We start from the raw sequence: 56489 nt of genomic DNA on the forward strand, positions 1-56489 counted from the left end.
CGTACCACCGCACGGACTTGCTGGATCAGCGTCGACCCATGATGGATGATTGGGCTGAGTTTGTGGTTGGCAATTTACCAACAAAATAAGAAGGGAGTGGTCCACCAAGGCCGCTTCCTTCTATGTTTTTTTGAGTTTTTCTTAACCTTTGATGACATCTTGCCAAACAAGTGCTCAGAGAGTTTCGGTGCTTTTTTGACTTCTGGCTTTGTCATCGTTGCCTCGAGTTCATAACAGCCTCCAGCATCCCTTCAGTGGCAACCAGTGAGAGCTAGGCATAGGCATGCACCCGGTTACGAAGAGCCCCCAGGCCTTCATCTCGCAGTGTGCCCATTCGATATTGGGTCTGGCGGTCACAGTAGCAGAGAGAATTTGGTAGCTCATGGTTTTGTCCTCGTAGGTTTGACAACCTAGTAATGATTACGACTGTACCACCTAAAACTGTGCCCGGAATGGTTAGACCACCACGAATGAATTTTTTCATAATTTTAATGCATCAATAACCACTCTTAATGCGGGTGAAACATTGCGGTGGGGATAGTAGAGGTACTGTCCGGCCAGTCGGTGAGCATAGGGTTTCAATACCTGGATTAAGGTACCGCGCTCAAGTTCATCGCTCACCAATTCTTCTGGCACATAGGCCAGTCCCAGCCCCATTTTGGCGGCGGCCGCCTCCATGTAACTGTCAGAGAAGACCCACTGCCCCTGTGGTCGATGCTTAATCGCCTTGCCCTCTTGCCACAGTTCCCATTGATAGAGGCTGCCATCAGCAAACTGGTAAGCGATACAGGGATGTCCAGCCAGATCGGCCGGCGTCTGGGGAAATCCGTATTGAAGAAAATGATCTGGTGTGGCCACCATCACCATCTCCAGATCGGGCGCAATGCGCACGGCCACCATCCCCTCATCCACCTCGTCACCCAGCCGCACGCCGGCATCAAAGCGCTCATCGATGATGTTCACGAAGCGGCTTTCACTGATGAGTTCCAGCCGAATATCCGGATAACGCTGCCTGAAGATGGCCAGCTTGGGAAGCAGCACCTTGTCGATGGCGTGCTGGCTGGCGTTGATCCGTACCGTGCCTGAAGGGGTATCACGATAGTGGGCGAGCGTGGCCAGACCTGCATCGAGGGACTGAAAACAGCCCTGCGCCGTACGGTACAACTGCTCACCTGCCTGAGTCAGGGAGAGGCTGCGGGTGGTGCGCATCAGAAGCTGCACCCCGAGCCGGGCCTCGAGATCCCGAATCGTTCGGCTGACCCCGGACTGGGCAAGCCCCAACCTAGCTGCGGCCTTGGTAAAGCTCCCTTCCCGAGCGACCAGCATAAAGACGTGGAGATCGTTGTAATTCTCACGGCCTGTCATTTTGTTCATCCCCTATGTTCCTGTCCGCCACGACCTGAGTCAGGTGCGCATCAGACGCCTTCATTCAGAACTTTTACGCATTAATGTTATCAAAAAACCGCCTCTAATCATCACTAAATGTTCTAACTAGACTGTGTGTCGTGGGTCACAAAACCAGCCCCCCACCACCAGGACCACGCATCAGAAATCCGATTTCGAGGAACTTTGCCATGAATGTTCTCCCCAAAAAACTGACAGCTATCGCGTCTGCCCTGCTGCTGGGCGCCGCATTAACCGGAGTCTCGACATTGAGTCATGCCCAAACCACCAACCCCACTGAACCTGTCTCCATGGTCACCGAATGGGATAAGACCTTTGCCCAAAGCGATAAGGTCGATCATCGCAAGGTCACCTTCAAGAACCGTTACGGTATCACTCTGGTGGCTGACCTCTATCTGCCGAAAAACCAGGGAGACGCCAAGCTGGCGGCCATTGCCCTGAGCGGTCCATTTGGTGCCGTAAAAGAGCAATCGAGCGGCCTCTATGCCCAGACCCTGGCTGAGCGTGGTTTTGTCACGCTGGCGTTTGACCCCTCTTACACCGGTGAGAGTGGCGGCCAGCCGCGTGATGTGGCCTCGCCAGATATCAACACCGAAGATTTCAGCGCCGCCGTTGATTTTCTCGGCCTGCAAAAAGAGGTCGACCGCAACCGTATCGGTCTGCTGGGGGTTTGCGGCTGGGGTGGCATGGCCCTCAATGCCGCCGCCGGCGACACCCGCATCAAGGCGGTGGCAACCAGCGTGATGTATGACATGAGCCGGGCCATGGGGCACGGGGTAGGCGATGGCAAGGATCGATATTCCACCGCCGATCGCCGCGCCGTTCTGGCATACCTGAATGAACAACGCTGGAAAGACGCGGAAAGTGGCACCTATGCCCATAGCAATCACGACCTCTATGTCGATGACAAGGGAAATGTCACAGCGGCTGCCCGCACCCTGCCAGAGGTGCTGCCGGAAAACCCGCTCCCGGTACTCAAGGAGTTCTTCGATTACTACCGTGCACCGCGTGGTTTCCATGCACGTTCGGTGAACTCCAACGGGGCCTGGACCACTACCATGCCGCTGTCATTCATGAATATGCCGCTGCTGAGTTATGCAAGCGAAATATCCATTCCCACTCTGATCGTGACCGGTGAGCAGGCTCACTCCCGTTACTTTGCCGAAGATGCCTTCAAGGCCATTGGCAGCAAGCAGAAAGAGCTGGTCGTTGTGCCTGGCGCCAATCATGTCGACCTGTATGACAACCAGGCTGGCAAGATCCCGTTCGCCAAGTTCGAGCAGTTCTTCAAAACCAACCTGAAGTAAGCGTCGAAAATGCGGCGGCCTCTTCGCCGCGTTTTCTCACTCGCTTCGACGCCACCATTCACGTCACATAGGGAGAAGAACAATGACCAGAGGAGTGTTTGTCAGCGTGATGGCCCTGTTGCTGGGGGTGGCCAGCACAGCAACCGCTACAAGTACTGAGGCTCAGAACAAGGCAGATAGTATGAACATCAAGATGACGATAGCCGGCCAGATCATCACGGCCACCTTGGACGATGGTCACAGCGCCCGGGACTTTTTTGCCATGCTCCCCCTGACGCTGGCCCTCAAGGATTACGCCGACACCGAGAAGATTGCTTATCTGCCCCGCAAATTGACCACGCAGGGCGCCCCAAAGGGCATTGACCCGAACATGGGGGATCTAACCTATTACGCCCCATGGGGCAATCTGGCGATCTTCTATCGGGACTTTGGCTATTCAACCGGACTGATTAAGTTGGGGCGCATTGAATCGGGTCTCTCCCACCTGACCACCACCTCGGCCGCCAGCATCACGATCGAAGCAATCGAATAAGCCCATATTTCACTTTCAGGTCATGCCATGAACGCAACATCGTTATCATCACATACACCCGCTGTCGTCAACGAACACTGGTCTGCGGTTGCCGCCATGTCCCTGTGTGTGGCACTGCTAATTGCCGCCGAGTTTATGCCGGTCAGCCTGCTGACGCCGATCGCCACCGATCTTGGTGCCAGCAATGGCATGGCCGGTCTTGCTATTGCCATCTCCGGCCTGTTTGCCGTCCCGACCAGTTTGCTGATCGCCCCCCTGTCTCACAGGCTGGACCGACGTCATGTGCTCTTGGGGCTAGCCGTTGTGATGCTGACCTCTTTAATCGTGATTGCCCTTAGCCCCAACTTTACCGTGCTGATGGTGGCACGCGCTCTGCTCGGGATCGTCATCGGCGGGTTCTGGGCATTGGCAACGGCCACCACCATGCGTTTGGTCGGCAGCCAATCCGTCCCCAAAGCATTGGGCATCTTGTATACCGGCAATGCGGTCGCGACCGCCTTCGCAGCCCCCATTGGGAGTTACCTTGGAGGGTTGATCGGCTGGCGGGGGGTGTTCTGGCTGCTGGTGCCACTAGTAGTGATCAATCTGCTGTGGATGGCACTTTGCCTGCCTTCTATGCGTTCCCAAGCGCGCCCGCAAAGCGCATTTCGCCTGATGCAAAGGCCCAATGTCGTCATTGCCATCATAGGAGTGACCCTGACCTTTGCCGGCGCCTTTAGTGCCTTTACCTATTTTCGCCCCTTCCTTGAGACGCGTACCCTGGTCGACCTGCCACAACTCTCGGCGCTGCTGCTGGCGCTGGGGCTGGCCGGTTTTGCAGGTACCACGGCGGTGAGCTTGCTGCTGCACCGTCATCTCTACCGGATGTTGCGTTGGTTGCCGCTGGCGCTCGGCGTCATCACCTTGGCTCTGCTGACGGTGGCGCATCACTTCTGGGGGGTGGCCCTGATGCTGATCCTCTGGGGGACGCTCAACTCGGCCATTCCGGTCGCCTGGTCCGCCTGGATCACCCAGGGCATCGCCGACACGCCAGAGAGCGGCGGTGGTCTGATGGTCGCCGCCATTCAGCTATCCATCACGTTGGGGGCCGCCGTGGGAGGCTGGTTGCTGGACTCTCTCTCTATCAGCGCCACCTTTATGGGCAGCGCCCTGTTGCTGACCGCAGCCTCCCTAGTGGTCGGCAATGGCAGCCGGCTCAAACCCGTCACGCTTGGCCAGTAAGTTGACCCATCCGTTAGCAAATCCATTCGCCATCGCACAGTGCAATCGAGCCTGCACCTGGCCCCCAGAGGCACAAGCAGGCCAAAACAAGAAAAGCTGGCATCCGATGCCGATTCACAGGAGACAACGATGAGCAAGTCCGTCAAAGCCTATGCCGCCACCTCGGCCACGGCGCCTCTGGCGCTGTACCCCATCACTCGCCGACCAGCGTGCCCCGATGATATCGAGATCGACATTCTTCATTGCGGCGTCTGCCACTCCGATCTGCACACCGCTCGCAATGACTGGGGCTAGGCCCACTATCCCATCGTGCCGGGTCATGAAATCATCTGTCGAGTGGTGGCCATCGGTAGCCAGGTGAGCAAATTCAAGGTGGGGGATCAAGTCGGGGTCGGCTGCATGGTCGAATTGAAAAATAGGCCGGAGCTAGCGGGAGCTATCTCGGATAGTGCCAAGACTACGTTGCCTTGGGTGATATAATCGCTACGAGAGGGCAACATCATCAATACGTGGACACTTGGCTGGATCGATGTCCAATGTAATCCAGCCGGGTAGTATGTCAGCCAACACCAAATGGCATACCAGAAAATAAAAAATGAAAAAGCCCAACCTAATCAATAGGTTGGGCTTGGTATTTGGCGGAGAGACAGGGATTCGAACCCTGGGTGGCATTGCTGCCACAATTGATTTCGAGTCAATCCCGTTCGGCCACTCCGGCATCTCTCCACGGGGCATCATTGTTACCGGAGCCGCCTCTGGAAATCAACTTGAATCTCTTTAAAGATCAAACGACTGCACATAAAACCAGCAGGTGAGCACGCCCGGTGGCGAGATGCTCTCCGCGGTCGTGCCTGCTGTCGATGCAGCACTGACGCCGATACACTCCCCCTGCACCGGTGCTGCCAGCGTTACTCACCACTCATCCCCTCTCCCACCGCCCGCTAAGCACGCTGTTCATTGCAGGTTATGCTGCCTTGCATTAAAAACGGGCAAGAAACGGTCAAAATGATGGATTGCCACGTCGGGACCCGGCTGTACCCCTGGTCGGCCAAGCTGGCAATCGTCACCCGTTTGACTGACAATTTCCCCCTTTTACCCAAGGCGGTCGCCTCGCGGCCCCCTCATCTCAATCAGACAGGAAGTACATGTTCATAGCACGAACCCTCTCATTGCTGGCGCTGGCCGCCAGCCTGCTGACGGCTCCCGTCCTCGCCACCACCTATCCGCTGCCCCCGGCTGGCAGCCGCCTGATCGGCGAACTGGAGGACTACATAGTCCAGCCAGATGAACATCTTGAGCTCATCGGCAAGCACACCCAGATTGGTTTTTTGGCGCTGCTCGAAGCCAATCCTGGGGTCGATCCCTATTTGCCCAAGCCGGGCACCCGGCTGACCCTGCCGACCCAGATGCTGCTGCCGGACGTGCCTCGCGAAGGCATCGTCATCAATCTGCCGGAACTGCGCCTCTACTATTTCCCGAAAGGCAAAAACGAGGTGATGGTGCTGCCCATCGGGATCGGTGACATAGGGCGGGAGACGCCGGAGATGACCACCACGGTCATCGCCAAGAACCCCAATCCGACCTGGGTGCCCGGCCCCATGGTGCGCAAGTCCTGGCTGGAGCAAAAAGGGATCACCCTGCCGGCGGTAGTGCCACCCGGTCCCGACAATCCCCTCGGCAAGTTCGCCATGCGCCTCGGTTATGGCAAGCAGGACTACCTCATCCACGGCACCAACAAGGATTTTGGCGTCGGTCTGCGAGTCAGCGCCGGCTGCATTCGGCTGCGCCCCGACGATATCGAGGCCCTGTTCAAGATTGTTCCCATTGGCACTCAGGTGCGGATCATCAACCAGCCGGTCAAAACCGCCATCGAGCCTGATGGCCACCACTGGCTGGAAGTGCACTCCCCGCTATCTCGCACCGAACTGGAGCTGGAGCAGGGCGCCCCGCTGATCCTCTCCCCTGAGGTGGAGGCCTTCATCGCCAAACCGGAAGTCGATGGTGACAAGGCCGCCAGCGTGCTAAACAGCAAGAACGGTATCCCCCGTCCCGTCAGCGGCTGATGGCCAACCATGTTCACGAGGATCTTCATGAGCTACCGCATTTTTTGTCTGCTGGCCCTGCTGCTGAGCCAGGCGGCATCAGCCGACATCCTCTGGATGGACAACGGTGACCGGCTGACCGGCACCATAGAGGAGATAGGTGACCAGCAGGTGCGCATCGCGCTCCCTTACAGCGGGCCCGTCACCGTCAAGCGCGAGGCGGTAAAGCGCTGGCGCATCGAGAAGCAGGACAAACCCAAACCGACCGTCAAGACCGGCATTACCCTGCTGGCCCTGACGCCGGATGACCAGAAAGCCTGGCTGTGGAGCGGCAGCAGCGATCTGAACGTCAAGCTCAAGCACAGCGACAAGCAGACCAACAACGTCAACCTGAAGGCCTCCACCGAGGTGGCCAACCTCGACTGGCGCTATACGCTGGATGGGGAGTATATCTACGAGACTGCCAACAACGTCACCAACAGCCATGAGTACCGGCTCAAGCCCATGCTGGACTTCTTTTTCGATCAGCGCTGGTTTCTGCGCTCCGCCGTCGACTTTGAATACCAGATGCTGAGCCCCGAATACATGGATGTGGGCTATGTGACCGGGCCTGGTTACCGGTTCTGGAACGACAAGCGGCGACGGCTGGAGCTGATCAGCCAGGCGGGATTGGAGCGTTCCTATTTCCGGCCGGATGATATCAACACCATCGTTATCATCGATCTGTTCAACGACAGGATCATCAACTATCCCCTGATGGGACTTGGTTGGGACTACCGCCAACCCATCGCGCTCTGGTCGGAGCAACTGGAGCTGTTCAGCAAGGGCACCTACAAGCGCTATCTGGACCAGCCCTCGCCCTACATCACCCGGGAGCAGGCCGTAAAAGGCAGCCTGGGGATGCGCTACTACTTCAACGATCACCTGCGCCTCTCCTGGTCGAGCGAGCTCGATTGGGAAGACTCCAGATTGGATTATCAAGGTGTTCAGGCACCCTTATCAGGAAAAGAGTGGCGTCATCTGATAAGCTTGGGAGCCAGCTTCTAGTACTCAGGGCAAGTCATGGATGCCGCGAGTGGCGGCAACATAGAGGCGACATAGGCAAGTACAGCAAGCGCCATAAACAAAACAGGCTCACCGAGGTGAGCCTGTTTTTTTCAATACGATTCATGCCCGCGAGTGACACCGTCACCCCGTCAGAAGTAGATCCGGGTGACCGATTCAATGACACAGCCTGGGCGACGGATACCCTCGATCTCGACCTTGATCTCCTTGAGCAGCTCCAGCCCACCCTTGATCGGGGTAACCCGAGCCAGCTTGGTGCGGGCACGGATGTTGCTGTCCACCTTGATGGGATACGGGAAACGCACCTGATCCAAGCCGAAGTTCACCACCATGCGGGCGGTCGGAAACTCGGGAGCGGCCTCGTTGATGCTGCCCGTCAACCGCGGCAACAACGCCAGGGTCAGGAAGCCATGGGCAATGGTGGTCTTGAACGGTGACTCGGCCGCTGCACGCTCCGGATCGGTGTGGATCCACTGATTGTCGCCGGTCACTGCGGCAAACTCGTTGATCATCTGCTGGCTGACCAGCAACCACTCACCGACATGGGTTTCTTCGCCGATGCGCTCTTGCAGGGTGGCAAACAGGGCGGCTGCCTCGCCGCTGAGTTCGACAGCAGGGGTATCCAGCGACGCGGGCTGGCCGTTGACGGCTTGCGCCGCACCTTGCTGTTGCTGCGTCGACTGGCTGTCGCTCTGCAAATCCAGCACCCGGCCCAGCAGAGGGTGGAGGTGTGCCTTTTGCTGAAACTCACGCCAGTAGTCGCGGATCGCCGGAGAGAGCCAATCCTTGAGCTCAAAGGGGTGCTGCGCCAGTATTTCGCGCTTGCGCTTCAGAAAATCGACAACTTTCATGTACCGATCCCTATTCGATTCAAAGCCTGTAAAGAGGTCTAACCAGTCCTATTTTATGAAAGTTTCAACTGCAAGTGCAAAAAAATCTCAGCGTACAACTGTACCGAGGATGAAAGTGTTCACTAACATGCAGCCGCCAGCCCAGATGCCACAAGGGGAAAAACGATTGTCATGGGGACCGGGTATCGACCCAGACTGGCCACTGACCCCCCCTAAAAACAAGGGGCATACCATCGGCATGCCCCTTGTCGTCGTCCCGCTTCAGCCGGCTCAAGCGTTATCGTGCACCATTGGCGACCACCACTGTTTGCTGGCCGCTTCGTCCAGGAAAGACCAGGCCAGGACCCGGCTGATCTTGTTGCCCTGGGCCATCTCGAGCACCCGCACCTGACGGGCCCCGATCCGGCTCAACCCCTGCTTGGCCGCCGGCAGGTTCTCTTTTTTTGACACCAGCGAGCTGAACCAGAGGCACTGGCTGGCGAATGCCTTGCTCTGAGTGATCATGCTCGCCAGAAAGGCGGCCTCCCCCCCTTCGCACCAGAGCTCGGCCTTCTGACCGCCGAAATTGAGCACCGGCTTGGCCGTCACCACCTTGCCCAGGTTGCGCAGCTTGCGCTCCGTTCCCTTGCTCGCCTCTGCCAGTGAAGCATGAAATGGAGGATTGCAGAGGGTCAGCGCAAAACGCTCGCGCGGCGCCACAATCCCCTGAAAGATGTCGCCGGCCTTGCCCTGCAGACGGCATTCGATCTGGCTGCCCAGCCCGTTGCTCTTGGCCAGCAGAGTAGCGGCCTTGACCGACACCGGATCGATGTCGGAGCCGACGAAGCGCCAGCCATATTCACGGGCCCCCAGCAGCGGATAGATGCAGTTCGCACCGACCCCGATATCCAGCACCCGCACACTCTTGCCGGTCGGCACCTTGCCGGCACTCTCGGCCAGCAGATCGGCCACCCGATGCAGATAGTCCACCCGCCCCGGGATGGGCGGGCAGAGATAGCCGGCCGGCAGATCCCAGTGCGCAATGCCATAGTGCAGCGCCAGCAACGCCTTGTTCAGCGCCTTGACGGCGGCCGGATCGGCAAAGTCCAGGGTCTGGGTGCCGTGCTCGTTGACGAACACGAAGGATTGCAGCTCGGGGGTACGCTGGCAGAGCGCATCGAAATCATAGGGAGCCTGATGGCGATTGCGTGGATGCAATCCGGATTTGCGGTCGGAATGGGTCTTCATGCTGGGCCTGCCGAGGAAAACGGGCCCACACTATAGTGACTTGGCCCCGGAAAGTCTAAATGACGGCCATAAAAAACCGGGCTGTCGAGCCCGGTTCAAGTGAGGTTGGAAAAACAGTCCGTACTGCGAGCCGTTTGTCCAGCCTGACTCAGATGTCGATCCGGCGTGCCTGCCAGAATTTGCTGCGCCAATAGGAGCTGTCGAGCTTGGAGCGCGTCACCCCGGCGCGGGTGGAGGCGTGAATGAATTCACCATTGCCCACATAGATGCCGACATGATTGAGACGGCGATTGATCTTGAAGAAGACCAAGTCACCTTCGACCAGATCCTGCTTGGAAACGCGGGTGCCTTCATGGACTTGGGAGCGGGTATCACGGGGAAGTTCGATGCCGACGGCGTTGCGGAACACTTCACGGGCGAAGGCGGAACAATCGATGCCGCGCTGGCTGCTGCCGCCCATGCGGTAAGGAACACCGCGCCACTCTTTGTATACTGTCAGGATTTCGTTTACATCTGGGGTTTGCGAAGCTTCCGGTTCAATAACGGGTTCCATCATGGAAACTTCGATCTTACTCGCGACCTCGGGCTGGGGTGCCGAGGCACAACCCACCATTCCGAGCGCGACCAGCAGTAGCATCAGGTGGCGCAATCCTTTATCCCCGCAAAATAGTAAAACTTGTTAAAATACGGCCCGAACGGGCAATTTATAAGGCAACAGCACCCGACTATATCCAAGAATTCTATCGAGGCAAGCGAAAATCCCTATCGACCTCACATTTTTGCAAGGAAATGCATTATTTTTCCTGATTAATGTGATCGTGGCCAAACAATATACAATCTCGAAAGGGGCCACCCAGGCCGGATCAAACTGACTTTTATCGCTGTTTCAGCATGCTTTTTAAGTGAAAAATTATGATCTCTGTGGATCTCTATTTGTTAAAACCGGCAAACACGGACGCCGACCAGCTGAGCCTGCTGCAAACCCTGCTCTCCCCCGAAGAACGGCTGATATGGCAGTCCATCGGTCAGCCGGCACGCCGCCAGGAGTACCTGCTCAGCCGTGGCTTGCTGCGACGGCTGCTGGCCGAGCGCCTGCAGTGCCGCCCCGAGGCGCTGCAGTTTTGCAGCAACTCGCACGGCAAGCCGGCACTGAGCGATGGGGGCTTGCAGTTCAACCTCAGTCACAGCAGTGACTGGCTGGCGATCGCCCTCTGCGCCGCCGGCCCGCTCGGAGTGGATATAGAGATGGGTCAGCGGCGCCGCCAAACTCTGTCCCTGGCCCGCCGCTTTTATGCGCAGAGTGAATATGAGTGGCTGCTCGCCCTGCCAGAGGCGGAGCAAGAGTCGGCCTTCTATCGGTTCTGGTCGCGCAAGGAGGCGGTATTGAAGGCCCACGGCGCCGGTATCGCCGCCGGCCTCGACAAGGTGCGCTTCGTGCCAGAGGAAGCCTGGCGGCTCGACAACCAACTCGATGAACAGGATTACCGGGTACAGGATTGGCCCATCGGCCGGGGCTGGCTCAGCCTGGCGGCACCGACCCTCGCCGTCAACGGCTGGCTACTCGACGGCAGCTTGAATTCTGTGCCCATCAACCCCATGTTAACTCACACCATTTTCCAAGAGTCAGCCTCATGATCGTCGACATCCATCCCCAGAATTTCCAAAGCGCCCTGATCGATGCTTCCATGAAAAAGCCGATCGTCATCTATTTCCACGCCCCCCAGATGCCGGAGTGTCAGGCCATGACCCCGTTGGTGGAAGCGCTGGTCGGCCCGGCCAATCCCCAGGTGACCCTGGCCAGGGTGGACATGAACGATCCGCAGCTGCAGCCGCTGGCTGGCCAGCTCGGCCTGCGCGCCCTGCCGGCGCTGGTACTGTTCCATCAGGGCCGCCCTGACGAGCAGGCCATTCTGGAAGGCCCGCAGGACGAAGCCACCCTGCGCCACTACTTTACCGCCTTCGCCCCCAAGGAGGAGGAGTTGCTGTTCGAACAGGGACAGCAGGCACTGGCGGATGGCCAGGCGGACCTTGCCTATGCCCATCTCGGCAAGGCTCATCTGCTGGCACCGGAGCGCCACGACATCAGCCTGTGGCTCATTCAGGCGGCGCTCGATCTCAATCTGCTGGACGAAGCGCAGGAGCGCCTCGGCAAGATCCCGATGATCGCCCAGGACGATCACTACCAGACCCTGACATCCCGGCTGGCACTGGCCCAGCAGGCCGCCGACAGCCCGGAACTGCGGGCGCTCGAAGCCCGTCACCAGCAGGAGCCGGACAACTTTGCCCTGGCCCAGGAGCTGGCGGTGCAATACAGCCAGGCCGGCCGGCAGGAAGAGGCGCTGACGCTGCTGTTTACCATCCTCAAGCGGGATCTCGCTTTCGGTGATGCCAAGAAGACCTATCTCGACATCCTGACCACCATGGGCAGCAACCCGGCGGCGCAGAACTACCGTCGCAAGCTCTACAGCCTGCTCTACTGATCGATGCGGAAATGAAAAACGGGGTGATGCCGAGTGATCGGCATTGCCTTGTCAGGCGGGTATCAGCGGGGAAAACGCGGGAATTTGACGAATTTCAGGCAAAAAAAAATGGCGCATAACTGCGCCATTTTTTTCGCATGGATTACTTCTTGTAGGAAGTAGCCATGTTGTCGATGCGCTGGTTAGCACGCATAGCTTCTTGCTTGGCTTCTGCAACATCAGCAGCGATCTTGGATTGATCAGCACGAACAGCGCTAACATCTTGAGCCAGTTGGTCAACTTTGTTAGACAGATTCTGAACGGAAGTTTCCAGTTCGCTGGTGTTTGCACAACCGCCCAGCAGAGCGGACAGACCAACAACACCTACCAACAACATTTTTTTCATTTTAAAAGCTCCCTTTAACTCGCCAGACGTTTAGCAAGCGGCGTGATTATGGCACAAAAAAATCATAGTTTGGATAGGCCCCATCACAGATAAATGCATTAAAACCCTCATTTTTTTTTAAACGTACACTTTTTGTGCAAAGTTAAGCCAAAAATGAGGGTCTCTGGATGAGGTTCGCACAAAGCGTAACCAAATTTTGGGCTTATTACAATTTCGTATGAGGCTCAGGCTGAACGTTCTGACAGCAATTGACGATATTGCACCAGATCCTCGATGGTCAGCACCGGCATCTGATGCTGGCGACCGAATGCCACCAGATCCGGCAGTCGTGCCATGGAGCCATCTTCCTTGGTCAGTTCGCACAACACACCGAACGGTTTGAGTCCTGCCAGCTGCATCAGATCCACCGTGGCTTCGGTGTGGCCGCGACGGGTCAACACCCCGCCGGTACGGGCCCGCAGCGGGAAAACGTGACCCGGGCGGTGCAGGTCGGACGGTCTGGCACCGTCGGCGATGGCGGCCCGGATGGTGGTGATGCGATCGGCTGCCGACACGCCGGTGGTCACCCCCTGCGCCGCTTCGATGGTCACGGTGAAGGCGGTCTGATAGTGGCTGGAGTTGGCCTCCACCATCATCGGCAGTTCGAGCTGGCGTACCCGCTCATCGGTCAGGCAGAGGCAGACGATGCCGGAACACTCGCGGATCATCATCGCCATCTGTTCGTTGGTCATGGATTCGGCGGCGAAGATGAGATCCCCTTCGTTCTCCCGATCTTCATCGTCGGCCACCAGCACGCCGCGACCGGCACGCAGAGCTGCCAGCGCCGCTTCGACACGGGCAATGGGATCACCAAATTCACTGAGAAGAGACTGATTCATGGTAAGACTCCTAAACAAGACAAGGACCAGAATCAGGGCATGGAAAGGCAGACAGAGATAGGTATGCAGCGGCCGGCCCATGGGGCTTGCCTGCAATATCTGTCTTATCCTCTTTCATCCGGACTATGACCGTCGGCTCCGGCATCTCACCGGATCTGCTGACCCCGTCCCGGTGCAATACCGGGTCGGGCGCTCGCGGGCTCCCCGAGTCACATCGGGATACCGCCGGTGGGGAATTTCACCCCGCCCTGAGAATAAGCGCAGACAGCGTAAAGAAAAAAAACGCCGGATACCAGCCCAAAACCCATCAAAGATGAATAGCGGACCGCTTGTGGCCGCATTGCATCAGGGAGCACAGCGCACTGTCTTTTCTGATTTTGTTTATGGCATAGTGCCTGAAAAAACGCGCTGCCTGCGCAGACTCGGGCGCCAACAACACAAACGGAATCATGACAGAGATGGAAAAGAAAATACTGCTGACGGACTGTCCGGACGCCAAGGGCCTCATCGCCAAGATCACCAACATCTGCTACAAGCACCAGCTCAACATCAACAAGAACGACGAGTTCGTGGATCACGAAAACGGCCGCTTCTTCATGCGCACCGAGCTGGAGGGACGCTTCAACGACGAGACCCTGCTGGCCGACCTCGATGATGCCCTGCCCGCCGGTGCCCAGCGCCGCCTGGTCAAGGCCGGCAAGAAGCGCATTGTCATCCTGGTGACCAAGGAGACCCACTGCCTCGGCGACATCCTGATGAAGAACTACGCCGGTGCGCTGGACATGGACATTGTCGCGGTGATCGGCAACTACGACACCCTCGCAGAGCTGACCGGCAAGTTCGACATTCCGTTCCACACCGTCAGCCACGAGGATCTGAGCCGTACCGAGCACGAAGAGCAGGTGCGCGCCATCATCGACGGCTACCAGCCCGACTACGTGGTGCTGGCCAAGTACATGCGGGTGCTGACCCCGAGTTTCGTCGAGGCCTATCCGCGCAAGATCATCAACATCCACCACTCCTTCCTGCCCGCCTTCATCGGTGCCCGCCCCTATCGTCAGGCCTTCGATCGCGGGGTCAAGCTGATCGGCGCCACCGCCCACTTCGTCACCGACGATCTGGATGAGGGCCCCATCGTCGAGCAGGACGTGATCCACGTCGATCACACCTTCAGCGCCGACGACATGGCCAAGGCCGGCCGCGACGTGGAGAAATCGGTACTGAGCCGGGCACTGGAGCTGGTGCTGAACGAGCGGGTGTTCGTCTACGGCAACAAGACGGTGGTATTCAAGTAATCCCGGCCACTGAAAACAACAAAGGCTCCCGCGGGAGCCTTTGTTTTATGTGCACGAAAGCAACGTCAATCAGAGCGGCAGACCATTGACGGTCATGGCACCCTTGTCGAGCTTGAGCTCGGCCGTCAGCTGCTCCTTGTCCGCCTTGAGGTAACCCATGGCGGCGAATTGATCCAGCATGGGCGCCAGCTGCGGCACCGCCTTGCCCAGCTTGCCGCTCAGGTTGGCGTGCAGCAGGCCGGAGAGGGCGTGCATCCCCTCTTCGCTGTTGAACAGCTGCTCGAGCGAGGTGGCCGCCAGCTTGATGTCGCCCTTCATGGCCACCGGCTCGCCATTGAGGTGGGAGCTCAAGTCCACCAGCTCCAGCGTGGCGCCACGCTTGAGCATCTTGTCCAGCGCCTGCTGGATCGCCTCCTCTTCCACGCCCTGGCCGCTGGAGGCCTGCAGCGCCTGATACCCTTCCAGATCCAGCCCCTTCAGATTGAGGGCCAGCTTGCTCTGGGTCAGCGCCAGGTTGTCGGTCTCGTTCTCCAGATTGAGGGTGTCCACCTTCATCTGGTAGCTGCTGGAGAGGGTCTGGGCATCATCCCCCGCCAGCTGGGTTTCGGTGGTCAGCCCCTTCAGGGAGACCTTTACGCTGTCAGGCAGCTGTACCGACAGCGCGGAGAGAGTCATGTCGCTGCGGGGAGAGAGCCAGATCCCACTGATCTCGGCCATGTCGGCACTGCCCTTGAGCTCGGCTAGCACCATGTCCATCTTGTTCTGCTCTTCATGCACCGTCATGCCCTGCCAGTGGAAGGTGACGTGACCATTGCCTTCCAGATCGCCGTGATAGTCGCCCTTCATCGGCAGGAAGTTGAACTCGTCGAGCCCCTGCTTGATCTTGAACTCGTTGGCCCAGAAGCGGCTGCTGTTGCTGGCGGTCCACAGGCTGCTGACCGACTCGATGCCGAACTGCCACTGCTCCATCTTGAAGGCGTTGAACACCGGCGCCAGCGAACCCTGCTTGGTGTCGAGCAGCATGTGGCTCTTGATGTAGAGCGGCAGGATGCGGCTGTTGACGATGAACTGCGCCTCGACCGGCTCGCTCCCCTCCAGCTGACCATCCAGGCTGGCCAGGGTCTGCGGGGTGACCACCACCTTCAGCACGCCATCGCGGGCGAACAGGTTGCTCGAGCTCGGCTGCCAGCTCAGTTCGACGCCGCTCTCCTGCTTCACCTTGGCGATCTGCTCGGCCATGATGCGATCGAACGTGTTGCCCGTGTACCAGCAGGCACCCAGCCCACCCACCACCAAGGCCGCCGTGACGGCCAGCGCTACTCGCTTCTTCATCTTCTTCTGTTTCTCCAGGGAGTGATTGCCGCACTCTACGGGGCCAGCTTGGGGCTAGGCAAGCGCAATTCGGCGCCTGCCGCAATTAAGTGATGTCACAACAAGGGGCTGAACAGGTAGAACATGTTCTCCATCACCTTCTTGTACCAGGGGCGTGCCCGCCACTTGGCCAGCGACATGGGGGTCGCCTCTATCATGTAGCCCTGCACTAGCTGGGTCATTTCGGCGACGAACACCGGGTTGTCGATGAGCAGGGTCACCTCGAAGTTGAGCCAGAGGCTGCGCCGGTCCAGGTTGACCGTGCCCACCAGGGCGAAGTCGTCATCCACCAGCACGCTCTTGGTGTGCAGTAGGCCGGCGTCATAGCGATAGACCTCCACCCCCGCCTCCAGCAGCTCTTCCATGAAGGCGTTGCAGGCGTAATTGGCCATCAGGGAGTCGTTGCGCGCCGGCAGCACCAGCTGCACCTGCACGCCGCGGGCCGCCGCCGAGGAGAGCGCCGCCGCCAGCGGATCATCCGGCACGAAGTAGGGGGTGGTCAGCACCAGATGGTGGCGAGCCTGGTAGATGGCCAGCAGCAGGCTCTGCTGGATGCAGTCGCCGCCGACGAAGGGGCCGGACGGAATGAGCTGGGCCCGGTAGTTGCTCTGGGGCCAGGCCTCTGGTTCGTGCTGCAGGCTGTCGAGCAGCCGCTCGCCGGTCTCCATCTCCCAGTCCCAGACGAAGATGGACCACATCAGCGGCACCATGGGCCCCTGCACCCGGATCATGATGTCGACCCACTGGCCGACCCCGGCGTTCTGCTTGAAGAAGCGGGGATCCACCATGTTCATGGAGCCGGTGTAACCAACCCGGTCGTCGATCACCACCAGCTTGCGGTGCATGCGCAGGTCCTGGCGCTGGAACGGGATGCGCCAGGCCCCGACCGGCAGTACCTCCACCAGCTTGACCCCGGCCTTGCGCAGCTTTTTCGGCCAGGGCGAGCGGAAGAAGGTCTTGCTGCCCATGGAATCGAGCAGCAAGCGACAATCCACGCCGCGCGCCGCCACTTCCATCAGCGCTTCGCACACCTCGTCGGTGTCACCGCCCGGGTGCCAGATGTAGAACTCCAGGTAGCAGGACTGTGAGGATTGGCGAATGTCGCGCACTATCTCGCGCAGGATGGCTTCCGGCTTGCTCAGCAGCGTCATCCGGTTGCCGGAGAGCATGGGCATGGCCAGTCTGCCCTGGATCAGATCGTGCAGCGGCTGAGCCTTCTCCCCCACTTCGCAGCAGTGCTGGGGGAAGAGCCGGGCCAGCTGGCGGATCCAGATGGCGTAAGGGCGGTACATGGCCTGCGCCCGCTCGGCGCGGCGCCGGCCGAGGCGGATCTCGCCGAACAGCACGTAAAAACCGACCCCAGCAAACGGGATGGCATAGATGAGGGCCAGCCAGGCCAGCGAGACCCCGATGGGGCGCCGCTTCATCACCACCCGAAATGAGACCCCCGCCACGATCACAGTGTGAAACAGCAGCAGCAACCAGCCGAGGAACTGGGAAAACAGCAGTTGGATGTCGTGCTCCAGACCGTTGATCACGAGAACTCCTTTTACAGACGAGTGAAATGCGGTGGGCAGATCCCGCGAAGCCGGGATGGTATGCTGTAAAACACACCCATTCTATCAGGTCGTTAGCATGATCCTGCAATCTATGCTGCTCAGTCTGGCCATGCTAGGTCAAGGCTCATATGACATCAATGAGCAACAGATAAACCAGTACCTGCAATCCCAGGTGCAAGTGAACAAACAGCTGGAGCTACCCGGCATCATCAAGGCTCATGTGCAGCTCGAGCAGAGCGATGTCCAGATCGGGCGCCAGAGCCCGGACACCGCCCGGGTCTATGGCAAGGGCAAGCTCAAGATCGCCCTGCCGGATCAGACCGAGTACGACGCGCGGCTGAACATGACCTATGAGGCGAGACCGCGTTACGACAAGGCGCAGAGCGCGCTGTTCCTCGACAACATGAAGTTGATTGAATACAAGCTGGAGCCGGAGGCGGCGCAGCAGAAGTTCGGCTTCATGCTCGGCATGCTGCTGCAGAGCATGGAGAAGCGGCTGGAGACCCAGCCGGTCTATCGGCTCAACGACAAGGATCCGAACCAGGCCTGGCTGAAGGAGAATCTGTTGGGGCTGGAGCTGTCACCGGGCAAGATCCATCTGTTGACCAAGCCCCAGTGAGTCGTCAATTGTAGACCGGGGCCTTGGCCTGGCGCACCAGCAGCTCGATCTGGTAACCCTGTTCGCGCTGCTGGTCATACAGCGAGAAGAGCGGCCCCTCCAGTTCATGCAGGGGCAGATCGGCAAAGCCGGCCTTGAGGTAGAACGGCTTTTCAAACGGCAAGGCCTGACACACCACCGGTTTGTCCTGCAGATCGCTGCAGGCGTGCTGCAACAGGCGCGAGCCCAGTCCCAGCGACTGGTAGTGGGGCAGCAGACGAAAACCGCACAGGTGGTAGTAATCCTGTTCGTCGCGCAGACGCACGGCCCCCACCAGCCAGTGGGCGTCGCGTACCACGAAGATCCGCTCGGCCAGATCCGGCACATAGTGGGAGAAAGTGGTTTCGTAGTAATCCCTGATCAGGGAAAGGTCTGCATCACAGTACTCTTCGAACGTGAGTTCCATCGCCCGCTTGCCTATCACACCCGTTCCATCCATGGCCATTCGGCCCGGTCCTCTTACATTGAAGTTGGTCGCAGAGATCCGACCAGATTGACGATATCACGGCTTTTAATAACAAAAAAGCCAATAACCACACCGGGTTGCATAATTTTTAACATGCCGTCAGCCGGTCTGGCCAGTGGCGATCCTATCACGGCAAGCCAGTGGCAGACACTGTTTGCGCCTCTTCCCCGCCCTTTACGGCAGCCCGCCATTTCATGGCCCGCAACTCACTGATTTGGCTCTACAAACCCTTTTCGTAAACATTTGTTAACAAACAAATACCGCTATCCCTCCGCACAAAAAGTCCCATTTGAATAGCAACTTTGGCATTTGCCCCTATGGTGAAGCCTTGGCATAGCCTCGCGCTGTTGTTGCCCGCGTGGGTCCATCCCCACACCGACACCTCACCACTTTGCCAAGGAGTTATCATGTCCAGACCGATCCCCTCCCTGCTGATGTTGGCCCTGCTTCCCGCCGCCGGCTGGGCCGGCGACATCCACGCCCCGCTTGCCCCTTATCACTTCACGGCGCAGCAGCTTGCCGCCAGTCAGACCCCGGCCCTCCCCCTAGATGAGGCCCACTTCGTGTTCGGCGAGGCGGCCATGGCCTTCGATCTGCACGACTTTTTGCTGCAACAGGCGCCCCACCTGTTGCCCAAGGAGGAGGTGATCCTGCACTGGAGCGGCATCACCAGCCTCAACCCCCAGTTGCTGCTGGCCCTGATGGAGGCGAGCAGCCAGCTCATCTCGGCCCCCTCCGAGCAGGCCATGGCGGCGCCGTTCGCCAGGCTGGTCAAGGCCAGGGGCTTTGACAACCAGCTGGAGCTGATGGCGCGCCAGCTCTCCGAGCGCTTCTATCAGGCCCGCGCCCAGCAACAGCTTATGCAGCGCAGCGCCCCCGCCCTGGCACCGCAGGCTGCGCATCAGGCCGCCATTGCCAGTCTGCTGAGCACGTCGGTGCAGCGCCAACTCGGTGAGCAGTGGCGGACCCTGTTCGGCCAGGACGCCATGACCTCCCCCAGAGGCGGCGCGGCCGCCCCCGCCGCACCGCTGGCGGGCGGCCAGTTCCAGCTGCCCTGGCGCCAGGGCTACAGCTGGAAGGCCAATGGCGCCCACTCCCATACCGGCTCCGGCTACCCCTACTCCTCCATCGATGTCTCCTACGACTGGCCGGGCTGGGGCGGCGCCACCTACACAGTCACCGCCGCCAACAGCGGCACCGTCACCGTCTTCTCCCGCTGCCAGGTGCGCGTCACCGCCCCCAACGGCTGGGCCACCAACTACTACCACATGAGCGGGATCTCGGTGCGCAGCGGCGACTACGTGGCCGCCGACACCCCCATCGGCACCTATGCCAGCAACCGCAACGAGGCGCTGTGCGAGGGCGGCTCCTCCACCGGCCCGCACCTGCACTTCTCCCTGCTCTACAACGGGGCGTTCCAGTCCCTGCAGGGGCAGCGGCTGAGCAGCTATGCCGTCAACGTCGGCGCCAGCAACTACGACGACAACTGCAACCGCTTCTGGCTCTACAACCAGCGCAATGGCCAGCGCTACTGCGCCTGGCAGCCGCTCTACAACAACGGGATTGACTGAGCCGAAAAAAGTCCGGTGAAGTGATTGAAAAGTCAGTAATGACGCGGCCTGCGCGGTTTTTTGCAAGCCGTCACAGATCCGCACAGTCCGCTTTGAAAGTGCTCACAAAATCGCCGCACGGCGATTGCTGGCAAGACAGGCCGGTGTGAGGCTCTGGGTGCCCATCTGGGCACCCAAAACAAGGACTGACAATAATGAAACACACAGCGGGAATCTGGGCGATCGCAGGCATGCTGATCGCTCCTTTGGCACATGCCGACGTCATACTGCACGCCTTCAACTGGAAATACAGTGAAGTCACCGCCAAGGCCGATCTCATCAAGGCCGCCGGCTACAAACAGGTGCTCATCTCGCCGCCCCTCAAGTCGTCGGGCAACGAGTGGTGGGCACGTTACCAACCCCAGGACCTGCGCCTCATCGACACCCCCCTTGGCAACAAGCAGGATCTCGAGCAGCTGATCGCCGCCATGCAGGCACGGGGCATCGCCGTCTATGCGGACGTGGTGCTCAACCACATGGCCAACGAGAGCTGGAAACGCAGCGATCTCAACTACCCCGGCAACGAGCTGCTGCAAAGCTATGCCGCCAACCCCGGCTACTTCGAGCGGCAGAAGCTGTTTGGCGATCTGGGCCAGAACTTGCTCGCCGGTCAGGACTTCCACCCGGAAGGGTGCATCAGCGACTGGAACGATCCGGGCAACGTACAGTACTGGCGGTTGTGCGGCGGCGCGGGTGACAAGGGGCTGCCGGATCTTGACCCCAACAACTGGGTGGTGAGCCAGCAGCAGGCCTACCTCAAGGCACTCAAGGGGATGGGGATCAAGGGCTTTCGGGTCGATGCGGTCAAACACATGAGCGATTACCAGATCAACGCCGTGTTCACCCCCGAGATAAAGCAGGGGATGCACGTGTTCGGCGAAGTGATCACCACCGGCGGCGCCGGCAGCAACGATTACGAGCGCTTCCTCAAGCCCTATCTCGACAGCAGCGGTCAGGGCGCCTATGACTTCCCGCTGTTTGCCTCCCTGCGCGGGGCGCTCGGCTATGGCGGCAGCATGAACCAGCTGGCGGATCCGGGGGCCTACGGCCAGGCGCTGCCGGGCAGCCGGGCGGTCACCTTCGCCATCACCCACGACATTCCTACCAACGACGGCTTTCGCTACCAGATCCTGAACCCGACCGACGAGAAGCTGGCCTATGCCTACCTGCTCGGCCGCGACGGTGGCTCGCCGCTGGTCTATTCGGATCACGGCGAGACCCAGGCCAAGGACGGGCTGCGCTGGCAAGATTACTACCTGCGCAGCGACCTCAAGGGGATGATCCGCTTCCACAACGCGGTGCAGGGCCAGCCCATGCAGCTGGTCGGCAGCGGCGACTGCTTCGTGCTGTTCAAGCGCGGCAAGCAGGGGCTGGTCGGCATCAACAAGTGCGACTACGAGCAGGAGTACTGGCTCGATACCGCCAAGTTCGAGATGAACTGGTATCGCAACTACCGGGATGTGCTCGACCAAAGCGCCGTGGTCAACGTGCAGAGCCAGTGGGTGCGGGTCGCCATTCCCGCCCGCAGCGCCCGCCTCTGGCTGCAGGAGTAAACCGGCAGTTGCCGCGCGAGGCCGCCACCGGGCGGCCTCTTTATTTGGTCTGCCGCCGCTATTTTCTCGGCCGAGTGCACGGGTCGGTCAGGGCGGGCTTGTTCTGCCCGCGCCGTGATGCTTTACTCAACAAGGCTAACGAGGCTGAAGGAGCAAGCCGTTGAAAGCATGGATGTTGATGGGATTGATCCCGCTGTTTTCCGCACCCGGCTGGAGCCAGACACCCGCCCCGGCCGAGGTGGTGATCCTCACTGCCGAGCCGCCGGCGCCGCCCCCTGCGGCGCCCCCCGTCACCATGCACACCCCGGGCGTGCTGCCGCCCCCCGAGCCGGCCAGCCCCCCACTGCCGCCCGGCACCCGCCAGATCCAGGTCTACAAGTCGGTGCAGAAAAACGGCGTGGTGCGCTACTCCGACATGATGCCGGAGCAGGGTCACTACGAGCTGCTGCTGTTCAACGACTGCTACGCCTGCGACCCCGACTCCAAGGTCAACTGGCACACCACGGGGCTGTTTCTCTATGACTACGCCAGCACCATCCAGGCGGCGGCCAAGGCCTATCAGGTGGAGCCTGCCCTCATCCGGGCACTGATCCATGCCGAGTCCGCCTTCAACCCGCTGGCTGTGTCCCGCAAGGGGGCCATGGGGCTGACCCAGCTGATGCCGGCCACGGCGCGGGAGCTGGGGGTGGGCAACGCCCTGCTGGCGGAGCAGAACATCTTTGGCGGAGTGAAATACCTGGCGGGGCTGCTCAAGCAGTATGGCGGCAACGTGGCGCTAGCCACCGCGGCCTACAACGCCGGCGCCGGCGCGGTGCAAAAACATGGGGGCATTCCCCCTTATGCTGAAACCCGCGCCTACGTAGAGCGGGTGCAGCTGCTGCGCCAGCGCTACAAAGACATGCTGAGCGCCAAGGGGTTGTAAGCCCTTCCCCTCTTGCCGGCGACCAAACAACCCTGCGGGCCCTTGCGGCCCGTTTTCGTGCCCGCCAGAAACGAAAAAACACGCCCGGGGGCGTGTCGATACCACACTTTGTTGCCCTGACGGATCAGGCTTTGGTCGCGATCGCGCGATAGGCCAATGCACCCAGAATGGCACCGACGATGGGCGCAACCCAGAACAGCCACAGCTGGCCCAGTGCCCAGTCCCCTACGAAGAAGGCCACGCCCGTACTGCGCGCCGGGTTGACCGAGGTGTTGGTCACCGGAATGCTGATGAGGTGAATGAGGGTCAGGCACAGGCCGATGGCGATGGGAGCAAAACCGGCCGGGGCCCGGCTGTCGGTGGCGCCCATGATGACGAACAGGAAGAAACCGGTCATCACCACTTCACACACCAGCGCCGCCAGCATGCTGTAGCCGCCCGGGGAGTGCTCGCCATAGCCGTTGGAGGCAAAGCCCGCCGCCAGATCGAAACCGGCCTGACCGCTGGCAATCACATAGAGCACCGCCGCTGCCGCAATCCCGCCCAACACCTGAGCGACCATGTAGGGCAGCACGCCGGAGGCCGGGAAACGACCGCCGGCCCAGAGACCAATGGTCACGGCCGGGTTCAGGTGACAGCCCGAGATATGGCCGATGGCGTAAGCCATGGTCAGCACGGTCAGACCGAACGCCAGCGCCACGCCAAGCAGGCCGATGCCGACGTTCGGAAAGGCGGCGGCCAGCACGGCGCTGCCGCAGCCCCCCAGCACCAGCCAGAAGGTGCCCATGAATTCAGCTGCAAAAGGTTTCACTTCTCAACTCTCCCAATGATGGATGAAGCGGGAGCCAGCGGCTCACCGGGCCGCACCACGCGGCCGGCGCACATTATGGGAGTCCCGATCGGGCAAGCGAAGGGAAGCGATGAAGGCCGAAAAACGTGACTCGCGTCACAAGTTATTGATTAACTGAGAAGATTGTCGTTAGCGTCCGGGCGGGCTGCGCCTCGTAGCAGGCAGGCAGTGCGACAGCTTGTAACTCTGTTGAGGCTTTTGCCGACAGCCGCCACTGCCAGAGAGGCAACCAATCGGCACAGGGCCGCTTGCCTGAGATTGCCGGAATCAGACCGGCAATGTCGGCTCAGCGGTAACGACCGCGCACCGATCCCGTGCTGCGCCCGGCCATCTTGATCAGGATCTGGCGGGTATGGAAATGGCAGAGCGCCACCCCGAGGGCATCCGCCGCATCCGCCTGAGGGGTGGCCGAGAGCTTGAGCAGGTGAGTCACCATGTGCTGCACCTGCTCCTTGGCGGCGCCGCCGGTGCCCACTACCGCCTGCTTGATTTGGGTGGCCGAGTATTCGCTCACCGGCAGCAGGGCATTGACCGCCGCCACGATGGCGCTGCCGCGAGCCTGACCCAGCTTCAAAGCCGAATCGGCATTGCGCGCCATAAAGACCCGCTCGATGGCAAACTCGTCCGGCTTGAACTGGGTGATGATCTCGCTCACCCCGTCATAGACCTGCTTGAGGCGCGACGGCAGCTCGCCCAAGTCGGTGCGGATGCAACCAGAGCCCAAGTACTCCGCCTTGCCCGCCACGATGCGAATGACCCCGTAACCTGTGATGCGTGAACCCGGGTCTATCCCCAAAATGATGCTCATGGACGGGCCACCCTGGCCATCATGGCGGGGATCCGCTCCCGTTTGGCAAGGGCAGCCAGCCGGCCACCCCGTTTCAATAGCTGGTTCATCACACTCTGTCGCTCTGCTGGCAGTTCATGGCCGCCAAGATAGCAAACAAGCGCCCGCTTGGCTTGTGCGGCAGCGCCCCCGCCAATCAACTGCGCAGGGATGCGCCATCTCATACAGTGGTCCGGCGATTTTTTCGCCCGCAGCCCGCCGATGACTTGGGCAAACCGGCGCGGCGCTCACCCTCACTCCCCCGCCAAGGCCACCAGTTGCTCTGCCAGCCGGTGGCCGTGCAGGTAGCTTTCAATCAGCGCGCCGTCGGCCTGTCCCGTCTCAATCTGCTGATACCAGTGAGCCAGCATGGCGGCAAAGCCCCGTTGGGTAAGCACCGACTGCCAGTCGTCGGGGGCCAGGGTCTGCACGGTTTTATCGCGGGCCAGGGTGCCCCGGGTGCAGTTCTCGATATGCAGGGAGAGGTTGTCGCCATAGGCATCGATGCGCTCCTCGGTGAGACCGGCGCTGCGGTTCATGCTGCCGCTCACCGCCACCTGCCCGCTCTGCCAGGCCACGCTCACCCCGGCCAGCAGCGCCGGCTGGCGGGCACAGCGCCGCAGCACCGCATGCAGATCTCCATCCGGTGCGCCGCCATAGAAGCAGAGGCTGTCGAGCACATGGATAAAGTCGTCGAACAAAAATGCGCGCGGTGCCCCCGCCAGGGCGTGACGGTGCTTTTGCCAGTTGAGCTCGGTAAGCAGCTGGCCGCGGGCCGCGCTCATGGCAGGCAGATAACGGCGGTTGAAGCCGACAAACAGCGGACGGTTCTGCGCCAGCGCCAGGTTGGCAAGCTCCTCTACCCCGGCAAGAGTGTCGCACAGCGGCTTGTCGACAAAGGTGGGGATGCCGGCGCGCAGGCACTGGGCAGCCAGCTCAAGGTGCACAGCAGTGGCGGCGTGGATCATCACCGCATCCGGGCGGCTTGCCAGCAAGTCGCCCAGCTCGGTAAAGCACTCGGCGATCCGGTACTGACGGGCCAGCTTATCCAATACCGCTGGATTGCGGGTACAGAGCAGCGGGGTGACTCGCTCGTCACTGGCAAGCAGCGGCAGATAGGCTTTCTGGGCGATATCACCAAGACCTACGAGGGCAATGCGCATGGGGACTCCTTGTGGCGGCGGGTTATGGGCGCCGTTTTATCCGGCAACGGCTGACAGGGTAGCATCCCCGCCGACCCGGACACAGCCGGTGGCTGGCCCAGCCCCGCCCTCTGCCCGGGGAGTGTCATTTTTGGCTCCATCTGGCTAAGATGCCCGCTTTTGGACACAAGAAGCGCCAAGGAGTGCCATGCCAACCTCAACCCTGCTCTCGCTGTTTCGCTACAAGGCCTGGGCCGATGGCGAACTGCTGGATGCCCTCGCCACCCTGGATACCGCGCAATATGGCGAGGCCCACCACACGGCCCTGCGCATCTTCAACCATATCCATGTGGTCGATGCCATCTTCAAGGCCAATCTGCTGGGGGAACGGCACGGTTTTACCGCCACCAATACCCCGGAGACGCCGACCCTGGCGATGCTGCGTAGCGCCATCAGCAAGCTGGATGCCTTGTATCTGGATTACGTTGCCGGCCTGAGCCAGGCAGATGCCGAGGCCGTGCTCTCGTTCAACTTCGTGGATGGCGACAAGGGGCAGATGAGCCGCGCCGAGATGCTGCTGCACCTGGTGACCCACGGCGGCTATCACAGGGGGGCGGTCGGGCGCATTCTGGTGCAGTGCGGGATCACGCCGCCGCGCGATACCCTGACCACCTTTTTGCATCGCAGCGAACCCGGGCGGCGGGGCTATGCCCCCTCGGCGGATAACGAGGCCCGCCCATGAAACGCGCCGGTCTGCGGCTCACGCCACTGCTGCTGATCGGGCTGCTGAGCGGCTGCGCCGCCGCCATCGATCACTACTCGGGGCGCTTTCGCAACACCCTGGCAGCGGGGGAAACCCGCGCGACCATTCACGCCGAACTGGGCGAGCCCCAGCTCTGCCAGCAGGCCGCCTTTCTGACCGAGGATAAGGTGCAGGGCTGTGATCGCTTTACCGTGCTCGGCAAGATCCACAAACGCGGTGACGGCAATGGCCAGGCCACGGCGAGCGCCGTGACAATGGGGTTGGGGGAGCTGATCCTGATACCGATGACGGTGGCCGGCGTGGCGGCGGATTACACCCAGCGCCACACCCTCACCGTCTATTACGACCGGGATGATCACTATCTGTTTCACACCCTGCTCAATGGCAAGGGGCAGGAAGTGTGGCAATAAGGGGCGATAAAGCGGAACGCTTTGCTGCCCCCTGGCCAGGTGACAGCCTTTTGCCGGGTGACTCGGGAAATCCCGTCAAGATTGCTCTCTGCGATCCAGCCACTTGCCCACTCTGGCCCCCAGCTCGGAGCAGACCAGCGCCGTCACGGCAGCCCAGAGCATCTGACTGCCATCAAAGCCCGCCTGCTTTTCAAAGAAAAAAGGCACCAGCAGATTGAAGCCGATAATTCCGAGCAACAGCCCAAGACCGCTCCCCACCTTCTCCCTGCGGGATCGCGTTTTTATTGCCATCTGATTGCTCCTGTTGGGATGAGATAAGGGGGCACCTATCGCCCCTACCAATCTACCCGGCAAGATAACAAAGCCTCCCCCGATGAAGACAGTCATCTTTTGAGCTTGGACATCCAATCCTTATCACTACCGCTCGATGGCCAACTGCTAGGGGCTGACCTCTGCTGGGTGATGTGAAGGATCCGGAGCCAAGAGAGTTTGATACCGATCAAAAAACGAAACTTTTCTGATTGTTAAGTCAATTTGATACTCACATCCGCAGTTTCGTTTGGCTTACCATAGCCATCCAGAACCTGTTGAACTGCGATGGGTTGCTGCCAGCGCGGGCCAAGAGTGCATATTGGAAGCTGTAATTCCTGAGCTGCTACATATTTTCGCTAATACAGTGTTTCCTAAGCATGAAATTAGAAGCCTAGAAACCAGAGAGAAAATAAATTTCGTGAGGAGAATAATGTATGGATACCGCTTTATGTACTCTGGATAACTCACATTGGAAAGCATCAGAATTCTTTGCACTAAGCGATGCCGAGCTACAAACACGCAGACGCAATCTTGTGTGTTCTACATGTGGTGGTGACGCTTGGTTTAGGCAATCAAGCTATGGAAATAAATCACCTCACTTTTGTGCCCACCATATTGACCAATGTATAGAGGCAACAAATTATGAAGTTGTAGGTGAGGGCGATGGTGGAGATGGGCAACCTGCGGCTGAACCAGATAGTGGAATTATTATCGATTTAGGTTTGGATAAGAATTACTCAATAGATGTAAAACAAAAAGATGTTGACCTTCATATTGCCACGGGCCAGCAAAGAGCCCCAATAAAAATTACGAATGCTGGTGGAATAGATTATCCAGCACACTTAACGTTAAAAAACATACTTTATAAATTAGTTCGCTCTGACAAGCTTTATTTGTCTGATACAAAAGTCATTCTCCCTGACAATAGATTTCCAGAGCTGCCAGATAGAGCCAACAAACTATTTGTTAACTTTAAAGATGTTAGCGAAGATCTCAATCAAAAAAAACGTATCTACTGGGGATTCATTAGTGATGCAGGGTACACTCCAGATGGCAAATTATGGTTGAATGCTGGTCGTCGAACAGATGGACTAAGTGTTGCAATTAACCCTGACATCACAGAACCTTTTAGAGAGTACTTCAAGGTTACAGAGTCATTAGAGCAACTTGAAGGCTGTCATGCATTAATAATTGGTGATTGCTATTATACCGGTAAAGGAAAACCTGTAATTTGGTGTGCAAATTTAGATTTTATCGTATTACGCCGCTACAATTTTGAGTCTGAACTATAAGTAAAATTAGCGGCCGTTAGTCGAACATATGAGATGAGAAAAAATGCCATACTCAGCAACAGTTTTTAATGTATTAATTGCATCACCATCTGATGTGCCGAATGAACGCCAAGCGATAGCAGAAAGTTTGCATGAATGGAATTCACTTCATTCAGAAAGCACTGGAAAGGTACTCTTGCCCGTTATGTGGGAGTCTCACAGCGCTCCTAGCATGGGGGACCGCCCTCAAGGCATTATTAATGAGTTAGTTGTTAAGTCCTGCGATATGTTAATTGGTGCGTTCTGGACTCGCATTGGCTCACCAACAGGTGTCGAGAACAGTGGAACTGTCGAAGAAATAAAATGGTTTCTGAAAAATAAAAAACCTGTAATGCTTTATTACTCTGACGCCCCCGTTCAGCCAAGCAAAATAGATAATAATCAACTAGAAAAGCTTGAAGAATTTAAAACAAGCATTCGCAATCAAGGTATTCAAGAAAGCTATTCCACCGTTGAAGAACTCAAAACAAAACTATCTCGTCATCTAACTATTGTAACACGAGGCATCTCTGTGGGAACTGTGGTTGCTGCCTCTGTAGTTAAAGAAGCAAAGGAATCAACGAAATCTGTATCGACAATTCCATCACCGATTGCAAAAAATACACAAAGCGCTCGAGACTTAGCCATTTATCTTGAGGACTACACAGAAAAATCCTTTGTTGTTCGTGGTGACACTAAGTCAAAAAAAGAAGAGTTAAAATCCCTCGGTGGAAAATGGATCAAAACTCGAGATGGTAGTTCCGCGTGGAATTTTTCAAAAAAGAAAATAGAAGAAGTAGGAAAACTCCTTGAAATAGAACCAATTTTAACAAAGATATAGTATCGACGTTTATGAACCATGAAGATGTGGTGTATTGTACTAAATACACCATATTTATGACATAGATGGTTCTTTCCAGAAAATAAAAACGAAACGTTCCCATACGGAAAAAATAAAAAAGGCGACCATTTGGTCGCCTTTTTATTTCTATCGCTTTGCTAATCAGCAAATATCACCGAGCAGGTCGCTTGGCGCCATTCCCTTTGGCCGCAGGCTTGCCGCCTTGAGTGGCAGGTTTGGCACCCGGCTTGGCAGAGCCGGCGCGGGTCGGGGTCTTGCCCTTGTGGGCCGGTTTGCTCTTACCAGCACTCTGGCCTGCGCCCTGACCTGTACCTTGCGAACTGGGCTTGCCGTTGCCAGCCCCTTTCTGGAGCTGGGATCCCACCGGTTTGCCATTGCCGGCCTTGCCGCCATTTCTGCTGGCCGCTGAGGCATTGGCTGCACCGGCCTCGCTGCGGGCGGCCTTGTTGCCCGCCCCGTTGCTGCGCTGATGGGTGATGGCACTGTGGCGGGTCAACGCGGGCTTGAGGCCCTTGCTGCGGCTGCGTTCGGCCTTGGCTTCGCCACGGCCTTCCGGCGGCACCAGGCAGTCGGGGCCGTTGCCAATCAGGTGGCCCTTGCCCATCTCCAGCAGGGCTTCGCGGATCATCGGCCAGCCGGCTGGATCGTGATAGCGCAGCAGCGCCTTGTGCAGGCGACGGCGACGCTCCCCTTTCACCACGAACACGTCCCCGCCCTGGCGGCTCACCTTGTTGAGCGGGTTTTTCTCGGTGTAATACATGGTGGTGGCGTTGGCGAGCGGCGACGGGTAGAAGTTCTGCACCTGATCGAGCTTGAAGCGGTTGGACTTGATCCAGAGCGCCATGTTCACCATGTCTTCATCCGTGGTGCCCGGGTGGGCCGAGATGAAGTAGGGGATCAGGTACTGCTGCTTGCCCGCCTCTTTGGAGTACTTGTCGAACAGCTCCTTGAAGCTGTAGTAGCTGCCCATGCCCGGCTTCATCATCTTGGAGAGCGGGCCCTCCTCGGTGTGTTCCGGCGCGATCTTGAGGTAGCCGCCGACGTGGTACTTGGCCAGCTCCTTGATGTAGCGTGGATCTTCCACCGCGATGTCGTAGCGCACGCCGGAGGCGATCAGGATCTTCTTGATGCCCTTGAGGTCGCGCGCCTTGCGATAGAGGTTGATGGTCGGGCTGTGGTCGGTGTCCATGTGCGGGCAGATGGTCGGCCAGACGCAGGAGGCGCGCCGACAAGTCTGCTCGGCCTTGGGGCTCTTGCAGCGCAACTTGTACATATTGGCGGTGGGGCCGCCCAGATCCGAGATGACGCCGGTAAAGCCCGGCACCTTGTCGCGGATCTCTTCGATTTCTTTCAAGATCGACTCTTCCGAGCGGCTCTGGATGATGCGCCCTTCGTGCTCGGTGATGGAGCAGAAGGAGCAGCCGCCGAAGCAGCCGCGCATGATGTTGACCGAGGTCTTGATCATGTCGTAGGCCGGGATCTTCTCGTTGCCGTAGGCCGGGTGCGGCACCCGTTGGTACGGCAGGCCAAACACCCCGTCCATCTCGTCGGTTTCGAGCGGGAAGGCGGGCGGGTTGACCCAGATGATGCGATCGCCGTGGGCCTGGGAGAGCGCGCGGGCGCAGCCCGGGTTGGTCTCGTGGTGCAGGATGCGCGACGCATGGGCGTAGAGCACCTTGTCCTCCTTCACCCGCTCGAACGCCGGCAGCTTGACGTAGGTCAGCTCCCAGGGTTTTTGCTTAGGGGGCTGCACCAGGATGGGCTTGGCCTCCTGCTCCACCGGCGCAGTGCCCTCATCATCAGAGCAGGGGGCCCCTTCCATATAGGGGTTGGGGATGGGATCGATGCGGCCAATCTGGTCGAGCTTGCTCGAATCCACCCCGCGCCAGCCCGGCAGCGGCTCCTTGCGGATGACGGCGGTACCGCGAATGTCCTGCATGGTGTCGATGGTCTCGCCGCCTGCGATGCGGTGCGCCACCTCGATCAGCGGCCGCTCGGCGTTGCCATAGATGAGGATGTCGGCCTTGGCGTCGATCAGGATGGAGCGACGGATGGTCTCGGACCAGTAGTCGTAATGGGCGATGCGGCGCAGGGATGCCTCGATGCCGCCGATGACCACCGGCACCTCTTTATAGGCCTCTTTGCAGCGCTGGGTATAGACCAGGGTGGCACGATCCGGCCGCTTACCGCCCACATCCCCCGGGGTGTAGGCGTCGTCGTGGCGCAGCTTCTTGTCGGCGGTGTAGCGGTTGATCATAGAGTCCATGTTGCCCGCCGTCACCCCGTAGAACAGGTTCGGCTTGCCCAGGCGCATAAAGTCATCCTTCGATGACCAGTCCGGCTGGGCGATGATGCCGACCCGAAAGCCCTGGGATTCGAGCATGCGGCCAATGACCGCCATGCCGAAACTCGGGTGATCCACGTAGGCATCACCGGTCACCAGCACGATGTCGCAGCTGTCCCAGCCGAGCTTGTCCATCTCCGCGCGGGACATGGGCAGGAAGGGCGCCGTGCCGTAGCACTCGGCCCAGTAACGGGGATAGGAGAAGAGGTTGGTAACCGGCTGCATTTTGACCACCTGGAACAATTCGGGTCGCGCATTATACCGGCAGAGCAAGGCGGGGGCGACGGCTTTTTGCCCCTACGATAGATGCGGAAAAGGCGAGCCAGCGGGGCTCGCCTCAAAAGTGCAGGTCAATTGTCGGCTCAGGCCAGGACGCGAGCCAGCACAATGCGGTTGTAGTGGCGCTGCAGCAACTGATAGCCGCCCAGCAGGCACCAGACCAAGGCGGGCGCCAGGAACACCGGGTGGGTGGCCAGGCGCAGCATCAGCAGGCCCAGCAGGATCAGCGCAAACGGCCGGCTCTCGTAGAGCCACAGCGGCCAGCCCTGCTTTCGCAGCTGCTGCTTGTCGGGCCGGCGATAGGCGCCGCGTCGAAACCAGGCCAGCGAACCGGCCAGATAGAATGCCAACCCGGCCAGCAACAGCCCCGGCTGATCGGCAATCCCCAACAACAGCAAACCGCTGCCCATATAGGCAAAGGGCAGCGGTTCATAAATGGCTGATGGCAACATAGCTCACCTCAACATTAAACTGGCTATATATTAACCCGCTTACCCGAGGATGCCATCAGCTTGCAGTGCTTTTCACCTATATGGGTGTAGGCATCAGGTCGCCGGTTTGTCCTGCTGCGAGACGGCCTCGCTGGCCGCCAGCGCTTCATCCACTTGTTGATCCCGCGCTCCAGTCATGCCGGCCCGTTTGGCCAGCAGATGGTAAATGGCGGGCACCAGCAGCAGGGTCACCAGAGTCGCAAGCGATAGGCCGAAGAAGACCACGGTGCCCACCGACATCCGGCTTTCATACCCCGCCCCCATGGAGAGCATCAGCGGCACGGCCCCTATGATGGCGGTGAGCGAGGTCATCAGGATCGGGCGCAAGCGGCGCACCGAACCTGCGATGATCGCCTCGTCGAACTCCTCGCCGCGCTGGCGCAGCTGGTTGATGAACTCGACGATGAGGATGCCGTTCTTGGTCACCATGCCGATCAGCATGATCATGCCGATCTGGCTGTAGATGCTCATCTCCTGCCCCGTCAACCAGAGGCCGAGCAGACCGCCGAAGATGCCAAGCGGCACCGTCACCATCACCACCGCCGGGGTCAGCATGCTCTCGAACTGGGCCACCAGCACCAGATAGACCACCAGCAAGGCCAGAGCGAACACCATCACCATCTCGCCCTGGTTGTCGCGATAGTCCTTGGACTCGCCGGCATAATCCACCGTCATGCCGCTTGGCAGGTTGGCGCTGGCCCAGCCGTCCAGGTAATCCAGCGCCTCGCCCAAGGTGTGGCCCGGCGCCAGATCCGCAGTCAGGGTCACCGCCTTCTGGCGCTGGTAGTGGTTGAGGCGCTGCGGGCTCGCCACTTGCTTGACGGTGGCCAGGGTCGAGAGGGTCACCATCTCGCCATTGGCCGCCTTGAGGTAGATGCGGCTCAAGTCGGAGACGCCGTTGAAGTCGCGCTGGTTGGCACGCAAATAGACGTCGTACTCCTCACCCCTGTCCACATAGGTGGTCTGGCTGATGCCGCCGAGCAGGGCCTGCAGGGAGCTCGCAACGGTGGAGACCGGGATGCCAAGCTGATTGGCCCGGTCCCGCTCTATGGTCACCTGCAGTTCCGGGGTTTTCTCGGCATAGTCGAGATCCGGCGTCTCCATCAAACCGCTCTGGGCTGCCGCCTCTTTCAGGGCCAGCCCCTGCTGATAGAGCTCGGCGTAATCGGAGCCCTGCAGCACGAACTGCACCGACGCGGTGGAGCCGCCGCGAAAGCCCGGCTGGAAGGTGCGGATCATCACGTCCGGAATACCGGCCAGCCGCCCGCTCAGGGACTTGGCAAACTCGGTGGCGGTCTCATCCCGCTCGGCCCAGTCGGTGAGCTGGATGATGGCCATGCCGGTCTGATCGCCGCCGCGACCGAAGGCCGGGGTGCTGAAGCTCATGGCCTGCACCACCCCCTTGCCAAGCAGCGGCATGATGGCCGCCTCCACCTGCTGCATGTTGCGCTTCATCCGCTCGATGCTGGTGCCCTCGGCCCCCTTGACGAACACGTAGAGTACGCCCCGATCCTCGGTCGGGGTCAGGCTGGTAGGCAACTGGGCAAACAGAGCGCCGATGCCGCCAAGGCAGAGCACCAGCACCAGCGGGGTCCAGCGTGAATGGTGCAGCATCCAGCCGAGCAGCCGGCGGTAGTGGGTCTCCACCCAGCCGAGGCCACGATCGAGCGCCGCCGTCAGCCGGTTGGGCCGATCCACCGAGCGCATCAGCCAGGAGCCCATGGCCGGGGTCAGGGTGAGCGCGATCAGCGACGAGAAGAGCACCGCCAGCGACAGCAGGATGGCGAACTCGGTAAAGAGCCGGCCCACCATGCCATCCATGAAGGCAATGGGCACGAACACCATCACCAGCACGGCGGTGGTGGCGATCACCGCAAAGCCCACCTCGCGGGTGCCGTGCCAGGCGGCCAGCAGGGGCGGCTCGCCGCGCTGCAGATGGTGGTGAATGTTCTCCACCACCACGATGGCGTCATCCACCACCAGACCGATGGCGAGAATGAGCGCCAGCAAGGTGATGAGGTTGATGGAAAAGCCCAGATACCAGGCACCGATAAAGGCGGAGATGAGGGAGACCGGCACCGTGATGGCCGGAATGAGGGTGGTACGCCCCTGCCCCAGAAACAGGTAGAGCACGGCCACTACCAGCACGGCGCAGATGGCCAGGGTCTCATACACCTCGTCGATGGCCTGCTTGATGAAGATGGTGGAGTCGTAGTCGACCTCCAGGGTCGCCCCCTCCGGCAGGAAGCGCTGCATCTCGGCCATCTTCTTCTCGACCCCCTGCGCCACTGCCAGCGGGTTGGCGGTGGACTGGGCGACGATGCCGATCCCCAGGCTCTCGCGGCCGTTGCGCTGGTAGGCGCTGTCTTCGTTCTTGGCCCCGACCTCCACATCGGCGATGTCGGCCAGATAGATGCTCTGGCCGTTGGTGGCGGTGCGCACCTGCAGCGCCTGGAAATCGGCGGCGGTGTGGTAGAGGCGGGCGATCTGCACCGCCATGGTCATGCTGTTGTTGCGGATCTCGCCGCCCGGCAGCTCGATGTTCTCGCGCTTGAGGGCGTCCTGCACGTCCGCCACCGTGACGCCGCGCGCCGCCATGTCGGCTGGGCGCAGCCGCACGTACATCACCTGGGTCAGATCGCCGGAGAGCGACACCTCGCTCACCCCGTCCACCAGGCTCAAGGGATCCACCAGTACCCGGTTGGCATAGTCAGTCATGGCGGTGCGGTCCATCTGGGTGCTGCTGAAGTTGAGCCAGACCGCCACGTCGCCGTTGCCGTTGTCCTTGGTGACCAGGGGTTCGTCCACCTCGTCCGGCAGCTTGGGACGGGCACGGGAGATGGCGTCGCGCACATCCGAGATCCCCTCCACCATGTTCCAGCCGAGCTTGAACTCCACCGTGATGACAGAGCGCCCCTTGCGGGTCACCGAGTTGATGTTCTTGATGCCGCTGATGCCGGAGAGCTGATCCTCGATGGGCTTGGTGACCTGACTCTCCATGACGGCGGGGGCGGCCCCCTCGTACATGGTGGTGATGGAGACGGACGGGGTCTGCACGTCCGGCATCTCCCGCACCGTCAGCTTGGAAAACGCCACCAGACCGAACACGGTGAGCAGCGCGCTCAGCACCACCGCCACCAGCGGGCGGCGCACGGAAATATCGGAGAGCCACATCAGCCTTTGACCTCCGCCAGATCGTGCACGCTGACGCCGTCACGCAGGTTGACCAGCCCCTCGACCACGATGCGATCGCCCACCTTGAGCCCTTCGGTCACCCACACCTCTTCGCCATGGGTATCCCCCAGCACCACTGGCACCCGCTTGACCTTGCCATTGGGCTCGAGACGATAGACGAAACGCTGCTCGCCGGCATACTCCACCGACTGGGCGGGGATCAGGGTCATCTTCTGTGGCGGCAGGGAGAGCTCGACGTTGAGCAGCATGCCGGGGCGCAGCTGGCCGTCAGGATTGGGGATGATCACCCGCGCCTTGATGTTCTGGGTATCGTTGGAGACGCGGCTGTCCAGCGTCTCCAGCACGCCGCGGAAAGCTTGATCCGGCCAGGCCGAACTGGTCGCCGTCACCGCCATGCCGGGGCGCAGCAGCGAGAGGTAGCGCTCAGGCACCGCCAGATCGAGCCGCAGCTTGGCCAGCTCGTCCAGGTGGAGCAGGGTATCGCCGCTGTTGACCAGGGCCCCTTCGCTCAGATCGATGAGGCTGACCGAGCCGTCGAACGGCGCCAGCAGGGTGCGCAGGGAGAGTTCGTACTTGGCGGCATCGGCGCGGGCCTGAGCCTGGGCAACCGTAGCCTCCTGCCCTTCCAGCTCCGAGGTAGTGATGGCACCGCGCGCCACCAGCCGGCGCATGTCCCGCAGCTTGCGGCTCTCGTCGCGCACGCTGGCGCTCTGCTCGGCCAGCTCCGCCTGCTGCTTGCCAGCGTCGAGGGCAATCAGCACGTCCCCCTGCTTGACCTGCTGGCCGGAGCGCACCGCGATCTTGACGATGCGGCCAGTCACCTCCGGGCTTATCACCACGGAGCGGTTGGCGGCCAGCTTGCTCACCAGCTTGATGGAGGGTTCGGCCAGGCTCTGGCTGACCGTCTGCGCCCGGATGTTGACCTGACGTGGCTGGGGTTTGCCGACAGGGGCGGAGTGGCGGTAATACCAGCCGGCGGAAATCAGCAGAGAGAGGCAGGCAAGCACCAGCCATATACGCATTTTCATCAAGCAATCCATGAAATTAAGAGAAAAGAGGGCACTTCCTCAATGATGGTCACCATGTTACCCCCTGACTATGCCGTGACTATGTATAAATGTGACAAAACGTAACAGAAACGGCGATATTTGATTGAAATAGCAGTAGCAGAAGACGGGCTTCACGATTGTGCCCTAAACTGATGCTCCGAACCTGTCCGGATCCCGCCTAACGCCTATGCCTGAACCCAGATCTCATTTTGTTACCTATCGTCTGCAATGGCTGCTCTGCGCCTTCGTCGCCCTGCTGCTGGCCATCACTCTCAAGCTGACCCTGACCCAGGTCACCGACCATTATCAGAGCGATACCCTCAGCACCGCCTCCCGCTTGAAATCCCAGTTTCAGCAGATGGAAACCTTTCTCGAGGCGATGCGCGGTCAGGCAGAAGAGCGGCTGCGCAGCAACCCGCAATCCGCCCTCACCCAGCAGCTCTACGGCGCCCTGCGGGAGAATGGCGACCAGGGCTTTGCGCTGGATCGGGTGCCCGCCAACCTGCCCAAGGGGCTGAGCGGCAACCTGACCGGACTGGGACCGCTGCCAGCCCCCGGCAGCCCACGCGCCGCCAGGCTGCACCTGGCGCTGAGCCTCTCCCCCCTGCTCTCCACCGCCAGCAAGCTGCTGGGGGACAAGGTTGGCTGGATCTACTTCACCGGGGTCGATGACTTCATCTACCTCTACCCCTGGGTTCCCACCAGCCAGTTTCACTTTCGGCGCAACATCTATCTCAAGTCCTACTGGCAGGATGCCCTGAAGCAGAAGGAGAAGAGCCTGCGCGCCACCGTCTCGCGCCCCTACGAGGACTTTGCCGGCGCGGGCCAGATGATCACCCTGTCACAGCCCATCGTGAAGGATCAGGTGCTGGTGGGGGTCATCAGCATCGATGTGCTGCTCTCCCGGCTGAAGCAGCTGCTGCGCGAATCCACCCCAGGTATCGGCTGCCTGTTTCTGATCAACCAGCATCAGCAGATCCTGGCCAGCAACGCACAGGAGGAGGGGCTGGTCCCAAAGCCGTCAAAGGCTCGGGATGGCTACCACTGGCAGCAGGGGGCCTTTCAGTTCCAGTACGACATTCCTGACACCGAGCTCACCCTGCTTCACCGCATCCCCCTGTCCTCGCTGCTGTGGGCCCTGCTCTGCCAGTCCGCCCCGACCCTGATCGCCCTGTTCTTCATGGCCTGGGCCGTGCTTGCCAATCTCAAGTCCCGCCGCCTGAACCGGCAGCTGGACTACCTCTCTCGCCACGATGCCCTGACCGGTGCCTTCAACCGCCACTACTTCGACGAGTTTGAGCGCCGCCATCAGCAGCGCGGGGGCAGCGTCGGGGTGATCATGTTCGACTGCGATCACTTCAAGCAGGTCAACGACCGCTTTGGCCACGAGGTGGGCGATCAGGTGCTGATCCAGCTGGTGCGCCTGTGCCAGCAGCACCTGCGCCGGGAAGACGCCCTGATCCGCTGGGGCGGCGAGGAGTTTCTACTGCTGGCGGCCAAAGGGGGCGAACCACTCGACCAGCTGGCCGAGCAGCTGCGTCTGCGCATCGCCAGCCACCCCTGGCAGGAGCTGGCGCCGGCCCTGGCGGTGACCGTCAGCCTGGGTTACCACCACAGCACTACCGATACCCAGTTGCAGGAGGCCATTCGGCGGGCCGACGTGGCGCTCTATCAGGCCAAGGCCAACGGTCGCAATCGCAGCGAACGCTGGCAGGATGACGGCGCCGGCAACTGCGGGTAAGCTGGCTTTCTCACTCACTCCTGGAGAGACAAAGTGGCACGAAAACCCCGTGTGGGACTGGCTCTTGGCAGCGGCGCGGCCCGTGGATGGGCACACATCGGCATCATACGGGCGCTGGAGCGGCTCGGCGTCAAACCGGATCTGGTGGCGGGATGCTCCATCGGCAGCTTTGTCGGCGCCGCCTATGCCGCCGGTGAACTGGATAAATTGGAGAGCTGGGTACGCGGCTTCAGCCGCTTGCAGGTGGTCAGCCTGCTCGACCCGGCCCTCTCCGGCGGCCTGTTTCGTGGCGAGAAGGTGTTCGGCATCGCCGCCAACCACCTCGGCGATCCCGCCATCGAAAGTCTGCCGCTCCCCTTTGCCTGCGTCGCCACCGAGCTCGATACCGGCCGCGAGATCTGGCTGCAGCAGGGACCGCTGCGCCAGTGCGTGCGCGCCTCCTGCGGCATGCCGGGCATCCTGACCCCGACCCGGGTCGAGGATCGCTGGCTGGTGGACGGCGCCGTGGTCAATCCGGTGCCCATCTCGCTGGCCCGCGCCATGGGGGCCGAGGTGGTGATCGCCGTCAATCTCAACGCCGACATGCACCAGCCCTGGACCGACGAGCCGGATGAACCGAGTGGCGGCAACCGCTTCAGCCAGTGGTTCAACCGGGGCGACAGCCCCAACACGCCGGGCATGTGGAGCGTGATGACCGGCTCCATCAACATCATGCAGGAGCGCATCACCCGCGCCCGGATGGCCGGCGACCCGCCCGAGATCCAGCTCTGCCCGCGCCTTGGCAGCTTCTCCATCATGGATTTCCACCGCGCCAGCGACGCCATCAACGAGGGCGAAGCCTGCGTCGAGCGCAACCTCGACCAGCTCAAGGATGAACTCGGCCGCCTCGGTGTGCTCTAGTACGGTTCACCAGATTCGTCCTGCCCAACAAAAAGAGCGCCTTATGGCGCTCTTTTGCTGTGGGAACTGTGAGCCCAACCTTGCTGGCTAGAACAGCCCCAACCCTTTGAGCATCACGATCAGGATCAACAGCGGCGACACGTAACGAATGATGAAGAACAGAGGTTTGAGGATCGCCAGCTCCAGTTCACCGCCGTTGGTCAGCGCCTCCTTCATTCGCTCGAAGCCCCACACCCAGCCCACGAACAGGCAGAGGAAGATGCCGCCAAGGGGCATCAATACGTTGGAGGAGACGAAATCGAACAGGTCGAAGAAGGTCTTGCCGGCGATATGAACCTCCGCCAGCGAGCTGTTGGAGAGCGCACAGGTCGACCCCACCGCCCCCAGCACCAACAGGTTGAGCAGGGTCGCCCTGGGGCGGCTCATGCGAAATCGCTCTGACACCACCGAGACCGGCACTTCCAGAATGGAGAGCATGGCGCCGGTGGCGGCGATGGCGGAGAGCACGAAGAACAGCACCATGAACAGGTGACCGAACGGAATGCTGGCGAAGACCGCCGGAATGGTGATGAACAGCAGGGAGGGACCGGCGGTGGGCTCAAAACCGAAGGCGAACACCGCCGGGAAGATGGCGATGCCGGCTAGCATGGAGACGAACAGGTCGGCACACATCACCCGGAAAGTGGTCAGCGGGATATTCTGATCATCCCGAAAGTAGCTGCCATAGGTCATCATGCAACCCATGCCGATGGAGAGCTTGAAGAAGGCCAGCCCCATGGCGGTCAGCACCACCCCGGCCGTTATCTTGGAAAAATCCGGTGAGAACAGAAAATGCAGCCCCTGGCTCGCACCCGGCAGGGTCAGGCTGCGGATGCCGATAACAAGCAACAGGATAAAGAGCACCGGCATCAGCTTCTTGGTCACCGCCTCGATCCCCTTGGAGACCCCCATCAGCAGGATGCTGCCCATCAGGGCCAGCACCAGCCACTGCCAGAGCAGGCTCTGCAGTGGGTCGCTTATCAGCGCTCCGAAGGCCGCCCCGGTCACCTTGGGATCGGTCGACAGGATGGAGCCGTCAACGGCCTTGAAGATGTAGGCAAAGACCCAGGCAGCCACTTCGGAATAGAAGGACATGATAAGGAAGGCAGCCAACACCCCCATGGCCGCAATCAACCACCAGGGCTGCCCCTTGGGGGCCAGCTTGCTGAGGGTGGTGACGGCATCGGACTTGCCTTTGCGCCCCAGCATGATCTCGGAGATCATCACCGGCAGACCGACCAGCAGCGTCGCGATGACATAGACCAGCAGGAAACCGGCGCCGCCGTTTTCGCCCGTCAGGTAGGGAAACTTCCAGATATTTCCCAGCCCGACGGCTGAGCCCAGGGTGGCGGCAAGGACGCCGAATTTGCTGGTAAAGCCATCTCTGGCCTTGGGGGTGATTTGACTCATGCTTGTCTCACTGTGCGCATCATGCGAGGGATACCGCTAATTTTAGCGGTCAGAATTTTCTGAGGATTAATCCGGCTTGCCAAGGTATTTTCGTGAAAAGCCTTGGTGAGAGCACAATTAGCCAAATTTAATTAATTTCGTGGGTTGTTTGATGGATAAAAAAATGCCGCCTCGATGGCGGCATTTTTGTCAAAGCTCAATCAAATCAAGCCTTGGCAATATCGTCCGGGCCGATCTGACCGATTTCGGCGACTTTTTTGTCGGCCAGCAGCCAGAGGGTGAACTTGTGCAGTTCCGGGTGATGAGCCAGTGCCACCAGGAAGGCGCCACCAACTTCACGATAACCCAGTTCGTAGTTCTTCAGGGTGGTCGGGGGAACGCCCAGCAGATCTGCAAACTTGGGACGGCTCAGGCCGACCGCTTCACGGATCTGACGGATCTTCTTGCCAACAGTTACGATATTTGAATTCATGTGTTCCATACTCCGTACGGCGGATTGACTCCACCTTTATTTTTCGCGACGACTCGTAGTCAAGTGTATCAGTTTTGAACGGACTCGTTATGGTCGAGCCTCTATCTTTAATCAGCGTCTTTCGACGACAACCCTTGCAAACATCGGGGATGGTAATCGCTCAACCGCCTCAGGTAAACAGTCTCGAAAAGAAACCTTTATTGTTGCCACAGGAATAACTCGTATAATTCGCCGGCTATCCCTTAAGAGTAAGAACTCATGGCGCTTCCCGGCATAATCTCCTGTTTACACCCAGTCACCTCCCCCGCAGAACTCGCTCGCCAACTGCAGCAAGGCCAGCAGACTCGTGCCGAAGCCTTCTGGTTGCCCGCAGCGCTGCACGATCAGGCGACAGCAGTTTTGGCTGCGCTCGATGACAAGAGCAGCCTGTTTCTTGAGCAGCCCGCAACCGGGCTGCCATTGCGCAGTCACGACGGCGTCATGCAGGAAGATGGAACCCTGCTGCTTGGCAATGGCCAGCATCTGGCGCTGGCCAAAGAGCCGGGCGATGGCGGCCTGGTCCCCGTCAACGGGCTGGCCGAGATGGCCGACTGGCTCGAAGCAGGCCACCTGCATTTCTGCTGTTCAGCTGCGGTGCAGCCTGTGGCGCGGGCCATCCTCAACATCTGGCCGCTCGATCCCTACCTGGCCCGTCATTTTTTGTGCAGTTTTACACCCTTACTGTGCGAAGCAACCGAGGCCGATTACCTGGCCGTGTTCCAGGCGAGGGAATTTCCCGCCATGGCGCAATCTGACTGGGTTCAGGCCTATATGAAACTCGAGAAGAGACTGCACCGAGCCTATTTGGATCACTAATTAATTTGGATAAACAGCCAGTTATCCACACGACACAATTTGCCATATGGATTATGTGTGAGCTTGATCATGTTTTGAAATCGGCATAGAGTGCGCCACGTCATCGGAATGACATCGGCTGTTCGTGAAGGGTTGAAGGCATTGCTTACGCTGCCACCCGCTCGCTTGTGCACCAGGAATGTGTGCCTCCCGGATGGATCCGGGATCCCTGCCAGACTCAACGCTGTTGTTCGGCAGAGCCTGCAGCTTACATAAATTAAAAAGTGCGAAGCACGTGAACAACGTGCCATCTCAACGAGGATTTTTTTATGATGAAAATGGCTCCTTCCCTGATCGCCATCGCCATGGCTGCCATGGGTGCAACTGCAGCTCACGCCGCTGACGACATCTACTTCGGTGCCGGTGCCGGTGCTGCCCACTTCAACGGTCTGAACAAGATCGGTGGTGGCGGTTACGCTGGTACTGAAGACGCTGCTGCTGCCAACGCCTTCGTCGGTTACAACTTCACCGAAAACTTCGGTACCGAGTTCGGCTACCAGTACGCTGGCCGCGGCAACACCGATGGTCTGCGTTACGAGAACCAGGGTGCCACCCTGTCCGGTATCGCTCGTCTGCCGCTGGGCGGCGACTTCTCTGCCTTCGCTGAAGGCGGCGCCTACTGGGCTCACACCGATGGTCTGGGCACCAGCGACACCAAAGTATCCCCGCTGGCCGGCCTGGGCGTGACCTACAAGGTTAACGACGCGCTGGATCTGCAAGCTCGTTACCGCTACATGTGGGACGTGGCTGACCTGCACGCAGGCGATGCCCCGGACGACGTACGCTACAAGTCCAACCAGAGCGTTGCGACCCTGGAAGCCGTTTACCACCCGTTCCGCACTTCCTACGTAGCCCCGGCTCCGGCCCCGGTTGTTGAAGAAGCGCCGGCTCCGGCTCCGCAAGTTGTCGAGAAGAACTTCGCCCTGAACTCCGACGTGCTGTTTGCCTTTGGCAAAGACAGCCTGAAGCCGGAAGGCGTTGCTGCCCTGAACGGTCTGTACCAGCAAATCGTTGAATTCCAGCCGAAAGATGGCAACGCTGTTGTCGTTGGTTACACCGACCGCATCGGTTCCGACGCTTACAACCAGAAGCTGTCCGAAGCCCGCGCTCGCACTGTTGCCAACTTCCTGGTCAGCAAAGGCATGGCCGCCAGCAAAGTTGCTGTTGAAGGTCGTGGTGAAGCCAACCCGGTTACCGGCACCAAGTGCAACGGCGTGAAAGCCAAAGCTCAGCTGATCTCCTGCCTGGCTCCGGACCGTCGCGTTGAAGTTCGCGTATCCGGCGTACAAGAAGTTCAGAAGTAATCTGACTCCGTTCAGATGATGCGAAAAGGGGATGCCACGGCATCCCCTTTTGTTTGTCTCCCCGCCACCAACTGACCAAAAACACAGCAAGGCGCGTCACTTTCTGTCAAATCATTTCCCTCTTCCGGCTTTCTGCTACTTCGTGCAGAGCCGCGCCAGCGCTGGATATCTGTACAGAAACTTGATCAACACGAGTCAAAAGAATACAGTAACTCCGCTTGTAAGGCATTGGATGAACTATTAAAAGTGCTTCCGGCCCGGTTAGTTGTCCATGGAGCCAAGGCTTCGTGAGTATCCAGGAACCATCTCTTTTTTCATTCAGGCCAACCGTGGTTCACCATGGAGGTCACAGCTGAATTGTCACTTGTGACCGGTATAACTGAAGAGTGCGCAGTACGCCCTAGCACGGCAAACTCAACGAGGATAAAACGATGAAAATGAAAATGGCACCCGCCCTGATTGCTCTGGCCATCGCGGCCATGGGGACTTCCACCGCTCAGGCTGCCAACGACTGGTATACAGGTATCGGTGCTGGTTGGGCTTATGGCCACGACCTGAACGACTTTGGCAAAGATGCCGACAAGGATGCCACCGCGCTCTCCCTGTTTGGCGGCTACAACTTCAACGATAACTTCGGCGCCGAGCTGGGTTATCTCTACGCCGGCAAGGGTGGCGTCGATGGCGTTGACTTCAAGACCCAGGGCGCAACCCTGTCCGGTCTGGCTCGTCTGCCGCTCGGCGACATCTTCTCCGTGTTTGCAGAAGGCGGCGCCTACTTCAACCACGTCAACGGCAACGGCAGCAGCGACAACGGTACCGCGCCGCTGGCCGGTCTGGGCGTGACCGCCAAGCTCTCTGATCTGATCGATCTGCAGGCCCGTTACCGCTACATGTGGAACCTGGGTGACGAGCAGAAGACCTGGGAAACCAACATGAGCGTGGCCACCCTGGAACTGGTGATGCACCCGAACCGCTCCACTTACGTGGCACCGGTAGCAGCCCCGGCTCCCGAGCCGGTTCCTGAGCCGGTCGTGGTCGACAAAAACTTCGCCCTGAGTTCAGACGTGCTGTTTGCCTTCGGCAAATCCACTCTGAAACCGGAAGGCGTGGCCGCCCTGAACACCCTGTATCAGCAGATCGTCGACGTACAGCCGAAAGATGGCAGCGCCGTGGTCGTCGGTTACACCGACCGCATCGGCTCCGATGCCTACAACCTGAAGCTGTCTGAAGCCCGCGCCCGTACCGTGGCCGACTTCCTGGTCGGCAAGGGTCTGCCTGCCGGCAAGGTAGCCATCGAAGGTCGTGGCGAAGCCAACCCGGTCACTGGCACCCAGTGCAACGGCATCAAGGCCAAGGCCCAGCTGATCGCCTGCCTGGCCCCGGATCGCCGCGTAGAAGTACGCGTCACCGGCGTACAGCAAGTCACCCAGTAAGTCACCTTGGTGACCGAAAAGGAGGCCATCTGGCCTCCTTTTTTATTGCCTGGCGCTCACCCTGAACACCTCGGCTGACCAGCAGATCCCGCTCATTGCCATCCTCGATACCACCTAAGTGGTTAAAAAACCTGCATCGCCTATAAATAGTGGTGGTTGTACACAACAGGGCTTGCGCCCTACTACACCAGACATCGACGAGGATACGCGATGAACATAAGAGTAAAACCTGTTTGGATTGCACTGGCACTGGCAGCCACGGGCGCACAGGCGGCGCCGGACAACGACTGGTACGCCGGGGTGGGGGGTGGCTGGGCCATCGCTCACGATCTGGGTGACTTTGGCAAGGATGCGAGCAAGGACGCCACCGCGCTCTCTCTGTTCGGCGGCTACAACTTCACCGAAAATCTGGGGGCCGAGCTCGGCTACCTGTCGACTGGTGACTGGGACGTGCAGGGCAACGACTTCAGCAGCCAGGGCGCCACCCTGTCGGTGATTGGTCGACTGCCGCTGGGGGATATCTTCTCGGTGTTCGCCGAGGGCGGCGGTTATGTCTACCACGTCAAGTCCATCAACGGCGGCGACAACAACCTGACTCCGCTGGCCGGCCTCGGCCTCACCGCCAAGCTGCACGACTGGGTCGATATCCAGGCCCGCTACCGCTACATGGTCCGGGTCGGCGACGATCCCGACAATGACAAGGTAGGCAGCGGTACCCAACGCTGGGTCAGTGACATCAGCACCGCCACCCTGGAGCTGGTGATCCATCCCAACCGCAGCAAACCGGTTGAGCCGGCCCCCGCGCCCATGGTCGTTCCCCCGCCACCGCCCGCTCCCGAGCCGGTGGATCAGACCTTCAACCTGAGTTCGGACGTGCTGTTTGCGTTTGGCAAGGCGGAGCTGAAACCGGAGGGGATGCAGGCGTTGGAGTCGCTCTATCAGCAGATAGCCGACGTCAAGCCCAAGGATGGCAGTGCCGTGGTGATGGGCTACACCGACCGTATCGGGTCGGATGCCAACAACCAGGCGCTGTCGGAGGCCCGCGCCAGCACGGTCGCCAACTTCCTGATCGGCAAGGGGCTGCCCGCCGACAAGGTGAGCATCCAGGGCAATGGCGAGAGCAACCCGGTCACCGGCAGCCAGTGTGATGCCATCAAGGCCAGGGCCGCCCTCATAGACTGCCTGGCACCGGATCGCCGAGTAGAAATCAGGGTCACCGGCACTCAGGGTGCCCCCGAGGCAGCCGCCGCCCCGGCCGAGCAGTAATTCCAGCCACGAAGAGAGCACAGTGCCAGACGTGTGAAGAGGTGCAGATAACAACAGGTGGTGAGCAAGCCCACCCACAACGCGATGCACAAAAAAGGGATGCCGAGGCATCCCTTTTGCTTTGCGTCTTCCCGCAGAAATCAGAAGGAGGTGCGGCGATAACGACGATACTCGGGGCGCCAGAAATTGGCCTCGATGGATTGATCGATCACCTCGTCAGGAGTCTGTACCGCCTTGCCCTGCAGCATGGCGGTCTTGGCCACCATCTTGGCGATATAGCGGGAAACCTGGTGAATGTCCGCCAGATCCGGCAGCAAGGAGCCCTCCTCCCCCTTCACCAGCGGCGAGCACTCCGCCAGCGCGCGGCTGGCCGACATCAGCATGGCATCGGTCACCCGGGTGGCGCCGGCGGCGATGACGCCAAGGCCGATCCCCGGGAAGATGAAGGAGTTGTTGCACTGGGCAATGACGTAGCGCTTGCCCTTGTACTCCACCGGTGCAAACGGGCTGCCGGTGGCCACCAGCGCCTGACCGTCGGTCCAGCGGATGAGATCTGCCGGTGTCGCCTCGACCCGGGAGGTGGGGTTGGAGAGCGGGAAGATGATGGGACGGGCACAGTGCTTGTGCATGGTCTTGACCACCTCTTCGGTGAACAGCCCCGGCTGCCCGGAGACCCCGATCAGGATGTCCGGGCGACCGTGCTCCATCACCTCCAGCAGGGAGATGTTGTCCCCCACCGGCCAATCGGCGATGCGCTCCACCGGCTGGGAGAGGCGGCGCTGGAAGTCGAGCTGGTTGGGGATCTTGTCGGTGATGAGGCCGAAGCGGTCCACCATGAAGACCCGGCTGCGAGCCTGGGCATCGGTCAGCCCCTCGGCTTTCATCTGCGCCACGATCTGCTCGGCGATGCCGCAACCGGCGCTGCCGGCGCCGAGGAAGGCGACCCGCTTCTCGGAGAGCTTGGCGCCGGAGGCCTTGCAGGCGGCGATGAGGCTGCCGAGCGTCACGGCGGCGGTGCCCTGAATGTCATCGTTGAAGCAGCAGAGCTCGTTCTTGTAACGATTGAGCAGCGGCATGGCGTTGTTCTGGGCGAAGTCCTCGAACTGCAGCAGGATGTCGGGCCAGCGGCGCTTGACCGCCTGAATGAAGGCGTCGACGAACTCGGCATACTCTTCACCCGAGATGCGCGGATTGCGCCAACCCATGTAGAAGGGGTCATTCAGCAGCTGCTGGTTGTTGGTGCCCACGTCCAGCACCACCGGCAGGCAGTAGGCCGGCGAGATGCCACCACAGGCGGTGTAGAGCGACAGTTTGCCGATGGGAATGCCCATGCCGCCGATGCCCTGATCGCCGAGGCCCAGGATCCGCTCACCGTCGGTGACCACGATCACCTTGACGTTCTGCTTGGTGGCGTTTTGCAGCATGTCATCGATCCTGTCCTTGTCCGGATAGGAGATGAAGAGGCCACGGGCGCGACGATAGATGTTGGAGAACTCCTCGCACGCCTTGCCGACGGTCGGGGTGTAGATGACCGGCAGCATCTCGGTCAGGTGGTTGGTCAGCAGCCGGTAGAACAGCGTCTCGTTGGTGTCCTGGATGTTGCGCAGGTAGATGTGCTTGTCCATGTCGTTGCCAAACGCCATGAACTGACGGTAGGCCCGCTCGGCCTGCTCTTCAATGGTCTCGATATTCTGGGGCAGCAGGCCTTCGAGGTTGAAGTTGCTGCGCTCTTCGCTGGTGAAGGCGCTGCCCTTGTTGAGCAGCGGGGTCTCCAGCAGGGCCGGACCGGCATAGGGGATGTAGAGGGGACGTTTCTGGTTATTATCTTCAAACATGGATCGGGTACCTAAACGATGACCTGGACGAAGGAGTCCGCCGATCCTATGGGCTTGCGCCATTAATTTCAAAGAGTTTGCACATCCGTTGCAAAAGGTTTGCGACCCAGGCGACGAAAGGCGCCGGGGGTCAGACCAGTGAGCCGGCGAAAGCGGTTGGCAAAGTTGGCCCCATCGCTGTAACCGACCCGGCCGGCCAGCTCACTAAGCGGCCAGTTGGTGTAGAGCAGCAGCTGGCGCGCCTTGTTCATTCTAAGCTCAGTCACCTTCGCCATGGGCCCCATGCCGAACGCCTGCTGGCAGAGCCGATGCAGATGGGGCACCGAGCAGGCCATCTGGTCGGCGAGCAGAGCCACGCTCCATGGCTCGTCGAGGCGCGCCTCCACCCGGCGAAACAGCGCCTGCAACCTGAGCTCCGGGGTGCCGCGCACCTCCCCCTGCAGGGTGCGCTCCAAGAGCGCCAGCAGCAGGCTCAGCAACTGGGGCTGCAGCGGGGAACGAGTGCCCTCCCCCTGCATCAGGCTGAGCAGGTGGTAGAGCTGCTCCCCTTCCTCCCCTTGCCAGATGCGGTGGCCGAGCCGGTGCAGGTGCTGCCAGCGCGGCACGTCATCCAGCAGGATCCAGCTGGTGCGCCACTGTGCCCCCACCAGCTTGAGACCACCGGGCACAGCCGCCGGCAAGAAGATGAGCGAACCGGCCGGAATGGGCTGCTCGCCACCATCGGTGAGCAGGGCGCCCCCCTCGTCGTGGCTCACCATCAGGATGTGAAACTCCGGTCGATTGCGACGGATCAGGTAGTGGTCGCGGATGCTCGAGAGCCCGGTCAGGAAGATACCCGCCTCGCCCAGCAGCGGCAGCCCTTCGCGCCCCAGCATACGCTCCTCGCAGGCAGGGGCGATTTCCAGACACTCGCTGACAAACGGCATAACACCTCAACAGGATAGTTTGACACAAGAAAGCCGAGAGAGGCTCACAGTGAAGCCGCCCGCCACTCCCCCTATCATACCCATGACAAACCTTGCTTTTTATCTACCCGGTTAACATAAATGAATTATTGGCAAGCGATTTTAAAACAAACCACCGATCGTGAGTTCATGACCCGATTGTGGCGGCTGGCCCTGCCGGTCTCGCTGCAGTCCATGATGTTCTCCCTGCTTGGCCTCATCGACATCATGATGGTGAGCCAGCTTGGCACCACGGCTGTGGCGGCGGTCGGCTTGGGTAACCGGGTCTTCTTCTTCAATCTGCTGGTGATAGCGGGACTCTCGGGCGGGGTCTCGGTGTTGGCGGCACAGTATTACGGTCGTGGCGAGATGGCCGGGGTGCGCCGCTCGCTGGCGCTGGCGCTGGTGGGGGCCCTGCTGGTGAGCCTGCCGTTTGCCCTCGTCTACGTGCTCTCACCGGGCTGCGTGCTCGGCTTTGCCAGCCAAGAGCCCGCGCTGCGCGAGCTGGCCGATCAGTTTCTGATGATCACCGGCGCCACCATCCTCTGCACCGCCGTGGTGGTGCCGCTGGAGTCGGCGCTGCGCTCGGTCGGCAATGCCGCCGCCCCCACCCGCATCGGCATCATCGCCATCATCGCCAACGTCATCCTCAACTACGCCCTCATCTTCGGCCATTTCGGCTTCGAGGCGATGGGGGTGGCCGGCTCGGCCTGGGGCACCACCCTTTCCCGGCTGCTGCAAACGACCCTGCTGCTGCTCTACGTGAGACGCTACGAGGCGCGCCTGATCCCGCAAAAAGATGACTGGCTGGCCGCCTTCAAGCGTAAGGAGGTGGTGCGCTTCACCCTGATCGCCCTGCCGCTCTTGTTCCACGACGGGCTCTGGGCCTTCGGCATGCTGCTCTACGGCTTTCTTTACGCGCACCTTGGCACCGACTCGCTGGCCATCATGACCACCCTCGGCACGCTGGAGAGCATCCTCATCTCCCTCTTCTTCGGGCTGGCGGTGGCCTGCTCCACCCTGCTCGGCCACCGGCTCGGGGCGGAAGAGTACGAGATTGCCTGGCAACACTCTCAGCTGTTCCTGCTGCTCGCCCCCATCGGTGCCCTGCTGGTGGGGATCGCGGTCTGGCTGCTGCAGACCCACCTGCTGCAGTGGGTCGGCAACCTGCCGGGCGAGCTGATGACGGAAGCCGGCCAGGTGCTCGCCATCATGTGTCTGGGCATGCTGCTCAAGGTGTTCAACATGGTGGGCATCATAGGGGTGCTGCGCTCGGGCGGGGATGTGAACTACAGCATCTTCATCGACATCGTCGGCATGTGGTGCATCGGCCTGCCGCTCGCCTGGGGCGCAGTCAACCTGCTCGGCTGGCCCCTCTCCTGGGTGGTGGCGGTGGTGCTGCTGGAGGAGCTCAGCAAGGTGTTGCTGGTGCAGCGCCGCATTCGCCAGCGCCGCTGGCTCAGAAATCTGGTGCTGGGATAAGGGAAGAGAGCAAAGCGGGAAAATGCGGGGTCATATCAATGACAGAAAATCCCCGTTTGCAGTATGCTGGCCCCCTCTTCAATCAGAGGCAGGGCGCACCGCGTGCAGCGACATTATGCCCCTGCCCAGTAGTCGTTTAAGGAGACGAGCATGCAACCACAAAAAGAGCTGATCACCGAGACTGCCCTGCTGGAGATGGCCAACAAGATCATCAAGGAACACGAAGACTTCATCCACGGCATGCGTGCCGATTCGGTGGAGCAGAAGGGGGAGATCCTGGTGTTCAAGGGGGAGTTCTTCCTGGCCGAAGATGGCACCCCGACCGGCAAGACCATGGCGGTGTTCAACATGTTCAAGCTGCTGGCCCAGCAGCTCTCCGGCAAGTACCAGCTGGGCTGAGCCCGCTCAACCCCGCTCAAGCAAGATGCCGCCCTCAGGCGGCATCTGTCTGTAGGACGGCAGGCAGAGCCTGCTTGCCACCTAGCTCCCCCACCACGCAGTTGCGCCCGGCCATCTTGGCCATGTAGAGGCACTCGTCAGCCCGGTTGAGCAGATCCTCCACCCCCTCGCCGCGCAGGGCCAGAGTCAGGCCGATACTCACCGTCACCTCCAGCAGTTCGTCGGAGGTAGGGCTTTTCACCAGCCGCGCTTCCACCGCCACCCGCAGCCGTTCGGCCACCCGCTTGGCCTGGGCCAGCTCGGCGCAGTTGGGCAGCAGGATGGCAAACTCCTCACCGCCGTAGCGGCCCAGCACCATGCCGGGCTCCAGCTGCTCAGCCAGGGTCGCCGCCACCTCCTTGAGCACCGCATCCCCCGCCAGATGGCCGAAGGTGTCGTTGATGCGCTTGAAGCGGTCCAGATCCAGCAACAGCACCGCGAACGGCGTCTGCTTGCGGATCATGCTCATCCGCGCCTTCTCCAGCTGTTTCATCAGCAGGCGGCGGTTCATCATGCCGGTCAGCTCGTCGGTGGTGGACTCCCGGTAGAGTTGCAGCAGCATGTTGAGCTGGCCACACTGCACCCAGCTGCTGGCCAGGGCAAACAGCCCCAGCAGCCAGATCTGGTTGAGGGTCTGCACGCTCCAGAGCGGCTGCCCCACCAGCAGCCAGTTGCCGGCCAGCATGGTGACCAGAATGCCCCCTGCCAGCTGCAGGCCGAGGGAGAGCGGGATGGGGAAGATGGCGAACAGGCTGATGAGCAGGTAAGGGAAGGCCATGTAGCCCGCCTGCAGTTCCTGATCCGCGCCGAAGCTGTGCAGGCAGATGAGGGAGAAGAACATCATCACCGCCATCAGGTAGCCGAGCGCCAGCTTCATGCGTTCGCGTCTGAAGTGGATGAGGTAGGAGAAGGGGATGAGCGGGGAGAGGGCGAGCAGGCAGAAGATCCGGGCCTGAAACAGTTCATCGAACTGGGCGGAGGGCAAGGTCAGCCAGTCCACCACCGCCCAGGCGGGCAGGCCCACCATCAACAGACAGGTGAGCAGCCGAAGACGCACCGTCATAAAGCCCATGCGGGTCAGGGTAAAATCTTCGGAGTGGGCACGGGCACTCCAGAACTCCGACAGCTTCAGCATCCAGAGCCTCCAAATCGCAACAGAGGGCTCATTCTACGCCGTGCGGCGGCAAAATCCTATGCAACCGGTCCCATTTCCGGGCGAGCGTCGTCACACAAACCGGCGGATCATAATCGCCACGCGCAAACGTTTCAACCCATCAAAAAATAAACCCGTTGCAACCCGAATTAGCGCTGGTCAGCCCGTTCTCAATCACTAAAATAGCGCCCAATTTTCTGCCCCCTCCCCCACACATTCGAGGTATTTATGGAACAGGCTGCCGCCGTACGCGCAACCCGAGAGGCCCATCCACCCAGGCGAGCCCACAGCGAACTGGTCTACGGCATAGAGGATGTCCCGCCCCTGCCCCAGACCCTGTTCGCCGCCCTGCAGCATATGCTTGCCATGTTTGTCGCCATCATCACTCCCCCTCTCATCATTGCCAACGCCCTCGGCCTCCCTGCCGCCGACACCCGCTATATCGTCTCCATGTCGCTGGTCATGTCCGGCATTGCCTCCTTCATCCAGACCCGCCGCTTCGGCCCCCTCGGTTCCGGCCTGCTCTCGGTACAGGGCACCAGCTTCAACTTCCTCGGCCCCATCATCGCCTCCGGCCTCGCCCTCAAGCAGGCGGCCATGCCCACCGAGGATCTGCTGGGCACCCTGTTCGGCACCATGCTGGCAGCAGCCCTGACCATCGTGGTGATGAGCCGCTTCCTGCACCTGGTCAAACGGATCATCACCCCGCTGGTCACCGGCATAGTGGTGTTGCTGATCGGCCTGACCCTCATCAAGGTGGGCCTCATCAGCATGGGGGGCGGCTACGGCGCCCTGTCGGATGGCAGCTTCGCCAGCCACACCAACCTCTTCCTCTCCCTGCTGGTGCTCGGTCTCATCGTGCTGCTGCAGCGCAGCCGCAACCCCTGGCTGCGCCTCTCCGCCATCATGATCGCCATGCTGGTGGGCTATGCGGTGGCGCTGCTGCTGGGCAAGGTCAACGTCCCCACCTTCGACGGCCCGCTGCTGATGGTGCCGATCCCGCTCCACTACGGGCTCGGCTTTGACTGGCAGCTGTTCGTGCCGCTCGCCATCATCTTCGTGGTGACGGCGCTCGAGGCCATCGGCGACATGACCGCCACCTCCGACATCTCTGGCGAGCCGCTGGAAGGGCCTGTCTACATGGAGCGGATCAAGGGTGGCGTGCTGGCCGATGGTGCCAACTCCATGCTGGCGGCGGTGTTCTCCACCTTCCCCATGTCCACCTTCGCCCAGAACAACGGCGTCATCCAGCTGACCGGGGTGGCCAGCCGTCACGTCGGCCTGTTCATCGCCGCCATGCTCGCGCTGCTCGGCCTGTTCCCGGCGGTGGCGAGCCTGGTGCAGCAGATCCCCGAGCCCGTGCTGGGGGGCGCCACCATCGTCATGTTCGGCACCATCGCCGCCGCTGGCGTGCGCATCATCTCCCGTGAGGAGCTCGACCGCCGCGCCCTGATGATCCTGGCGGTATCGCTGGCCATGGGCCTCGGGGTGGCACAGGTGCCGGAAGTGCTGCAGCACCTGCCGGATCTGGCCAAGAGCGTGCTCTCCTACGGCGTCGCCACCGGCGGCCTCACCGCCATCATCATGAACCTGCTGCTGCCCAAACGCGCCGCTGCACAGGCCTGACACTCCGCCATCCTTGTACCAAAGCCCCGCCATGCGGGGCTTTACCTTGTTTGCCCCCGCGCGTACTGTGCTTGGCAGCCTCTGCCAAAGGATGCCTTTCATGCCTTATACCCTGCTTCCCTCCCTGCCCAGCAGCCATACCCCGGATCAGGTCCTGGCCGAGGAGCAGCGCTGGCTGCGAGAGTGTGCCCATGACCGCCAGCCCCGAGCTCACCTGTGGCAGGCGCCCCAATGCCTGATTGTCACTCGCAAAGATACCCGCCTCCCCCATTACGAAGCCGCCTGCAAACAGCTGGCAGACGAAGGCTGGCCGGTGCATGTGCGCGACAGCGGCGGTACCGCCGTGCCCCACGGGGCGGGGATCCTCAACCTATCCCTGCTGCTGCCCCGCACCACCACGGATCTGGCTCACTACTACCGGCTGCTGGGGGCGCCGCTGCTGACCCTGTTGGCGGAGTACGGCCTTGAGGGAAGCTATGACTTCGTGCCCGGATCCTTTTGCGATGGTCAGTACAATCTGGTGATCGGGGGTCGCAAGGTGACCGGCACCGCCCAGCGCTGGCTGGCGCCGGGTCAGGATCACGGTGGTGCCGTGCTGGCCCAGGCCATGCTGCTGGTGGCCGGCAATGTGGACCAAGGCACCCGGATGGCGAGTCGCTTCTACGAGCTGGCGGGCGGCGAGCTGCGCTTTCTCCCGGGTACCTCCACCACCCTGGCGCAAGCCATAAACTGGCAAGGGAGCGAGGACGAACTGGTGGAGAGGGTGCGAACCCGGCTCACAGCGCTGCTGACCCAGGAGTGAGCCCAGCGCCCTGCTGCCGGGCACCACAACCTGCCCCTCATCAAAAACGCCAACAAAAAAAGCCACGACCCGGGTCGTGGCTTTTCGTTGGAATGGATGATCGCAGCGTCAGGCCGTCTGCGGCTCGGGCTCGGACTCCGTATCCCGGTCCCGGCTGAAGTAGGCGCGGGTCTCGGCGATCACCACGTGGCGCAGGCCGATGAGACCGATGAGGTTGGGCACCGCCATCAGGCCGTTGACGATGTCGGCCAGCAGCCAGATCAGGTCCAGATGCAGGAAGGCACCGCTCGCCACCAGCACCAGATAGATGAGGCGGTAGGGCTTGATAGCCTTCACCCCGAACAGGTACTCGGTGCAGCGCTCGCCGTAGTAGTTCCAGCCAAGGATGGTGGTAAAGGCGAAGAACAACAGGCCGATGCTCACCAGATACTGGCCGACATGGGCATCGAGCCCCTGGGCAAAGGCCAGACTGGTCATGGCCGCGCCGCTCACATCGCCGCTCCACACCCCGGTCACCACCAGAGTCAGGCCGGTCATGGTGCAGATGATGATGGTGTCGATGAAGGTACCGGTCATGGAGACCAGTCCCTGCTCCACGCACGAATCTGTCTTGGCTGCCGCTGCCGCAATGGGGGCAGAACCCAGTCCCGACTCGTTGGAGAAGACCCCGCGCGCCACCCCGGACTGGATCGCCAGCATGATGCCGGCACCGACGAAGCCGCCGGTGGCCGCATGGCCGGTGAAGGCACTCCCGATCACCAGGGCGATCGCCTCCGGCAGGGCAGCGGCATTGTTCACCAGCACGCCGAGACAGGCGACGATGTAGAAGATGGCCATGAAGGGCACCACCTTGCTCGACACGCTGGAGATGGACTGGATGCCCCCCAGGGTCACCAGCGCCACGATCAGGGTCAGCACCACGGCGGTCACTTCACGGGGTACCGAGAAGGAGAGGCTCATGGCGTCACTGATGGCGTTGACCTGCGGGAAGGTGCCGATGCCGAAGAAGGCGACGCCGATGCCGAACAGGGCGAACAGCTTCGCCAGCGGCCTGGAGCCGAGCCCCTTCTCCAGATAGTACATGGGGCCGCCGGCCATCTGGCCGTTGGCATCCTGCTGGCGATATTTCACCGCCAGCAGGCACTCGGCGTACTTGGTGGCCATACCGAACAGGGCGGCCATCCACATCCAGAACAGGGCACCCGGGCCGCCGAGCTTGATGGCGGTGGCCACCCCGACGATATTGCCAGTGCCGATGGTGGCGGAGAGGGCGGTGCAGAGCGCGCCGAAGCTGGAGACATCCCCCTGCTTGCCCTGACCCTGATCGCGGCCAAAGACCAGCCGCAGGGCGAGCGGCAAGCGCACCACCTGAAGCAGACCCAGACGCAGAGTGAGGTAGATACCGGTCCCGACCAGCAGGATCAGCAGGGGTGGCCCCCAGATAAAGCTATCGATGGCGGTTAACGCCGATTGAACTGATGACATGCATCCTCCTTAAGAAACAAAAATTAAGGAGGAGAAGGATGATCTTCCCATAGGTGTCGCGATCGGCCAGAGGCGATCGGATGCGGGCCAAGCCCAGGTACAACCATCCCATCCCCTCTGTCCTTTTGCCTGAGAGTTTCCGGCGCCAGATTGCGATGCAATCACGGTGCCTTGCTCCTTCGGCGCCCGATTCAACGGGTCTCTCCAGAGTATCGTCCAGTAGCAGTCCACACCGGTTGCCCAGTACCTGAAAGATTCACTTCTTCGGTGGATGGTTGCCCATCGCTCTCCTGCTACCTTCATCCGAACTAGTTTGGATTAGGAAGCGGGCATGGTAATCCAAAAAATGTGAGCTGTCTCCCACTCGGCCACCCCGGCCGCCGTTTTTTTTCGCACCGAACCATCTGTTATTTGTTCGTTAACTATCAATAAGTTATTCCCACTTACCGCAGATGGCCCAGCTTCACTAACCGATACGGCTGCCATATCAAGATGATATTTCGTCTCGACCAGAAAAACTTGCCGATATATCCAATCAAAAGGGTTGCACACAAACGCAATAAGCCGATAATCCCGCGCATAACTAAGCACTTTGCAATGGAGTTA

General features: G+C 60.5%; 51 protein-coding genes, 1 tRNA gene and 2 riboswitches. Of the genes, 28 read left to right on the forward strand and 24 right to left on the reverse strand.

What is annotated here, in order from left to right:
- Positions 1-480: 480 nt before the first annotated feature.
- On the reverse strand, positions 481-1374 hold the full coding sequence (locus AACQ43_RS03835; protein ID WP_228520173.1) for a LysR family transcriptional regulator: 894 nt from the start codon (positions 1372-1374) through the stop codon (positions 481-483).
- Positions 1375-1652: 278 nt separating this feature from the next.
- Between AACQ43_RS03835 and AACQ43_RS03840 the strand changes: the two genes are divergently transcribed.
- The 5 genes from AACQ43_RS03840 (at position 1653) to AACQ43_RS22185 (ending at position 4944) form a co-directional block, all read left to right on the forward strand.
- A complete protein-coding gene (locus AACQ43_RS03840) occupies positions 1653-2711 on the forward strand; it encodes an alpha/beta hydrolase (RefSeq protein WP_248280957.1) in 1059 nt (352 codons plus the stop codon).
- An 82-nt stretch (positions 2712-2793) separates the two neighbouring features.
- Positions 2794-3243, forward strand: coding sequence for a cyclophilin-like fold protein (locus AACQ43_RS03845; protein WP_248280958.1), 450 nt, complete (start codon positions 2794-2796; stop codon positions 3241-3243).
- A 96-nt stretch (positions 3244-3339) separates the two neighbouring features.
- Complete coding sequence (locus AACQ43_RS03850) at positions 3340-4464, forward strand: MFS transporter (RefSeq protein WP_248280959.1); 1125 nt, start codon at positions 3340-3342, stop codon at positions 4462-4464.
- 129 nt (positions 4465-4593) lie between these two features.
- Positions 4594-4758, forward strand: a complete 165-nt coding sequence (locus tag AACQ43_RS03855) for an alcohol dehydrogenase catalytic domain-containing protein (protein ID WP_276843289.1) — start codon at positions 4594-4596, stop codon at positions 4756-4758.
- A gap of 15 nt (positions 4759-4773) precedes the next feature.
- Positions 4774-4944 (forward strand): alcohol dehydrogenase catalytic domain-containing protein, encoded by a 171-nt coding sequence (locus tag AACQ43_RS22185; RefSeq protein WP_411583545.1) that lies wholly within the window; start codon positions 4774-4776, stop codon positions 4942-4944.
- Between the two features lie 156 nt (positions 4945-5100).
- Here AACQ43_RS22185 and AACQ43_RS03860 read toward each other — a convergent pair.
- Positions 5101-5190: transfer RNA gene (locus AACQ43_RS03860), tRNA-Ser, on the reverse strand.
- Between the two features lie 419 nt (positions 5191-5609).
- Here AACQ43_RS03860 and AACQ43_RS03865 point away from each other — a divergent pair.
- Both AACQ43_RS03865 and AACQ43_RS03870 read left to right on the forward strand, forming a co-directional pair.
- A complete protein-coding gene (locus AACQ43_RS03865; RefSeq protein ID WP_168966035.1) occupies positions 5610-6527 on the forward strand; it encodes a L,D-transpeptidase family protein in 918 nt (305 codons plus the stop codon).
- 27 nt (positions 6528-6554) lie between these two features.
- Positions 6555-7553, forward strand: a complete 999-nt coding sequence (locus AACQ43_RS03870) for a DUF481 domain-containing protein (protein ID WP_168966037.1) — start codon at positions 6555-6557, stop codon at positions 7551-7553.
- A gap of 149 nt (positions 7554-7702) precedes the next feature.
- Here the strand turns inward: AACQ43_RS03870 and AACQ43_RS03875 are convergent, their stop codons facing one another.
- The 3 genes from AACQ43_RS03875 to AACQ43_RS03885 form a co-directional block, all read right to left on the reverse strand.
- Positions 7703-8422, reverse strand: a complete 720-nt coding sequence (locus AACQ43_RS03875) for a MaoC family dehydratase (protein WP_076361190.1) — start codon at positions 8420-8422, stop codon at positions 7703-7705.
- Between the two features lie 270 nt (positions 8423-8692).
- On the reverse strand, positions 8693-9649 hold the full coding sequence (rlmF, locus tag AACQ43_RS03880) for a 23S rRNA (adenine(1618)-N(6))-methyltransferase RlmF (protein ID WP_168966039.1): 957 nt from the start codon (positions 9647-9649) through the stop codon (positions 8693-8695).
- A gap of 148 nt (positions 9650-9797) precedes the next feature.
- The gene (locus AACQ43_RS03885) at positions 9798-10286 is read right to left on the reverse strand and encodes a C40 family peptidase (RefSeq protein WP_005298673.1); all 489 of its coding nucleotides are present in this window, start codon (positions 10284-10286) and stop codon (positions 9798-9800) included.
- A 275-nt stretch (positions 10287-10561) separates the two neighbouring features.
- Between AACQ43_RS03885 and AACQ43_RS03890 the strand changes: the two genes are divergently transcribed.
- Positions 10562-11284, forward strand: coding sequence for a 4'-phosphopantetheinyl transferase family protein (locus AACQ43_RS03890; protein ID WP_168966041.1), 723 nt, complete (start codon positions 10562-10564; stop codon positions 11282-11284).
- Positions 11281-12129 (forward strand): tetratricopeptide repeat protein, encoded by an 849-nt coding sequence (locus AACQ43_RS03895; RefSeq protein WP_168966043.1) that lies wholly within the window; start codon positions 11281-11283, stop codon positions 12127-12129. Before AACQ43_RS03890 ends, AACQ43_RS03895 begins: the two co-directional genes overlap by 4 nt.
- Positions 12130-12271: 142 nt before the next feature.
- On the opposite strand, the gene AACQ43_RS03900 is transcribed toward AACQ43_RS03895, so the two are convergent.
- Both AACQ43_RS03900 and ribB read right to left on the reverse strand, forming a co-directional pair.
- Positions 12272-12514, reverse strand: coding sequence for an Lpp/OprI family alanine-zipper lipoprotein (locus AACQ43_RS03900; protein ID WP_010634682.1), 243 nt, complete (start codon positions 12512-12514; stop codon positions 12272-12274).
- 224 nt (positions 12515-12738) lie between these two features.
- On the reverse strand, positions 12739-13392 hold the full coding sequence (gene ribB / locus AACQ43_RS03905) for a 3,4-dihydroxy-2-butanone-4-phosphate synthase (RefSeq protein WP_011705223.1): 654 nt from the start codon (positions 13390-13392) through the stop codon (positions 12739-12741).
- A 102-nt stretch (positions 13393-13494) separates the two neighbouring features.
- Positions 13495-13652, reverse strand: a riboswitch (FMN riboswitch).
- A gap of 198 nt (positions 13653-13850) precedes the next feature.
- On the opposite strand from ribB, the gene purU reads away from it, so the two are divergent.
- A complete protein-coding gene (gene purU, locus AACQ43_RS03910; protein ID WP_011705222.1) occupies positions 13851-14687 on the forward strand; it encodes a formyltetrahydrofolate deformylase in 837 nt (278 codons plus the stop codon).
- A gap of 69 nt (positions 14688-14756) precedes the next feature.
- Here the strand turns inward: purU and AACQ43_RS03915 are convergent, their stop codons facing one another.
- Both AACQ43_RS03915 and cls read right to left on the reverse strand, forming a co-directional pair.
- Entirely contained in the window at positions 14757-16019 is a 1263-nt protein-coding gene (locus AACQ43_RS03915) for a DUF945 family protein (RefSeq protein WP_168966045.1), read from the reverse strand.
- 95 nt (positions 16020-16114) lie between these two features.
- Positions 16115-17596, reverse strand: a complete 1482-nt coding sequence (cls, locus tag AACQ43_RS03920; RefSeq protein ID WP_029301503.1) for a cardiolipin synthase — start codon at positions 17594-17596, stop codon at positions 16115-16117.
- Positions 17597-17693: 97 nt separating this feature from the next.
- On the opposite strand from cls, the gene AACQ43_RS03925 reads away from it, so the two are divergent.
- Positions 17694-18236, forward strand: coding sequence for a DUF1439 domain-containing protein (locus AACQ43_RS03925; RefSeq protein WP_026080151.1), 543 nt, complete (start codon positions 17694-17696; stop codon positions 18234-18236).
- Between the two features lie 4 nt (positions 18237-18240).
- Here the strand turns inward: AACQ43_RS03925 and AACQ43_RS03930 are convergent, their stop codons facing one another.
- Complete coding sequence (locus AACQ43_RS03930; protein WP_017408522.1) at positions 18241-18720, reverse strand: GNAT family N-acetyltransferase; 480 nt, start codon at positions 18718-18720, stop codon at positions 18241-18243.
- Between the two features lie 428 nt (positions 18721-19148).
- Here AACQ43_RS03930 and AACQ43_RS03935 point away from each other — a divergent pair, with 428 nt between their 5' ends.
- From AACQ43_RS03935 to AACQ43_RS03945, 3 genes are all read left to right on the forward strand, one after another.
- Positions 19149-20312 carry a M23 family metallopeptidase gene (locus AACQ43_RS03935; RefSeq protein WP_168966047.1) on the forward strand — a complete coding sequence of 388 codons (1164 nt, stop codon included), beginning with the start codon at positions 19149-19151 and terminating at the stop codon, positions 20310-20312.
- A 194-nt stretch (positions 20313-20506) separates the two neighbouring features.
- Positions 20507-21904 (forward strand): alpha-amylase family protein, encoded by a 1398-nt coding sequence (locus AACQ43_RS03940; protein WP_168966049.1) that lies wholly within the window; start codon positions 20507-20509, stop codon positions 21902-21904.
- Positions 21905-22076: 172 nt separating this feature from the next.
- The gene (locus AACQ43_RS03945) at positions 22077-22826 is read left to right on the forward strand and encodes a lytic transglycosylase domain-containing protein (RefSeq protein ID WP_167297678.1); all 750 of its coding nucleotides are present in this window, start codon (positions 22077-22079) and stop codon (positions 22824-22826) included.
- Positions 22827-22950: 124 nt separating this feature from the next.
- Here the strand turns inward: AACQ43_RS03945 and aqpZ are convergent, their stop codons facing one another.
- From aqpZ to AACQ43_RS03960, 3 genes are all read right to left on the reverse strand, one after another.
- The gene (aqpZ, locus tag AACQ43_RS03950; RefSeq protein WP_011705214.1) at positions 22951-23637 is read right to left on the reverse strand and encodes an aquaporin Z; all 687 of its coding nucleotides are present in this window, start codon (positions 23635-23637) and stop codon (positions 22951-22953) included.
- Between the two features lie 325 nt (positions 23638-23962).
- Positions 23963-24484 (reverse strand): crossover junction endodeoxyribonuclease RuvC, encoded by a 522-nt coding sequence (gene ruvC, locus AACQ43_RS03955; protein WP_005298649.1) that lies wholly within the window; start codon positions 24482-24484, stop codon positions 23963-23965.
- 272 nt (positions 24485-24756) lie between these two features.
- Positions 24757-25665: a Gfo/Idh/MocA family protein gene (locus AACQ43_RS03960; protein ID WP_168966051.1), complete on the reverse strand. Its 909-nt coding sequence runs from the start codon at positions 25663-25665 to the stop codon at positions 24757-24759.
- A gap of 187 nt (positions 25666-25852) precedes the next feature.
- Here AACQ43_RS03960 and AACQ43_RS03965 point away from each other — a divergent pair, with 187 nt between their 5' ends.
- Both AACQ43_RS03965 and AACQ43_RS03970 read left to right on the forward strand, forming a co-directional pair.
- Positions 25853-26386, forward strand: coding sequence for a DinB family protein (locus AACQ43_RS03965; RefSeq protein WP_168966053.1), 534 nt, complete (start codon positions 25853-25855; stop codon positions 26384-26386).
- Positions 26383-26817 carry a hypothetical protein gene (locus AACQ43_RS03970; protein ID WP_168966055.1) on the forward strand — a complete coding sequence of 145 codons (435 nt, stop codon included), beginning with the start codon at positions 26383-26385 and terminating at the stop codon, positions 26815-26817. Before AACQ43_RS03965 ends, AACQ43_RS03970 begins: the two co-directional genes overlap by 4 nt.
- A 75-nt stretch (positions 26818-26892) precedes the next feature.
- Here the strand turns inward: AACQ43_RS03970 and AACQ43_RS03975 are convergent, their stop codons facing one another.
- Positions 26893-27108, reverse strand: coding sequence for a hypothetical protein (locus AACQ43_RS03975; protein ID WP_042066349.1), 216 nt, complete (start codon positions 27106-27108; stop codon positions 26893-26895).
- A gap of 455 nt (positions 27109-27563) precedes the next feature.
- Here AACQ43_RS03975 and AACQ43_RS03980 point away from each other — a divergent pair, with 455 nt between their 5' ends.
- Both AACQ43_RS03980 and AACQ43_RS03985 read left to right on the forward strand, forming a co-directional pair.
- Entirely contained in the window at positions 27564-28421 is an 858-nt protein-coding gene (locus tag AACQ43_RS03980) for a hypothetical protein (protein ID WP_168966057.1), read from the forward strand.
- 43 nt (positions 28422-28464) lie between these two features.
- On the forward strand, positions 28465-29280 hold the full coding sequence (locus AACQ43_RS03985) for a hypothetical protein (protein WP_168966059.1): 816 nt from the start codon (positions 28465-28467) through the stop codon (positions 29278-29280).
- Between the two features lie 172 nt (positions 29281-29452).
- Here AACQ43_RS03985 and AACQ43_RS03990 read toward each other — a convergent pair whose 3' ends face one another.
- From AACQ43_RS03990 to AACQ43_RS04005, 4 genes are all read right to left on the reverse strand, one after another.
- On the reverse strand, positions 29453-31870 hold the full coding sequence (locus AACQ43_RS03990) for a YgiQ family radical SAM protein (RefSeq protein WP_168966061.1): 2418 nt from the start codon (positions 31868-31870) through the stop codon (positions 29453-29455).
- 137 nt (positions 31871-32007) lie between these two features.
- On the reverse strand, positions 32008-32376 hold the full coding sequence (locus AACQ43_RS03995; protein WP_011705202.1) for a hypothetical protein: 369 nt from the start codon (positions 32374-32376) through the stop codon (positions 32008-32010).
- A 93-nt stretch (positions 32377-32469) separates the two neighbouring features.
- Positions 32470-35589 carry an efflux RND transporter permease subunit gene (locus AACQ43_RS04000; RefSeq protein ID WP_168966063.1) on the reverse strand — a complete coding sequence of 1040 codons (3120 nt, stop codon included), beginning with the start codon at positions 35587-35589 and terminating at the stop codon, positions 32470-32472.
- On the reverse strand, positions 35589-36638 hold the full coding sequence (locus tag AACQ43_RS04005) for an efflux RND transporter periplasmic adaptor subunit (RefSeq protein WP_168966065.1): 1050 nt from the start codon (positions 36636-36638) through the stop codon (positions 35589-35591). Before AACQ43_RS04005 ends, AACQ43_RS04000 begins: the two co-directional genes overlap by 1 nt.
- A gap of 208 nt (positions 36639-36846) precedes the next feature.
- Here AACQ43_RS04005 and AACQ43_RS04010 point away from each other — a divergent pair, with 208 nt between their 5' ends.
- Positions 36847-38400, forward strand: coding sequence for a sensor domain-containing diguanylate cyclase (locus AACQ43_RS04010; RefSeq protein WP_168966069.1), 1554 nt, complete (start codon positions 36847-36849; stop codon positions 38398-38400).
- 33 nt (positions 38401-38433) lie between these two features.
- Positions 38434-39300, forward strand: coding sequence for a patatin-like phospholipase family protein (locus AACQ43_RS04015; protein ID WP_076361168.1), 867 nt, complete (start codon positions 38434-38436; stop codon positions 39298-39300).
- A gap of 87 nt (positions 39301-39387) precedes the next feature.
- Here the strand turns inward: AACQ43_RS04015 and AACQ43_RS04020 are convergent, their stop codons facing one another.
- Positions 39388-40749 carry a sodium-dependent transporter gene (locus tag AACQ43_RS04020; RefSeq protein ID WP_168966071.1) on the reverse strand — a complete coding sequence of 454 codons (1362 nt, stop codon included), beginning with the start codon at positions 40747-40749 and terminating at the stop codon, positions 39388-39390.
- Between the two features lie 205 nt (positions 40750-40954).
- Positions 40955-41221 carry a helix-turn-helix domain-containing protein gene (locus AACQ43_RS04025; protein ID WP_005298604.1) on the reverse strand — a complete coding sequence of 89 codons (267 nt, stop codon included), beginning with the start codon at positions 41219-41221 and terminating at the stop codon, positions 40955-40957.
- Between the two features lie 258 nt (positions 41222-41479).
- Between AACQ43_RS04025 and AACQ43_RS04030 the strand changes: the two genes are divergently transcribed.
- The 4 genes from AACQ43_RS04030 to AACQ43_RS04045 all read left to right on the forward strand — a co-directional run bounded on the left by AACQ43_RS04030 (position 41480) and on the right by AACQ43_RS04045 (position 46118).
- Positions 41480-42076, forward strand: a complete 597-nt coding sequence (locus AACQ43_RS04030; protein ID WP_168966073.1) for a hypothetical protein — start codon at positions 41480-41482, stop codon at positions 42074-42076.
- Positions 42077-42384: 308 nt separating this feature from the next.
- Positions 42385-43419, forward strand: coding sequence for an OmpA family protein (locus AACQ43_RS04035; RefSeq protein ID WP_011705194.1), 1035 nt, complete (start codon positions 42385-42387; stop codon positions 43417-43419).
- A gap of 431 nt (positions 43420-43850) precedes the next feature.
- The gene (gene ompA / locus AACQ43_RS04040) at positions 43851-44852 is read left to right on the forward strand and encodes a porin OmpA (protein WP_016349943.1); all 1002 of its coding nucleotides are present in this window, start codon (positions 43851-43853) and stop codon (positions 44850-44852) included.
- A gap of 210 nt (positions 44853-45062) precedes the next feature.
- Positions 45063-46118, forward strand: coding sequence for an OmpA family protein (locus tag AACQ43_RS04045; protein ID WP_168966075.1), 1056 nt, complete (start codon positions 45063-45065; stop codon positions 46116-46118).
- 140 nt (positions 46119-46258) lie between these two features.
- Here AACQ43_RS04045 and AACQ43_RS04050 read toward each other — a convergent pair whose 3' ends face one another.
- Together AACQ43_RS04050 and AACQ43_RS04055 are read right to left on the reverse strand one after the other, a co-directional pair.
- Positions 46259-47953: an NAD-dependent malic enzyme gene (locus AACQ43_RS04050; protein ID WP_011705191.1), complete on the reverse strand. Its 1695-nt coding sequence runs from the start codon at positions 47951-47953 to the stop codon at positions 46259-46261.
- A gap of 68 nt (positions 47954-48021) precedes the next feature.
- The gene (locus tag AACQ43_RS04055) at positions 48022-48879 is read right to left on the reverse strand and encodes a helix-turn-helix transcriptional regulator (protein WP_168966077.1); all 858 of its coding nucleotides are present in this window, start codon (positions 48877-48879) and stop codon (positions 48022-48024) included.
- A gap of 120 nt (positions 48880-48999) precedes the next feature.
- On the opposite strand from AACQ43_RS04055, the gene AACQ43_RS04060 reads away from it, so the two are divergent.
- Positions 49000-50379: an MATE family efflux transporter gene (locus AACQ43_RS04060; protein WP_168966079.1), complete on the forward strand. Its 1380-nt coding sequence runs from the start codon at positions 49000-49002 to the stop codon at positions 50377-50379.
- 150 nt (positions 50380-50529) lie between these two features.
- The gene (locus AACQ43_RS04065) at positions 50530-50778 is read left to right on the forward strand and encodes a YciN family protein (protein WP_005298586.1); all 249 of its coding nucleotides are present in this window, start codon (positions 50530-50532) and stop codon (positions 50776-50778) included.
- Positions 50779-50812: 34 nt separating this feature from the next.
- On the opposite strand, the gene AACQ43_RS04070 is transcribed toward AACQ43_RS04065, so the two are convergent.
- Complete coding sequence (locus AACQ43_RS04070) at positions 50813-51952, reverse strand: GGDEF domain-containing protein (protein WP_168966081.1); 1140 nt, start codon at positions 51950-51952, stop codon at positions 50813-50815.
- Positions 51953-52198: 246 nt separating this feature from the next.
- On the opposite strand from AACQ43_RS04070, the gene AACQ43_RS04075 reads away from it, so the two are divergent.
- Positions 52199-53596, forward strand: a complete 1398-nt coding sequence (locus AACQ43_RS04075; protein WP_029301526.1) for a nucleobase:cation symporter-2 family protein — start codon at positions 52199-52201, stop codon at positions 53594-53596.
- Between the two features lie 100 nt (positions 53597-53696).
- A complete protein-coding gene (locus AACQ43_RS04080) occupies positions 53697-54398 on the forward strand; it encodes a lipoyl protein ligase domain-containing protein (RefSeq protein WP_168966083.1) in 702 nt (233 codons plus the stop codon).
- Between the two features lie 108 nt (positions 54399-54506).
- Here AACQ43_RS04080 and AACQ43_RS04085 read toward each other — a convergent pair whose 3' ends face one another.
- Positions 54507-55883 carry an alanine/glycine:cation symporter family protein gene (locus AACQ43_RS04085; protein WP_016349936.1) on the reverse strand — a complete coding sequence of 459 codons (1377 nt, stop codon included), beginning with the start codon at positions 55881-55883 and terminating at the stop codon, positions 54507-54509.
- A 107-nt stretch (positions 55884-55990) separates the two neighbouring features.
- A riboswitch (glycine riboswitch) is annotated at positions 55991-56101 on the reverse strand.
- Between the last annotated feature and the right edge of the window lie 388 nt (positions 56102-56489).

The sequence above is a fragment of the Aeromonas sp. DNRA1 genome, from assembly GCF_963888745.1.
In the GTDB taxonomy this organism is placed as follows: domain Bacteria; phylum Pseudomonadota; class Gammaproteobacteria; order Enterobacterales; family Aeromonadaceae; genus Aeromonas; species Aeromonas hydrophila.

What these genes read in the sequence shown, in the direction of transcription:
- AACQ43_RS03835 (WP_228520173.1), bottom strand. Translation starts at nt 1,374, where the DNA reads ATGAACAAAATGACAGGCCGTGAGAATTACAACGATCTCCACGTCTTT.
- AACQ43_RS03845 (WP_248280958.1), top strand. Translation starts at nt 2,794, where the DNA reads ATGACCAGAGGAGTGTTTGTCAGCGTGATGGCCCTGTTGCTGGGGGTG.
- AACQ43_RS03850 (WP_248280959.1), top strand. Translation starts at nt 3,340, where the DNA reads ATGTCCCTGTGTGTGGCACTGCTAATTGCCGCCGAGTTTATGCCGGTC.
- AACQ43_RS03855 (WP_276843289.1), top strand. Translation starts at nt 4,594, where the DNA reads ATGAGCAAGTCCGTCAAAGCCTATGCCGCCACCTCGGCCACGGCGCCT.
- AACQ43_RS03865 (WP_168966035.1), top strand. Translation starts at nt 5,610, where the DNA reads ATGTTCATAGCACGAACCCTCTCATTGCTGGCGCTGGCCGCCAGCCTG.
- AACQ43_RS03870 (WP_168966037.1), top strand. Translation starts at nt 6,555, where the DNA reads ATGAGCTACCGCATTTTTTGTCTGCTGGCCCTGCTGCTGAGCCAGGCG.
- AACQ43_RS03875 (WP_076361190.1), bottom strand. Translation starts at nt 8,422, where the DNA reads ATGAAAGTTGTCGATTTTCTGAAGCGCAAGCGCGAAATACTGGCGCAG.
- rlmF (WP_168966039.1), bottom strand. Translation starts at nt 9,649, where the DNA reads ATGAAGACCCATTCCGACCGCAAATCCGGATTGCATCCACGCAATCGC.
- AACQ43_RS03885 (WP_005298673.1), bottom strand. Translation starts at nt 10,286, where the DNA reads ATGCTACTGCTGGTCGCGCTCGGAATGGTGGGTTGTGCCTCGGCACCC.
- AACQ43_RS03890 (WP_168966041.1), top strand. Translation starts at nt 10,562, where the DNA reads ATGATCTCTGTGGATCTCTATTTGTTAAAACCGGCAAACACGGACGCC.
- AACQ43_RS03895 (WP_168966043.1), top strand. Translation starts at nt 11,281, where the DNA reads ATGATCGTCGACATCCATCCCCAGAATTTCCAAAGCGCCCTGATCGAT.
- AACQ43_RS03900 (WP_010634682.1), bottom strand. Translation starts at nt 12,514, where the DNA reads ATGAAAAAAATGTTGTTGGTAGGTGTTGTTGGTCTGTCCGCTCTGCTG.
- ribB (WP_011705223.1), bottom strand. Translation starts at nt 13,392, where the DNA reads ATGAATCAGTCTCTTCTCAGTGAATTTGGTGATCCCATTGCCCGTGTC.
- purU (WP_011705222.1), top strand. Translation starts at nt 13,851, where the DNA reads ATGGAAAAGAAAATACTGCTGACGGACTGTCCGGACGCCAAGGGCCTC.
- AACQ43_RS03915 (WP_168966045.1), bottom strand. Translation starts at nt 16,019, where the DNA reads ATGAAGAAGCGAGTAGCGCTGGCCGTCACGGCGGCCTTGGTGGTGGGT.
- AACQ43_RS03925 (WP_026080151.1), top strand. Translation starts at nt 17,694, where the DNA reads ATGATCCTGCAATCTATGCTGCTCAGTCTGGCCATGCTAGGTCAAGGC.
- AACQ43_RS03930 (WP_017408522.1), bottom strand. Translation starts at nt 18,720, where the DNA reads ATGGCCATGGATGGAACGGGTGTGATAGGCAAGCGGGCGATGGAACTC.
- AACQ43_RS03935 (WP_168966047.1), top strand. Translation starts at nt 19,149, where the DNA reads ATGTCCAGACCGATCCCCTCCCTGCTGATGTTGGCCCTGCTTCCCGCC.
- AACQ43_RS03940 (WP_168966049.1), top strand. Translation starts at nt 20,507, where the DNA reads ATGAAACACACAGCGGGAATCTGGGCGATCGCAGGCATGCTGATCGCT.
- AACQ43_RS03945 (WP_167297678.1), top strand. Translation starts at nt 22,077, where the DNA reads ATGTTGATGGGATTGATCCCGCTGTTTTCCGCACCCGGCTGGAGCCAG.
- ruvC (WP_005298649.1), bottom strand. Translation starts at nt 24,484, where the DNA reads ATGAGCATCATTTTGGGGATAGACCCGGGTTCACGCATCACAGGTTAC.
- AACQ43_RS03960 (WP_168966051.1), bottom strand. Translation starts at nt 25,665, where the DNA reads ATGCGCATTGCCCTCGTAGGTCTTGGTGATATCGCCCAGAAAGCCTAT.
- AACQ43_RS03965 (WP_168966053.1), top strand. Translation starts at nt 25,853, where the DNA reads ATGCCAACCTCAACCCTGCTCTCGCTGTTTCGCTACAAGGCCTGGGCC.
- AACQ43_RS03970 (WP_168966055.1), top strand. Translation starts at nt 26,383, where the DNA reads ATGAAACGCGCCGGTCTGCGGCTCACGCCACTGCTGCTGATCGGGCTG.
- AACQ43_RS03975 (WP_042066349.1), bottom strand. Translation starts at nt 27,108, where the DNA reads ATGGCAATAAAAACGCGATCCCGCAGGGAGAAGGTGGGGAGCGGTCTT.
- AACQ43_RS03980 (WP_168966057.1), top strand. Translation starts at nt 27,564, where the DNA reads ATGGATACCGCTTTATGTACTCTGGATAACTCACATTGGAAAGCATCA.
- AACQ43_RS03985 (WP_168966059.1), top strand. Translation starts at nt 28,465, where the DNA reads ATGCCATACTCAGCAACAGTTTTTAATGTATTAATTGCATCACCATCT.
- AACQ43_RS03990 (WP_168966061.1), bottom strand. Translation starts at nt 31,870, where the DNA reads ATGCAGCCGGTTACCAACCTCTTCTCCTATCCCCGTTACTGGGCCGAG.
- AACQ43_RS03995 (WP_011705202.1), bottom strand. Translation starts at nt 32,376, where the DNA reads ATGTTGCCATCAGCCATTTATGAACCGCTGCCCTTTGCCTATATGGGC.
- AACQ43_RS04000 (WP_168966063.1), bottom strand. Translation starts at nt 35,589, where the DNA reads ATGTGGCTCTCCGATATTTCCGTGCGCCGCCCGCTGGTGGCGGTGGTG.
- AACQ43_RS04005 (WP_168966065.1), bottom strand. Translation starts at nt 36,638, where the DNA reads ATGAAAATGCGTATATGGCTGGTGCTTGCCTGCCTCTCTCTGCTGATT.
- AACQ43_RS04010 (WP_168966069.1), top strand. Translation starts at nt 36,847, where the DNA reads ATGCCTGAACCCAGATCTCATTTTGTTACCTATCGTCTGCAATGGCTG.
- AACQ43_RS04020 (WP_168966071.1), bottom strand. Translation starts at nt 40,749, where the DNA reads ATGAGTCAAATCACCCCCAAGGCCAGAGATGGCTTTACCAGCAAATTC.
- AACQ43_RS04025 (WP_005298604.1), bottom strand. Translation starts at nt 41,221, where the DNA reads ATGAATTCAAATATCGTAACTGTTGGCAAGAAGATCCGTCAGATCCGT.
- AACQ43_RS04030 (WP_168966073.1), top strand. Translation starts at nt 41,480, where the DNA reads ATGGCGCTTCCCGGCATAATCTCCTGTTTACACCCAGTCACCTCCCCC.
- AACQ43_RS04035 (WP_011705194.1), top strand. Translation starts at nt 42,385, where the DNA reads ATGATGAAAATGGCTCCTTCCCTGATCGCCATCGCCATGGCTGCCATG.
- ompA (WP_016349943.1), top strand. Translation starts at nt 43,851, where the DNA reads ATGAAAATGAAAATGGCACCCGCCCTGATTGCTCTGGCCATCGCGGCC.
- AACQ43_RS04045 (WP_168966075.1), top strand. Translation starts at nt 45,063, where the DNA reads ATGAACATAAGAGTAAAACCTGTTTGGATTGCACTGGCACTGGCAGCC.
- AACQ43_RS04050 (WP_011705191.1), bottom strand. Translation starts at nt 47,953, where the DNA reads ATGTTTGAAGATAATAACCAGAAACGTCCCCTCTACATCCCCTATGCC.
- AACQ43_RS04055 (WP_168966077.1), bottom strand. Translation starts at nt 48,879, where the DNA reads ATGCCGTTTGTCAGCGAGTGTCTGGAAATCGCCCCTGCCTGCGAGGAG.
- AACQ43_RS04060 (WP_168966079.1), top strand. Translation starts at nt 49,000, where the DNA reads ATGAATTATTGGCAAGCGATTTTAAAACAAACCACCGATCGTGAGTTC.
- AACQ43_RS04065 (WP_005298586.1), top strand. Translation starts at nt 50,530, where the DNA reads ATGCAACCACAAAAAGAGCTGATCACCGAGACTGCCCTGCTGGAGATG.
- AACQ43_RS04070 (WP_168966081.1), bottom strand. Translation starts at nt 51,952, where the DNA reads ATGCTGAAGCTGTCGGAGTTCTGGAGTGCCCGTGCCCACTCCGAAGAT.
- AACQ43_RS04075 (WP_029301526.1), top strand. Translation starts at nt 52,199, where the DNA reads ATGGAACAGGCTGCCGCCGTACGCGCAACCCGAGAGGCCCATCCACCC.
- AACQ43_RS04080 (WP_168966083.1), top strand. Translation starts at nt 53,697, where the DNA reads ATGCCTTATACCCTGCTTCCCTCCCTGCCCAGCAGCCATACCCCGGAT.
- AACQ43_RS04085 (WP_016349936.1), bottom strand. Translation starts at nt 55,883, where the DNA reads ATGTCATCAGTTCAATCGGCGTTAACCGCCATCGATAGCTTTATCTGG.